Raw genomic sequence first — 46478 nt, 5'->3', positions numbered from 1 at the left:
GGCCATAGCCCGGCTACGGCCCCCCGCCGGGCTATGGCCCCCCGCCGGGCTATGGTCCGCCGCCGGGTTACGGTCCGCCGCAACTGGTTCCGGGAGCGGTCAAGCCCGGCATCATCCCGCTGCGACCGCTGACCTTGGGTGACATCTTCAACGGCGCGGTCGGCTACGTCCGCGCCAACCCCAAGGCGACGCTGGGGCTGACCGCCATCGTGGTGGTGATCATCCAGATCGTCACGAAGGTGGCCGTCTTCGGGCCGTTGGCGGCCTACGGCCGGTTTTCGAGCGGCCACGGCAAGGAGCTGACCACTGGAGTGATCGGCGCCTGGTTCACGTCGATGGGTGCCGGCGTGGTGGTCGCCTGGCTGGGCGGCATGCTGCTGTCGGGCATGCTCACCGTCATCGTCGGGCGGGCGGTGTTCGGGTCGCCGATCACCATCGGGGAGACCTGGGCCAAAATCCGGGGCCGGCTGCTGCCGTTGTTCGGTCTGGCCGTGCTGGAAGGCGCCGCATTGGCGGTGGTCGCGGGCCTGGTGGCGGTGATCGTCGCCGTGCTGGCGGCGATCGGCAGCACCGCGGCGGTGATCATCCTGGGGCTGCCACTCGCGCTCGCCGTGATCGCGTTGGTGGTGTGCCTGTACACGCTGGTGTTGTTCGCGCCCGTGCTGATCGTGCTGGAACGGCTACCGGTCCTCGACGCCATCACCCGATCGTTCGCGTTGGTCCGCAACGGCTTCTGGCGGGTGCTGGGCATCCGGGTGCTGACCCTGCTGGTGACATCCGTCATCGCCGGCGCGGTCGCGGTGCCGTTCAACATCGCCAGCCAGATCTTCATGGTCAGCACGTCCACCGCGGGTTTCGTGGTGAGCACGGCGATCGCGTCGGTGGGCGCGGCGATCGGCGAGATCATCACCGCGCCTTTCAATGCCGGCGTCATCGCGCTGCTCTACACCGACCGCCGCATGCGCGCGGAGGCCTTCGACCTGGTGCTGCAGACCGGCGCGGCCGGCGGACCGTACGCGGCCGCCTCCACCGACGACCTCTGGCTGACCCGGCCGGTCTGAGGACGAGTGACACGGTGCCCTCCATCGACATCGACCACGATGCCGCCCATCAGGCCGCCCAGGACGAACTCAACAAGCCGATCTACGCGAAGGGCTCGGTGGGCCAACAGGTGGCCGAATGGCTGAACGAGGTGCTTTACCGGCTGCTGCAGAAGACCGCCCACCTGCCGGGCGGATGGCTCACGGCCACGGTGCTTTTCATCCTGCTGGGGATCGCGCTGGTGGCCGCCGTTTATGTCGGGCGGCGCACGATGCGCACCAACCGCGGCGGCGACTATCAGCTGTTCGAAGCCGCGCAGCTCACCGCGGCCCAGCATCGCGCGACCGCCGAAAACTATGCGGCACAAGGTGACTGGGCCGCGGCGATCCGGCACCGGCTGCGCGCGGTCGCCCGCCAGCTCGAGGAGACCGGCGTCCTCAACCCGGCGCCGGGCCGTACCGCCAACGAACTGGCCTCCGACGCGGGCGCCGCATTGCCCCATCTTGCCGGTGAACTATCCGGGGCGGCAACGGCTTTCAATGACGTCACCTACGGAGAGCGACCCGGGACGCAGGGCGCATACCAGATGATCGCCGACCTCGACGATCACCTGCGGTTCCGCTCGGCGGCCGGGCCCGGCGCACCGGGGCACACCGCCACGCCCGACTCGTGGGCGCGGGTGCGGTGATGGCCACCATCGGCCGTCGCGAACCCACCGCCTCAACGGCGGTGCAGCGCTGGCGATCCGGCCGCTGGGTGGTCCTCACGCTGATCGTCCTCGCCGTCATCGCCGGCGTCGATGCCTACCTGACCGCCCCGCGGCCCGGCCCGCGGATGGATCCGGCGTCGACGAGTCCCGACGGCACCCATGCGCTGGTGGCGCTCCTGCGCGACGGCGGCGTCGACGTCGTGGTCGCCGGCAGCACCGCCGACGTCGAACGGGCGGCGCGCCCCGACGCGCTGATCCTCGTGGCCCAGAGCCAGTATCTGACCGACCCGCTACTGGATCGGCTGGCGAAGGCGCCCGGCGACCTGCTGCTGGTGGAACCGACGGCGCGCACCCGCGAGGCACTGCTGCCCGGCGTGCGCGTCTCGGCCGCCGACAAGTTCGACTCCGACCCCGATTGCACGCTGCGCGAGGCCATCCGGGCCGGGCCGGTCCGATTCGGGCCCAGCGACACCTACCACGCCACCGACGGCCGGGCGATGACCCGTTGTTACGGCGGCGCGCTGATCCGCTTCCGCGACGGCGGCCGAACCGTCACCGCGGTCGGCAGCACCGACTTCCTGACCAACGGCGCGCTGTTGGAGGCCGGCAACGCCGCCCTGGCGATGAACCTCGCGGGCGCGCGGCCGCGGCTGGTCTGGTACGCACCGCACCGGATCGAGGGTGAATCACCGCCACCCGGTTCGATTTCCGACCTCATCCCGGCGAACGTCACGTGGATCGTCTGGCAGCTCTGCCTGGTGGTGCTGCTGGTCGCGCTGTGGCGGGGCCGGCGGCCCGGCCCGCTGGTCGCCGAGGAGCTGCCCGTCGTCGTGCGCGCGTCGGAGACCGTCGAGGGCCGCGGTCGGCTGTACCGTTCGCGCCGCGCCCGCGATCGCGCCGCCGCGGCGCTGCGCACCGCCACATTGCAGCGGCTGCTGCCCCGGCTGGGCCTGAATCTCGGGGCGTCGGCGCCCGCGGTGGCGGCCGCGGTGGCCGGCCGCAGCGGGGCCGATCCCGCATTCGTTTCCTACCAGCTGTTCGGGCCACCCCCGGCGACGGACCACGATTTGCTACAACTTGCCCGTGCGCTTGACGACATCGAAAGGCAGGTCACACGGACGTGACACAGTCTCCTTCCCCCGCCCAGACCCCCACCGCCGAGGCGGCGCGAGATGCGCTGCTGGCGTTGCGCGGTGAGCTTGCCAAGGCCGTCGTCGGACAGGAGGGGGTGGTCAGCGGCCTGGTGATCGCGCTGCTCTGCCGCGGCCACGTGCTGCTGGAAGGCGTTCCGGGAGTGGCGAAGACGCTGCTGGTGCGGGCGCTGGCCGCCGCGCTGCAATTGGAGTTCAAGCGCGTGCAGTTCACCCCCGACCTGATGCCCGGCGACGTCACGGGCTCACTGGTTTACGACGCGCGGACCGCCGCGTTCGCGTTCCGGCCCGGGCCCGTGTTCACCAACCTGCTGTTGGCCGACGAGATCAACCGGACCCCGCCGAAAACCCAGGCCGCGCTGCTCGAGGCGATGGAAGAGCGTCAGGTCAGCGTGGACGGGGTGCCGCAGCCGCTGCCCGACCCGTTCATCGTCGCCGCGACGCAGAACCCCGTCGAGTACGAGGGCACCTACCAGCTGCCCGAGGCACAGCTGGATCGCTTCCTGCTGAAATTGAATGTGACTCTGCCGCCCCGTGATTCGGAGATCGCCATCCTCGGGCGGCACGCCCAGGGCTTCGACCCCCGCGACCTGTCGGCGATCAAGCCGGTGGCCGGGCCCACCGAGCTGTCCGCCGGGCGCGACGCGGTGCGGCAGGTGCTGGTCGCCGACGAGGTGCTGGGCTACATCGTCGACATCGTCGGGGCCACCCGCTCGTCGCCCGCGCTGCAGCTGGGCGTGTCGCCGCGCGGGGCGACCGCGCTGTTGGCCACGGCCCGGTCCTGGGCGTGGCTGTCCGGCCGCAACTACGTCACCCCAGACGACGTCAAGGCGATGGCCCGGCCGACGTTGCGGCACCGGGTGATGCTGCGCCCCGAGGCCGAGCTGGAAGGGGCCACCCCCGACGGCGTGCTCGACGGAATATTGGCGTCGGTTCCGGTGCCGCGCTAGTGATCCTGACCGGACGCACCGGCCTGGTCGCGCTGATGTGCGTCCTGCCCATCGCGCTGTCGCCCTGGCCGGCAAGGACTTTCGGCGTTCTGTTCGTCACGCTGGCGATCGCGGTGGCCGCGGACGTCGCGCTGGCGGCCAGCACCCGCAAACTGCGCTACATCCGGTCCCCGGACCGCTCCGCCCGGCTCGCCCAGCAGGTGGACGTCGGGCTGTTGATCCACAATGACGGCCGGCGGCGGTTTCGCGGCCAGGTTCGCGACGCCTGGCCGCCCAGCGCCGGCGCGCAGCCCCGCATCCACCCCGTGCACATCCCGGCGGGGCAGCACCAGCACGTCCAGTCCCGGCTGCGCCCCGTCCGCCGCGGCGAGCAGCGCGCGAAGGTGGTCACCGCCCGGTCCATCGGCCCACTGGGGCTGGCGGGACGGCAGAGCTCGCAAGCGGTTCCGGGCCTGCTGCGGGTGCTGCCGCCCTTCCTGTCCCGCAAGCACCTGCCCGCGCGGCTGGCCAAACTGCGCGAGATCGACGGCCTGCTGCCGACGCTGATCCGCGGGCAGGGCACCGAATTCGACTCGCTGCGCGAGTATGTCGTCGGGGACGACGTGCGGTCGATCGACTGGCGCGCCACCGCGCGCCGCGCCGACGTCGTCGTCCGCACCTGGCGACCCGAACGCGACCGGCGCGTGGTGATCGTGCTCGACACGGGCCGCACCGCCGCGGGCCGCGTCGGCGTCGACCCGACCGCCTCCGACCCCGCGGGCTGGCCCCGGCTGGACTGGTCGATGGATGCCGCCCTGCTGCTGGCGGCGCTCGCGTCGCGGGCCGGCGACCACGTCGACTTCCTCGCCCACGACCGGGTCACCCGGGCCGGCGTGTTCGGCGCCTCGCGCACCGAACTACTCGCCCAGCTCGTCGAAGCGATGGCCCCCCTGCAACCCGCGCTGCTCGAACCCGATTGGACCGCAATGGTTTCCGCCATTTCGCGGCGGGCGCGCCGGCGCTCGCTGGTGGTGCTGCTGACCGACCTGAACGCGACCGCGCTGGACGAGGGGTTACTGCCGGTGCTGCCGCAGCTGTCGGCAAAACACCACCTGATGGTGGCCGCGGTCGCCGACCCGCGGGTAGACCAGATGGCCGCCGGGCGCTCGGATCCCGCCGCCGTGTACGACGCCGCGGCCGCCGAACGGTCGCGCAACGACCGCCGCGCGATAGCCACGCGGCTGCGCCGCGGTGGGGTGGAGGTCGTCGACGCCCCACCCACCGAGCTCGCGCCCGCCCTGGCGGACCGCTATCTGGCGATGAAGGCCACCGGGCGGTTGTAACCGCTTCAGCCCGTGGGGATCACGTCGGGCGCGTCTTCGATGTCGCCGGTCTCACCGGCCCTGGCCGCGCGGCGACCGAAGTACACGATGTAGAACAAAAACGCCGCCTCGGCGACGATCCCGATGCCGACCCGAACGAAGGTGGGCAGCGGCGAAGGTGTCACCAGCGCCTCGATCAACCCCGAGACCAGAAGGACGCCCACCAGCCCGATCGCCACCGACACGACGGCGCGGCCCTGTTCGGCCAGCACCTGTCCGCGGGGCCGGTCGCCGGGCGAAATCACCGACCAGCCCAGCCGCATCCCCGCCGCCCCCGCCAAAAACACCGCCGTCAGCTCCAGCAGCCCGTGCGGCAGCAGCAGCCCCAGCAGCAGGCCGCCCTTGCCGGCCTGGAACATCAGCCCGGAGATCAATCCCAGATTGGCGGCGTTCTGGAACAGCACGATCGGGATCGGCAGCCCCAACAGGACGGCCAACGCGATGCATTGCGCGGCCACCCAGGAGTTGTTCACCCAGATCTGCAGGGCGAACGCCGCGGCGGGGTGTTCGCTGTAGTAGGAGGCGATGTCGTGGTTGACCAATTGCTCGATGTCGCTTGGCGTTCCGACGACCGACTGCACCTCGGGACTGCCGGCCACCCAGAACGCGATGACGACGACCACGGCGTAGAAGGCCACCGCGGTGCCCAGCCACCACCGCCAGGACCGGTACGCGACCACCGGGAAGGACACCGTCCAAAACCGCGTGAAGGTGCGGGTCAACGGCGCGTGGGCGCCGGTCACCACGGATCGGGCGCGCGCAACCAGGCTGGAGAGCCGACCGATCAGCAGCGAGTCCGAGGAGGCCGAGCGCAGCATCGACAGGTGGGTGGACACCCGCTGGTACAGCTCGACGAGTTCGTCGACCTCGGCACCGGTCAGCGAGCGACGCCTGCCGACCAACCGATCGAGGCGGTCCCAGGTACCGCGATGGGCCAGCACGAATGCGTCGACGTCCACCCTGCGCAGCCTAATCGCCCTGTACCGTTCGGTGTTATGTCGGAGGTGGTGACCGGCGACGCCGTCGTGCTCGATGTACAGATCGCCCAGTTGCCGGTGCGGACGCTGAGCGCGCTGATCGATATCGCCGTGCTCGTCGTCTGCTACGTCCTCGGGCTGATGTTGTGGGCCGCCACGCTGACCGAGTTCGACCCGGCGCTGAGCACCGCGGTGCTGCTGATCTTCACGGTGGTGGTGATCGTCGGTTACCCCGTGGTGCTCGAAACGGCAACGCGCGGACGCTCGGTGGGCAAGATCGCGATGGGGCTGCGGGTGGTGTCCGACGACGGCGGCCCAGAACGCTTCCGGCAGGCCCTGTTTCGGGCGCTCGCGTCGGTGGTGGAGATCTGGATGCTGTTCGGGAGTCCCGCCGTCATCTGTAGCCTGCTGTCGCCCAAGGCCAAGCGGGTCGGCGACATCTTCGCCGGCACCATCGTCGTCAACGAACGCGGGCCCCGGCTGGGTCCCCCGCCGGTGATGCCACCCGCGCTGGCCTGGTGGGCCTCGTCGCTGCAGCTGTCCGGGCTATCCGCCGGGCAAGCCGAGGTCGCGCGCCAATTCCTCTCGCGCGCAACACAACTCGATCGGCAGTTACGCCAGCAGATGGCATATCGCATCGCCGGCGACGTGATGTCCCGCGTCGCCCCGCCGCCTCCGCCCGGCGCCCCGCCGGAGCTCGTGCTCGCGGCCGTGCTCGCCGAACGGCACCGCCGCGAGCTGGCCCGGCTTCGGCCCGCCATGCCGCCGGGCCCCGCGCCGTGGCCATCCTGGCCGCAACCGCAGGCGGTCCCGTGGCCGGAGCAGGCGCCACCCGCGCAGGCGCCACCCGCGCAGGCGCCCCCCGCGCAGGCGCCCCCCAATCCCGCGCCGGGCGGTTTTGCGCCCCCGGGCTGACGGCGGCTAACCGGAGACGCTGAGCGCCATGAGTGCGACGTCGGCGATCAGCAGCGCCCACCCGAACAGCGGAACGGCGATGCCGCCGCGGCGCTTCGCGGTGAACAGTGAGATGACGATCACCACGACGGCGACCGCGGGTGCGCCGTAGAACGCAACCCCGAAATCGATGCCGCCGCGGCCCAGGTTGGGGCAACTGCGGTCGGCGCAGCCGGCGGTACTCATCACCGCGCCGAGCGCGAACAGCATCACGATGGCCGCGGCGGGCACGGTGGCCAGCGCCAGCGCCCAGTTGACCCACGGCCACACGTTGCGGCTACCACTTCCGCGACCGCTGTCACCCTGCCCGGGGCCGGTCGCGGCGGTCCCGCTGCCCACCGCCAGGTTGGAGTTATCGGCGTTCATCCCAAAGTTCCTACCCGCCGCCTGCGCGGCGCAAACCGCCCCGGCCGTCACAGCCGGAAACGCGTCGGCGCAGGTCAAGGCCATCGCGGCGGCGGCGCGCCGCGGTTGCCGCCGACCAGACGTTGCATCGCGATAGTTTCCGATATATCGTGATATTCCGTAAGCGCGCAGATCGCGCGCTTCCCCCAAGAACGTGAGGACTACGACCATGAGCAACCCATTCACACCCCCCAACGGACCGTTCGCCGGTGGATTCGGCTTCGCCCCCGGCCCGGTGCAACGGCGCGCCCTGCACGGCGCCCGCCGGCAGGCCCGGCGCGAATTCATCGAAAACCTCCGCGACCAGGCGGGTGACCACGGATTCGGCCCGGGTTTCGGCCCCGGCTTCGGACCCGGGTTCGGCCCGGGGTTCGGCCCGGGATTCGGCTTCGGTCCGGGCGGCCGGCGCGGCGGATGGCGCCGTGGCGGCCCCGGCCGCGGTAAGCGCGGCGACGTCCGCGCGGCCATCCTGGCGCTGCTGGCCGAGCGGCCGATGCACGGCTACGAGATGATCCAGCAGATCGCCGAACGCAGCAACGGGCTCTGGAAGCCGAGCCCCGGCTCGGTCTATCCGACGCTGCAGCTGCTGACCGACGAGGGGCTGATCACCGCCAGCGAGAGCGAAGGCAGCAAGAAGCTGTTCGAGCTCACCGACGAGGGCCGCGCGGCGGCCGAGAAGATCGAGACCCCGCCGTGGGACGAGATCGCCGAAGGCGCCGACCCGGGTCAGATGAACCTGCGGGCCGCCGTCGGCCAATTGTTCGGCGCGGTCGCGCAGTCCGCGCACACCGCCACCGCCGAGCAGCAGCAGCGCATCGTCGAAATTCTCAACAACGCCCGGCGCGAGGTCTACGGCATCCTCGGCGAGGACTGAGCCCCAACCCGCAGCGGACCCTGGATCAGGACACGTCGACCCAGTCCAGGGTCCGCTGCACCGCCTTGCGCCACCCCTCGTAGCCGGCCGCGCGCTCCTCGTCGCTCCAGGCCGGCGTCCAGCGCTTGTCCTCGTGCCAGTTGGCGCGCAGGTCGGACGGGTCGGCCCAGAACCCCACCGCCAACCCCGCCGCGTAGGCCGCGCCCAGCGCGGTGGTCTCGGCGACCACCGGACGGACCACGTCGACGCCGAGCACATCGGCCTGGATCTGCATGCACAGGTCGTTGCCGGTGACGCCGCCGTCGACCTTCAACACCTCAAGGCGCACACCGGAATCCGCTGCCATCGCGTCCACCACGTCGCGGCTCTGGTAGCAGATCGCCTCCAGCGTCGCGCGGGCCAGGTGCGCGTTGGTGTTGAACCGGGACAACCCCACGATCGCCCCGCGGGCGTCGGAGCGCCAGTAGGGCGCGAACAGCCCGGAGAACGCCGGGACGAAATACACCCCGCCGTTGTCGGCGACCTGGCGCGCCAGCGACTCGCTCTGCGCGGCGCCGCTGATGATGCCCAGCTGGTCGCGCAGCCATTGCACCGCGGCCCCGGTGACCGCGATCGAACCCTCAAGCGCGTAAACGGGTTTGGCGTCGCCGAACTGGTAGCAGACGGTGGTCAGCAGCCCGTTGTCGGATCGCACGATCGTCTCACCGGTGTTGAGCAGCAAGAAGTTTCCCGTGCCGTAGGTGTTTTTCGCCTCGCCCTCCGACAGGCACACCTGGCCCACCATCGCCGCGTGCTGGTCGCCGAGGACGCCCGTGACCGGCACCTCGCCGCCGACCGGCCCGGTCTGCGCCGAGACGCCGTACGGCTGCGGCGACGACGACGGGGCGATGGACGGCAGCATCGCCCGCGGGATCGAGAAGAACGACAGCAGCTCGTCGTCCCAGTCCAGCGTCTCCAGGTTCATCAGCATGGTCCGGCTGGCGTTGGTCACGTCGGTGACGTGCACGCCGCCGCGCGGGCCACCGGTCAGATTCCACAGCACCCAGGTGTCCGGGGTGCCGAACAGGGCGTCACCGCTCTCGGCGGCCTCCCGCACCCCGTCGACGTTCTCCAGGATCCACTGCAGCTTGCCGCCCGAGAAGTACGTCGCCGGCGGCAGGCCCGCCTTGCGGCGGATCACCTCGCCGCGGCCGTCCCGTTCCAGCGCCGACGCGATCCGGTCGGTGCGGGTGTCCTGCCAGACGATCGCGTTGTAATAGGGCCGGCCGGTGCGCCGATCCCACACCAGCGTGGTCTCCCGTTGGTTCGTGATACCAAGCGCGACAATGTCTTTGGCGGACAGATTGGCCCGATTCAACACCGACAACAGCACCGAAGAGGTGCGCTCCCAGATTTCCACCGGGTCGTGCTCGACCCAGCCGGCGCGGGGCAGGATCTGTTCGTGCTCGAGTTGATGGCGCGCCACTTCGGCCCCGTCGTGATCGAAGATCATGCAGCGGGTGCTGGTGGTTCCCTGGTCGATAGCGGCTACAAACTCGGGCACGTCAGGAGTCCATCACGGTCTGCCCCACTCGACAAGCGGCCGCGCTGCTTGCGTTACCGCGGGCAACCCTGTTCCATCGGCGGTGTGGGCGAAGAGGTCAAGCGCACCACGTACGACAGCGCGCAACGGCGGGAATACCAGCGCAAGCTCGAGCTTTGCCTGGACGTCCTGGAAACGATGCTGGCGCGGTCCCACTTCGACTCCGACCGGCCGCTCACCGGCATGGAGATCGAGTGCAACCTCGTCGACGCCGACTACCAGCCGGCGATGTCCAACCGCGACGTGCTGAACGCCATCGGAGACCCGGCCTTCCAACCGGAATTGGGTGCCTACAACATCGAATTCAATGTGCCGCCCCACGCCCTGCCCGGTCACACCGCGCTCGATCTGGAAGGCGAGGTGCGGGCCAGCCTCAACGACGCCGAGATCAAGGCCGGCACGGGCGGGGCGCACATCGTGATGATCGGGATCCTGCCCACCCTGATGCCCGACCACCTGGCCACCGGCTGGATGAGCGACTCGAGGCGGTACGCGGCGCTCAACGAATCGATCTTCACCGCCCGCGGCGAAGACATTCCGATCGACATCTCCGGCCCCGAGCCGCTGAGTTGGCACGCCGTGTCCATCGCGCCCGAATCCGCTTGCACCAGTATCCAATTGCACCTGCAACTGGCCCCGGAAAGGTTTGCCGCCAACTGGAACGCGGCCCAGGTGCTGGCCGGCCCGCAGCTGGCGCTGGGGGCCAACTCGCCGTACTTCTTCGGCCATCAGCTGTGGGCCGAGACCCGCATCGAGCTGTTCACCCAGTCCACCGACACCCGGCCCGAGCGGCTCAAGTCGCGGGGCGTGCGGCCGCGGGTGTGGTTCGGCGAACGGTGGATCACCTCGGTCCTGGACCTCTACCAGGAGAACATCCGCTACTTCCCGCCCCTGCTGCCCGAGGTGTCCGACGAGGACCCGGCCGCCGAGCTTTCCGCCGGGCGGGCGCCGCGGCTGTCCGAAATGCGGTTGCACAGCGGCACCGTGTACCGGTGGAACCGGCCGGTCTACGACGTGGTCGACGGGCGCCCGCACCTGCGGCTGGAGAATCGGGTGTTGCCGGCCGGCCCGACCGTCGTGGACATGGTGGCGAATGCGGCCTTCTTCTACGGCGTGCTGCGCGTCCTGTCCGAGGAGGACAACCCCGTGTGGCACGGCATGGATTTCGCTGCGGCGCAAGCGAATTTCCTCGCCGCGGCGCGCAACGGCATCGATGCCCGGCTGCATTGGCCGGGCCTGGGCCCCGGACTGAGAGAGGTGGCGGCGACCACGCTGGTGCTGGACACGTTGCTGCCGATCGCCGACGAGGGACTGCGCCGCTGGGGCATGGACGCGCAAGTGCGCGACCGCTTCCTCGGTGTCGTCGAGGGCCGCGCCCGAACGGGCCGCAACGGCGCCAGCTGGCAGGTGTCGACCGTGCGCGCGCTCGAAGCCGGCGGGATGACCCGCCCCGCCGCCTTGGCCGAGATGCTGCGCCGCTACTGCGAGCACATGCACGCCAACGAGCCGGTGCACACCTGGGAGTCACGGGTAGGTTGAAACCATGACGGGCGATCAGGTCATGGACTGGGACAGCGCATACCGCGAGCAGGCGCACTTCGAGGGCCCGCCGCCGTGGAACATCGGTGAGCCGCAACCCGAACTGGCCGCGCTGGCCGCCGCCGGGAAATTCCGCAGCGACGTCCTGGACGCGGGTTGCGGGGTCGCCGAGCTGTCGTTGGCGCTGGCCGCGCAGGGTTACACGGTGGTCGGTGTCGACCTCACGCCGACGGCCGTCGCGGCGGCCACCGAGGCCGCCCGGGAGCGCGGCCTGACCACGGCCAGCTTCGTCCAGGCCGACATCACTTCGTTCAGTGGTTATGACGGCCGGTTCTCCACGATCGTCGATTCCACGCTGTTCCACTCGCTGCCGGTCGAGGGCCGCGACGGCTACCTGAGCTCCATCCACCGCGCGGCCGCGCCGGGGGCCGGCCTGTTCGTGCTGGTGTTCGCCAAGGGCGCCTTTCCCGCCGAGATGGAGCCGAAGCCCAACGAGGTCGACGAAGACGAACTTCGCGCCGCGGTGAGCAAGTATTGGGAGGTCGACGAGATCCGGCCGGCCCACATCCTGTCGAACGTCGTCGAAATCCCCAACGCGCCCTTCGAATTCCCGCCGCACGAACGCGACGAGAAGGGCCGAATCAAGATGCCCGCCTACCTGCTGACCGCGCACAAAGCGGACTGATCTCTCAGGCGGACGTCGCCGCCGTCGCCGCGATCAGCGCCTCGGCGAAAGTCTCCAGATCGTCGGCCGTGGTGTCGACGTGCGGCGAGATCCGCAACATCGGCCCGGCCAGTTCCAGGGGCGCGCGCTGCACGCCCACGAAGGTGGTGAGAATCCGCCGTTCGGCGAGCAGCCACGCGCGCACCGCCTGCGGATCGGCGCCGTCGACCGGGGCCAGCGTAGTGATGGCGCTCACCTCTTCGACCTCTTCGACCACCGCCCAGCCGGCCACGTCGGCCAGCGCCCTGCGGCTGGCAGCGCCCACCTCGGCCAGCCGCGTCCGCACGGCCTGCGGCCCGTACGCCAGATGCTCCCCCAAAGCCAGTGAAAAGCCCACGCGCGCGGCGATATTGGCTTCGCCGAACTCGAGTTGCTGGGCCACCGTGAACGATCCCGCGAGCCAATCCGGCGCCGCCAGCCTGGGCCGCAGGGTTTCCATCAGTTCCCGGCGCACCGCCAGCGCCCCGACGCCGCGCGGCCCGGCGATCCACTTGCGCGACGACGCGTAGGTCGCGTCGGCGCCGACCGCGCAGTCCACCTGGCCCAGCGCCTGGGCGGCGTCGACGACGAGCGGCAGCCCCAGTTCGCGGCACAGCCGGGCGATCATCGACAACGGTTGCACCACACCGCTGTGGCTGCCGACCGCGGTCAGGTGGACCAGATCGGGCGGTTCGTCCGCAAGCGCCAGCGCCGCGTCGTCGAGCGCGACGCGGCCGTCGTCGAGCGTCGGCAACAGCTGACGGTCGAATCCGTGGGCGGCAAACAGCGCCAGGTTCGGGCCGTATTCGCCGGGCAGGCACGCGACCCGGCGGCGATCCGTCGGCCAGGCGCCGAGCAGCAGGTCCAACGCGTTCAGCGAGCCCGTGGTGAACACCACCTCGGCGTCGGGCATGCCGGCCAGCGCGGCGAACGCGACCCGCCCGGCGTCGAGCGCGGGCACGGCCGCCTCCGCCGCGACGTACCCGCCGACCTCCGACTCGTTGCGCGCGTGCTGGTCGGCGGCCGCGATCACCGCGAGGCTCTGCCGCGAACAGGCCGCGCTGTCCAGGTGCAGTCCGGCCACGGGCAGGCGGGCCGCCCGCCATCGCTGCGCCAGCGACCCGTCGGCCGTCACTTCACGGCCAACGACAACCCGAAATCGCCGGCGGCGTCCGTCCACCACCGGGTGCGCCGCAGTCCGGCGCCGGCCAGTTCGGCGCTCACCCCGTCCGGGCGGAACTTGCACGACACCTCGGTGAGCATCTCCTCCCCGGCCGCGAAATCGACGGCCAGGTCGAGCGCGTCGACGCGGACCCGCTGGTCCCGGCTGGCGCGCAACCACATTTCGATGCGTTCCTCCCCGGCGTTCCAGCGCGCCACGTGTTGATAAGCCTCGACGTCGAAATCGGCGTCGAGTTGCCGGTTGATCACGGCCAGCACGTTGCGGTTGAACGCCGCCGTCACCCCGGCCGAGTCGTCATAGGCGCGCACCAGCCGGCCGGTGTCCTTGACCAGATCCGTGCCCAGCAGCAGGCTGTCCCCCGGCCGCATCTGGGCCGCCAGGCTGGCCAGGAACTCGGCCCGCGGACCGGGCGTCAGGTTGCCGATCGTCGACCCCAGGAACACGAACAGGCGCCGCCCGCCGGTCGGGATCTCGGTCAGGTGTTCCTCGAAATCGCCGCAGACGGCGTTGATTTCGACGCCGTCGTACTCGCGCTGGATGGCCGCCGCGGCCGTCGACAAGATGCCGGCGTCGACGTCGAACGGGACGAAGCGGCGCAGCGCCCCGCGCTCGCGCAGCGCGTCGAGCAACAGCCGGGTCTTCTCCGACGTCCCGCTGCCCAGCTCCACCAGGGTGTCGGCCCCGCTGGCCGCCGCGACCTCGGCCGAGCGCGCGCGCAGGATCTCGGCCTCGGCGCGGGTGGGGTAGTACTCGGGCAGCCGGGTGATCTGGTCGAACAGATGACTGCCCAGCGAGTCGTAGAACCACTTGGGCGGCAATGACTTCGGCGTCTGTTGCAGCCCCTCGAACACGTCCCGACGCAAGGCCTGGTACGCGGAGTCGGCGGCCAGGTGGTTGGACAGTGTCAGCGTCATCGAGAACCTTCCGGGTGTTCCAGCGGGGTCAGCGTGACACCCGCCGCGGTGACTTCGACGAGGTGGCGATCCGGCACATCCTCCCAATCGGAGTCGTTGTCATAGGGTTCGCTGGCCAGCACGACACCGTCCGGGCGGCGCAGGAGCGACAACGTGTCACCCCAGGCCGTCGCCAGCAGGCGAGAGCCGTTGCCGGCCAGGATGTTCAGCCGGGCATTCGGGTCGGCCGCCGCGATCTCGGTGATGGTTTCACCGAGCGCGTCGAGGCCGCGCTCGAAGATGACGGCCGCGAGAATAGCACTGTCGCAGATCGATTCGGCCCGCGCGGCGACCGGCAGCACCGCGCGGTCGACGATCCCGTTGTGCGACAGCAACCACTGGCCGTCGGTGAACGGGGCCGTCGCGCTGACTTCGATGGGCATGCCGACGGTCGCCGAGCGCACCGCTGCCACCACGCAATGGCTGCGCAGGGCCGGCGCGATGGAGTCGAACGACACGTCGCCCCACAACGGCGCCTGGCTGCGCCAGCGGCGTGGGGTGCCGCCGTCGAAGAATCCGACACCCCACCCGTCGGCGTTGAGCAGGCAGTGCTTCTGGCGGCGCGGGGCATACGACTGCACCCGCAGCCCGTACGGCGGGTCCAGCACCAGCGAGGAGACGCTGACGTCGGCCCCGAGCCAGCCGAGGTGACGGCACATCAGGCGAAATCCTCGACGTCCCAAGCCAATCGGACGCCGGAGAAGATCTGACGCCGGATCGGGTGATCCCAGTTCCGGAAGCTGGGCCGCAGGATGGCGGACTCCACGGCCCACGAGCCACCGCGCAGCACCCGGTAGTCGCCGTCGAAGAACGGCTGCGAATACCGCTCGTAAATCATCGGGACGAAACCCGGCCACGGCCGCAGCGGCGAGCTGGTCCACTCCCACACGTCGCCGAGCATCTGCTCCGCCCCGTACGCCGACGCACCGGCCGGATAGGCCCCGACGGGCGCGGGACGCAACGACGTGCCGCCCAGGTTCGCGAGGGCATCCGACGGCGGCTCGGAACCCCACGGGTAGCGGCGCCGGGTGCCGGTGGCGGGGTCCCAGGCACAGGCCTTCTCCCACTCCATCTCGGTGGGCAGCCGGGCGCCGGCCCAGGCCGCGTAGGCCTGCGCCTCGAAGTAGGTGACGTGCTGCACCGGCTCGTCGGCGGGGACGTCTTCGACGTGGCCGAACCGGGTGCGGGTCCGCCCGTCGGCGCTCCAGAACTGCGGCGCGGTCAGGCCCGCGCGCTGGCGATGCTCCCAGCCACGCTCGGACCACCACCGCGGCTGGAGGTACCCGCCGTCGTCCATGAAGTGCCGCCACTCGCCGTTGGTGACCGGCACCCGGCCGATCCGGAACGCCGGCAACTCGACGACGTGGGCGGGACGCTCGTTGTCCAGCGAATACGGTTCGCTCGCGGCGTCCACGCCCAGCACGAACGGCCCGGCGGGCACCAGCACCGAGGTCCCGGCCAGGCCGGGCCGGCCGGCCGGCAGCGCCGCGCCCTCCCGCAGCAGCGGGGCGCCGCTGCGCAGGTTCAGCGCCTGCAGCATGGTCTCGTCGTGCTGGTTCTCGTGGCTGACCACCAACCCGAAAGCGAAGTCGTCGCTTTCCTCGGGCAACGCGTCGAGGGCATCGAGCACCGCCGACCGCACGGTGCGGCAGTACGCCCGCGCGCGGTCGGGGGACAGCAACGGCAACTCGACCCGGCTCGCGCGGGAATGCACGAAGGCGTCGTAGAGGCCCTCGACGGCCGGTGGCAACATGCCGGGCCGGCCCGGGTCACCGGCGCGCAGCAGCCAGAACTCTTCCTGCTGCCCGATGTGCGCGAGATCCCACACCAGCGGGCTCATCAGCGGGTCGTACTGCCGGTACAGTTCGTCGTCGTCGAAAGCGACCAGGCGCAGTGTTCGCGCCCGCGCCCGCGCCAAATCGTCGGCAAGCCTTTGCGCGGACGTCACAGCTCCCCTTGCGCCAGTCGCGCCACGGTAGCCGCGATGCCGTGCCGAATCACGTTGTCGGAGAAGTCATCACCCGGACATCGGCCCCGTTCGACGGCGTCGAGCAGACGCTGCATCGAATCGCCGAGTTCGGGTGGGGCCAGCCGGGCGGCGACGGCCACGCACTTGGTCGCCGCGGTGTGCAGTCGACGGTCCCGCAGACCCAGCCGGGCCGCGGTGTCCCACGCGGTGGCCACCGTCTGGACCGCCTCGGTCGCGGCGGTGGCGGCTTCGGGATCGTCGAGCAGGGCCACCAGCGTGAACACCACGGCCGGCCAGAGTTCGTCCGGCAGGCTGTCGAGGTAGCGGATCTCCAGCCACTGCCTCGGGCGTACGGGCGGAAACAGCGTGGTCAGATGGTATTCCAGGTCGGCGACGGTGGGACGGCGGTCGCCGAGCAGCACGCGCCCGTCGACCCAGTCGGCGAACGGCACCCATTCCATGACCGGCACGGCGTCCGGAGCGTGCACCAGCATGACCGGGGCCTTGAGCGCGTAGCGCGCCCAGTCGGTGCCCGGGTCGTCGCCGCTGGCGCCCAGGATGGGCCCGCACCGCGCCGAGTCCATCTGACCCCACACCCGCTGCCGAGTGGACGCCCACCCGGTGAAATCCCCGCACAGCATCGGGGAGTTCGCGGCCAGCGCGATCATGGTCGGCCCGAGGGCGTGCGCCAGCCGCACCCGGTCCGCCCAGCCGGCCCGCGGCCCGGCGTCCAGGTTGACCTGGATGGATGCGGTCGACGTCATCATCGCCGCGCCCGCCTCGCCCGAGCGGCTGGACGCGAAGAACTGCTCCATGGCGCAGTAGCGCGCGCCCGGGTTGATGCGCTGCGGTGCCCGCAGCGGGTCCGCCCCGAGGAAAACCAGACCCAGCCCGGCGTCGGCGAACGCCGACCGCAGCACGGCCTGGTCGCGCCGCATCGCGTCGATCGCGGCAAGCACCCCGTCGGCCGGCGGGCCGGACAGCTCCACCGCGCCGCCGGGTTCCACCGTGACCCGACTGCCGCCCGGCAGCGCCGGCAGCACGCCGAGAACCTCGGCGATCTCCTCCCAGCCGGGCCTGCGGTGCGGGTCGGCCGGGTCGTGGCAATGGGCCTCCACCTCCAGGCCGACGCGGCCCAGGGGCGCGTCCACGAGGCAGGCGTCGGCGATGTAGCGCGCGGCGGCCTTGGAATCGGCCATGGCCGCGCTGTCCAGCTCGGAGCCCGCGGTAGTGATAGCGGCGAACGTCATATCACGATCCCTTCGGGCCCGAACAGCCTGAACACGCGCCGGCGGACCGCCCCCTCGCGGGGAGCCAAAAGGACGATAACCGCCACTACTTCATCTAGCAGATGGCCCCGACATATTCCCGTTCGTGCCGACTTTCAAGCGTGCTGAGAACGGGCCCCGAAACCCGATTCATTGACCCAGCGCATTCTGCATCGCCCCAGCCAGCACGTTGACCGCCGGTCCGGCGTTGCCAGATTGGCAGACCTTGGCCTGCAACAACACGTTTTCGCGCAGCCTGGTTTGATTGAAACACCGCCGATCGGTGCCGGCCTCCTGCTTGGTCCAGTTCGCGTCGGCGGCACCCGGCGGCCCGCCGTCGAACGACCACACCTGGGTGACGCCGTTGTCCAGATGCACCGCGGTGGTCTGGCCCGAGCAGCCCGCCGTCCGGTCCACCACGCGGTGGAACGCGCGACCGGCGGCGTCGCCGGTGGCGAACACGCCCACCGCCTGCTTGACGAAGTGGGTCTGGTCGGTGGCCGACGTCTGGGTGACCGCGCCGTTGAAGGACGCCAGGTCCGGGTCGTTGTACACCTCGGGCAGCCCGATGTCGGCCCAGTTGTTGCACACCGGCACGTCCACCCAATCGCCTTGCACGGGTTGGGTGAACACCGATTCCCAGCCCATCGGGCCGCCGACGATGTTGCCGACCGAGCCCTTGCCCAGCACCGCGTAGTTCACCACCCCGGGTTCCGACGGGTGGGCGGCCGCGACGGGCAGGGCGGCCGCGGCGTCGACGGCGAGAGCGATGGCGATCGCGGCCGCGCGGACCCACATGGTCATTCCAGCGATCATGCCAGGAACGCCGGGGCGTGGTCAGCCCCCTTCTGCCCGCACGCCCTCCTCCACCTTCTTGCCCAGATCGGGGTCCACGTTGCGCCAGTACTCGAACACCCGCGACAGCACCGGCTCCTTCACACCCTTGGAGACGTGTCCAATGATGTTGTGCGCCAACCGGTCCCGCGCGGCGTCGTCCAGGACGTCGCGGACCATGGTGCCGGCCTGCCCCCAGTCGTCGTCCTCGGCGTGCAGCGTGTACGCGGCGCGGACCATGTCGCCGTCCGCGTGCCAGCGCACCTCCGCGGCGCGTGCCGGGTCGGCGTGCGGGCCACCGTAGGAATTGGGCGCGTACACGGGGTCGGAGACGTTCTGCATGCGCATCGCGCCGTCCTTCGAGTAGCTGTTCACCTCGACCTTCGGCGTGTTCACCGGGATCTGCCGGTAGTTGGTCCCCAGCCGGGCGCGGTGCGCGTCGGAGTAGGAGAACCCGCGGGCCTGCAGCATCTTGTCCGGGCTCAGCCCGGTGCCGGGCACCGTGTTGTTCGGCTCGAAAGCGGCCTGCTCGATCTCGGTGTGGTAGTCGGTCACGTTGCGGTTCAGCGTCATCTTGCCGACGTCGATCAGCGGGTAGTCGCCGTGCGGCCACACCTTGGTCAGGTCGAACGGGTTGAACCGGTAATTGCGGGCCTCGTCGTACGGCATGATCTGCATCTTGAGCGTCCAGCTGGGGTGCTGGCCGCCCTCGATCGCCTCGTAGAGGTCGCGCTGGTGGTAGTCGCCGTCCTCGCCGGCCAGCCTGTCGGCGTCCTCCTGGGGCAGGAAGTCGATCCCCTGGTCGGTGATGAAGTGGTACTTCACCCAGAAGATCTCGCCGGCGGCGTTGATCCAGCTGTAGGTGTGGCTGCTGTAGCCGTTCATGTGGCGCCACGTCTTGGGGATCCCCCGGTCGCCCATCAGCCAGGTCACCTGGTGGGCCGACTCCGGCGAGAGCGTCCAGAAGTCCCACTGCATGTTGTGGTCGCGGACGTTGCTGGCCTGCAGACGCTTCTGGGACCGGATGAAGTGCTGGAACTTCAGCGGGTCCCGCATGAAGAAGACCGGTGTGTTGTTGCCGACCATGTCGAAGTTGCCTTCGCTGGTGTAGAACTTCAGCGCGAAGCCGCGGGGATCGCGCCACGTATCCGGGCTGCCCCGCTCGCCGGCGACGGTGGAGAACCGCGCCAGCATGTCCGTCTTGGTGCCGGGCTGGAACACCGCGGCCCTGGTGTATTTGCTGACGTCGTTGGTGACCTCGAAGGTGCCGAAGGCGCCGCCGCCCTTTGCGTGCGGCTGACGCTCCGGGATGCGCTCCCGGTTGAACTGGGCCATCTGCTCGATCAGGTAATGGTCCTGCAGCAGGATCGGGCCGTCGGGACCGATCGTCAACGACTGGTCGTCACTGGGGGCGGCGATGCCCGCGTCGTTGGTGGTGAAGCGTTCCGTCATTTCGCTGTCTCCTCGTTTGGTGGGCTGCGTCGGTTATCCGAAGCGGTCGGTCAGGGACGCGGTGCCGGCGCGGCGGGCGGGCTCATCGACGGCCCGCCGGGGCCGCTGACGCCCGGGCCGCTGACCGGTCCGCCGGGGCCGCCCGGACCGCCGGGCGGCATGGGCACGATCAACCCGGGGCCGCCACCCCACGGGCTGGCCGGGGTGGGTCCGGGACCCCATTGGCCGTTGCCCGGCCCGGGGCTGCCACCCGGCCGGAACATCTGGCCGTGGTGATGGTGGCAGTGGTGGTAATACCCGTAAACGAAGGCGCCCGCGAAGAACACCGTGGAGATGATGAAGACGACGCCGGCGACGATGATCACCCAGGCCGCCGCCGTGTAGAGCCGCGGCGGCCGCACCCGCTCCGGGGGCGGCGGCGGGGCCGCGGTTGCGGCGGCGGGCGTCGAGGGGGTCGTCGGCTCGGGTGTCTGGCTCATGCCTTGAATATTGCCCAGCGCCGCGTCGGGCATAACAGGTTGCGCCGACAAACTTGCTGTGAATCGATACCCGCCGGTTAGTCGCCGGCGACGAAGCGACACGCAGCCCGGTGCTCTGGTGAGCACCGGGCTGCTGATTGATCGACGGGGATTGGACTACCGGGAGGGGGCGACCGACGACGGAATCTGGCTGGGGCCGGGCGCGCCGGGAGTCGCCGAAGCGGGTCCGCCCTGCTGCGCACCGGGTCCGCCCTGCTGGATGCCGCCCGGGCCGCCCGGGCCGCCCATGCGGTGCTGGTGCATCCACGCGGCGTGGTGCTTGTGATGGTGATGGCCGTGGTGTCCGCCGCGGTGGCCGAGGATGAAGCCGGTGAAGAAGACGACCGCGACGATGAACACGATCCCGGCGACGATGGCGACCCACGCGGCGAGTTGGAAGACCCGCGGGGCGCGGTATGCCGCCACGGCTTCCGCGGCGGCCGGTGCGGTTGCGGTGGACGACCGCACGGTGGGGGTTTCAGCTGTTTCACTCATGAGACAAATGATGAAGGCGTTAACAATAGTTCGGGCTATGCATTGGTTATGTAGCAGCTGTGAGCCCGGCCCCGTCTGAAACGGCGGGCCGCGCCGGCCGCCGACATCGCCTGCCCCGCTGCGCATTCCTGCGGGTTTCGCGCCGCGCGGCCCGCGCAAATAAGCGCATACCAGGCCCCACTCGCGGGCTTAGGATTGCTCTGGTGGTGACCGGCGCCACCGCACCGCCCGCGGCACAAGGAGTACGAGCGGCTATGACGCAGACGCTGAACGTCGAGTATCAGGAGCTCCTCGCGCGCGCCGCCGAGATCGAGCAACCGCTGCCGCCCGTCCCGTCCACCAACCCACCGGGGCCGTGTGGCCTGACGTTCGTCACCGACGCGGCCGCACGCCTCGCGCTCAACGCCGACAATGTGCGGATGTACCTCAAAGGGTGCGAACGGGAGTGGAAGGCGCTCGCCAAATCCCTGCGGAACGCGGCCAAGGCCTACGAGCAGGTCGAGACGGAGTCCGCGGAGGCCATTGCAAGCACCATGAACAGCGGTTCATCCGCGTCGTCGGTGGCCCCCGCGGCGGTGGTCGCGGACGAAGAGCCGTGGACCGCGCCGCCGCCGTTGCCGGCGGCGTCGACGATCGAGCTCCCCTACTACGAGGTGCGGCAGGCGGCGGCGGAGATCGAATCCGGCGACCAGGGCACCGCCTTCAGGGGGTTCGCGCAGGAATGGATTACGTTCCAGCGGGCCTTTCTGGAGCAGACCAATCGATTCCGGCTGTTCAACAGCTGGGAGGGTGAGGCCAGGGACAGCGTCGAGCAGAACTTCCAGAAACAGCGGGAATACGTGATAACGATGGCGGCGCTGTGCGGGGACCTCGCCAAGCAGGCCAACCGGGTCGTCGACGTGCACAAGAAGGCCGCCGGCAAGACCGGTTATCAGGACCAGTACGCGTTGGAGGGCGCGCATCCCACGTCCTATGAGGTCGCCCTCTGCGATTACTGGTATGCGTATTACTCGCAGAACAACCAGGCCTACTTGCCGTCGGCCATCGACTGGTACGAGAAACTTCAGGCGCAATCGGAATCCGCGCTGAGTTATTACGTGAAATACGCGAACTTGCCCCTGGCGCCGGTGAATCCCCCGCCTCCCCCCAAGGCCACGGTGATCCACGCCCCCGGTGAAGGACCCAAGCCCGAACCCAAGCCAGAACCCAAGCCCGACCCGAAGCCGAATCCGACGCCCGGTCTGAACACCCCGCAGCTTGGTCAGGTCGCGGGAGGCCTGCAGGGCCTCGGCCAGGGGATGCAGGGTGTGATGCAGGGCGTGCAGGGCGCCGCGCAAAGCTTCCAGGGCCTCGGGCAGGGGGGCGCGGCCCCGGCGACGCTCGCCTCGGACACCACCCCGGTGGACGAGGAGAAGAAGAAGGAAGACGAAGCGAAGGCCGAGGAGGAAGCCAAGGCCCAAGAGGAAGCGAAGGCCGCCGAGGAAGCGAAGGCCGCCGAGGAAGCGAAGGCCGCCGAGGAAGCCCAACGGCAAGCGTCCCTCGCCGAAGGCGCCGCGCCCGGCGGACAGACGGCCGGGCCGGTTCCCACCGAGCCCCCGCCCACCGACCGGCCGGAGGCGCCGCCGAAGGAGATCGTCCTCTGACGCGGGCGGCACGCGGCCCGCGATTCAGCCGGCTGACTCCGGTTTGAACGGGTTGACCGCGAATTGGATGACCCGGTACGGCGCGGCCACCCGAGCGCGGGTGTCCCACTGGCTGACGAAGAGCCGTAGCTCGTCAAGGGTGGAACCGGGCGAGATGTACCCGCCGTACGGCTGCGCAAGCCGGTTGTCGTAGGGCGGCGGCAGGCTCTCGGCCGGCTCGGGCCACTCGTCGTGCTGCACCACCGTGGTCACCGGGGCGTCACCCAGCGCCGTCGGGTCGTCGGCGACGCGGACCTCCATGTTGCCGGTGACGGCGTTGAAATAGGACAACACCGCTTTGCCGTCGATCTGCCGCACGCACAGCTCGCCCACCGCGTCGGCCCACAGCGGGGTCGGGGGCTTACCCCAGCCGCCGCCCGGTCCGGCCGCCCAGCCCTGCCAGCGGGACCGGTCGGTAAACGATTGCGGGGGCACCCGATACAGCACGACCGGTTCCCTGCGGGTGAAGCTGTCGGCCACGATGTACACCCACCCGGTGGGCGAGTCCGGGGTGGGGATCGGGTCGTAGTAGCCACTGATCTGCGTCTGCGAGCCGCCCTGATACGAGGCCGGTCGCCGCGACCCGGCGACGGTCTGCCACCCCGCCCGCGCGGGCTCGGCCGTCACCAGCCGAGAGCTCTGCGGCTCGAGGTTCTTCGTCGTCGTCACCATCACGTAGTTGCGCCGGTTGATCTGCACCACCCCGGCGGGCAGTTGCGAGGAGCCTGCCGGGGTGGGATCGGCCAGCAACGGGTTGCCGATCCCGGTCACGCCGGTGTAGCGGACCCCGGCCGGGTCGTCGACGGACGCGGTGTCCACATGCAGCGCGACCGGCGCATACCAGCCGCCGAACCCCACCCCCTGCCCGGCGAAGCTGTCCCCGCAGACCTGCAGCAGCTCGGTGGGAAACTCGACGAACTCACACAGGTCGGTCGCGCCGATGCCGTAGTCCCCGGTGGGGGTGCCGGTGCCGGCGGTGGGGCCGATCCGCAGCACCTGCCCGGGCGCCAACGGCTGCACGATAGGCTCGGGGGCCGGCGCCGGCGGGTCGGCGTGCGCCACCCAAAACCATTGCGGCGCAAGCAGAGTCAGTGCAAGCGAGCACCGCGCGACCAGTCGGGTGTGGGCTGAGCTCGATGAGCCCACCCGCCGATTCACAGCTGGGCGGCCAGCAGCTCGGCGATCTGGATGGTGTTCAGCGCCGCCCCCTTGCGCAGGTTGTCTCCCGACACGAATAAGGCCAGGCCGCGCCCGTCGGGCACACCCGGGTCGCGCCGGATGCGGCCCACCAGGGAGTCGTCGACGCCCGCGGCCCCCAGCGGGGTCGGCACGTCGACCACCTTGACGCCGGGCGCGCCGTCGAGCAGCGCTCGCGCACGCTCCGGCGACAGCGGCCGGGCGAATTCGGCGTTGATCGACAGCGAGTGTCCGGTGAACACCGGCACCCGGACGCAGGTGCCGCTCACCGCCAGGTCGGGGATGCCGAGGATCTTGCGGCTCTCGTGCCGCAGCTTCTGGTCCTCGTCGGTCTCCCCGGAGCCGTCGTCCACCAGCGAGCCGGCCAACGGCACCACGTTGAACGCGATGGGCGCGACATAGGTCTTGGGCGCCGGGAACTCGGCCGCGGAGCCGTCGTGCACCAGCTGCTCGGCGTCGTCGATGACCGCGCGCGCCTGCGTCGCCAGCTCCTCCACCCCGGCCAGCCCGCTGCCGGACACCGCCTGGTAGCTGGAGACCACCATGCGCACCAGCTCGGCCTCGTCGTGCAGCACCTTGAGCACCGGCATCGCGGCCATCGTGGTGCAGTTCGGGTTGGCGATGATGCCCTTGGGTCGGTGGTGGGCGTCCCTCTCGAAGTTCACCTCGGACACCACCAGCGGCACCTCGGGGTCCTTGCGCCAGGCCGACGAATTGTCGATCACGGTCACCCCGGCGGCGGCGAACCGCGGCGCCTGCACCAGCGACATCGTCTTGCCGGCCGAGAACAGCGCGATGTCCAGACCCGCGGGGTCCGCCGTGGCGGCGTCCTCGACCTCGATCTCCTGCCCGCGGAACTCCAGCTTGCGGCCCTGCGAACGGGCCGACGCGAAGAACCGCACCGACGTGGCGGGGAAGTCCCGCTCGTCGAGCAACCTGCGCATCACCTGGCCGACCTGGCCGGTGGCGCCTACAACTCCGATCGCAACCATTTACCTGCCCGTTCCCGCATACACCGTCGCCTTCTCGTCACCGCCGAGCCCGAACGCCTCGTGCAACGCCACGACGGCCTTGTCTAGTTCGGTGTCCCGGCACAGCACCGAGATGCGGATCTCGGAGGTGGAGATCAGCTCGATGTTGACCCCGACGGCGGCCAGGGCCTCACAGAAGGTCGCGGTGACGCCGGGGTGGCTGCGCATGCCCGCGCCGATCAGCGACACCTTGCCGATGTGGTCGTCGTACAGCAGCTGGGTGAACCCGATCTCGTCGGAGAGCGCGTCCAGCTTGGCCACCGCCGTGGGCCCGCTGTCGCGCGAGCAGGTGAACGTGATGTCGGTCTTGCCGTCCTCGATCTTGGAGACGTTCTGCAGCACCATGTCGATGTTGACGTCGGCGTCGGCGACGGCCCGGAACACCCGGGCGGCGTACCCCGGGATGTCGGGGATGCCGACGACGGTCACCTTGGCCTCGCTGCGGTCGTGCGCGACTCCGGTCAGGATTGGGTCTTCCATGGCTATGTCCTTGATCGATCCGACGACGACGGTGCCGGGCTTGTCCGAGTAGGACGAGCGGACGTGCACCGGAATGTTGTACCGGCGGGCGTATTCCACGCAGCGCAGCATCAGCACCTTCGCGCCGCAGGCCGCCATTTCGAGCATCTCCTCGAAGGTCACCTTGTCCAACCGGCGCGCGTTGTGCACGATCCGCGGGTCCGCGGTGAAGATGCCGTCCACGTCGGTGTAGATCTCGCAGACGTCGGCGTGCAGCGCGGCGGCCAGCGCCACGGCAGTGGTGTCCGAACCACCGCGGCCCAGCGTGGTGACGTCGCGGGTGTCCTGGCTGACGCCCTGGAATCCGGCGACCAGCACGATGCGCCCCTCGTCGAGCGCGTCCTGCAGGCGCCCGGGCGTGACCTCGATGATCTTGGCGTTGCCGTGGGTGCCGGTGGTGATGACGCCGGCCTGGGAACCGGTGAACGAGCGCGCCTGCGCGCCCAGCGATTCGATGGCCATGGCCACCAGCGCGTTGGAGATGCGCTCGCCCGCGGTCAGCAGCATGTCGAGTTCGCGCGGCGGTGGGGCCGGGCAGACCTGCTGGGCCAGGTCCATCAGGTCGTCGGTGGTGTCGCCCATCGCGGAGACCACCACGACGACGTCGTTGCCCTGCTTCTTGGTCGCGACGATCCGCTCGGCGACACGGCGGATCCGGTCGGCGTCGGCCACCGAGGATCCGCCGTATTTTTGTACGACGAGCGCCACGTTTCTCTTTCCGTTCGCGGAGATAGGTCGCAAACAGAATACGTGGGTCCGCGCGCTCGGGTCCGGTCGCCGTCGCCGGGCTACCGGCCGGCCGCTACGACGACACCAGCTGGATCGCCCAGAAGTCGCTGGCCAGATGGGCCCCGTTGATGGGCGCGCTGTCGGACGCCGACTTTGCCCCGGTCAGGTACGCGTACGGCATGTAGAAGTAGCCGTGGTCACCCCACGAGTCTCCCCATGAGTTACGAACGATCAAGTGTCCCTTGGGATCCGAATAGCCGACGGCGAGCACAGCGTGGCCGCCGACCGTCGACTCGCCCGGTTTGGGCATGGGCATGACGCCCGTGTGCGCGACGGCCTGCGACTCGAAGCTCTCGTAGACGGTGAAGCCGAACACCACGGGTAGTGCCGAGGAGATCGCGTCCTTCAGGTCGCCCAGCGTCTGGATCGACTCGTATTGCATCGCCTTGTCCGTGAGCGCCGCCACATAGCAACGCTTCGGCGGCTTGACCGTGAACATGCCGAGGTCATAGGGCCACAGCGTCTCCTGGCAGACCCCGTCGGAGTTGACCGTTTTGATGCCGTCCCTGATGACCGCACCCGAGTCGCTGGACACGGTGCCTTCGAGGGCGCGTTCGTTGTAGTAGATGAACAGTCGCGACGGCACAAAGTCCGGCAGACCCTGCCGGTCCCGCTCGTACTCCATCGCGGCGGCAATCGCGTTGCCGGTGCAGGAGCCGAGCTGCCCCTGGTCGTAGACCGGTGGCATCGACGGCCGCAGGTCGGCTTCGGCGGGCGCCGGCGTCCGCAGCCTCGCCGTGTAGACCCGGTCGCGCACGTCCGGAAGCTGCGGCCGCCAGCCGTAACCGCGAACGTGACTCCAATCAAGCATTGCCTCAACGTCTTTGACGCGTGGGGACTCTCGTAAAGCCGTCATGAACCCTCCTGTTTGTGTGGCTTCCCCGACCGTAGGGCCGGAGAACGCGGGTTGGCGTGAGTAGTGCGGTACTCGATTTCGGCGGCTCGCCGGCCACCGGGTGCCGGCCGGAGCCCGGCGGCCGCCGCCGTCGCAGCCAGCAGATTTCGATCGACGCGCCAATCGCGGTAGAGTGCTCCTCGTGCAGCGGGTGCTCCTCCTCGGACGCCGCGACGGGGTCTGATCCAGACCGGCCTCCCGTCGCGGGTGTTCGCGATGCGCCGGTCTGAGGTTCCTTCTGACACCCCCGGAGCAAATACCGTGACTTCCAATCCCGACTCCTTCACCTCGACCCGATCGATCGTCAAACCCGCGGGCCCGCCGGGGCCCGGCCAGCCCGCGTGGAATCCGCAGCGCGGTTCGGCGATGCCGGTCAACCGGTACCGGTCCTTCGCCGAGGAAGTCGAAGCCATCCGCCTGCCCGACCGCACCTGGCCCGAGCGGGTCATCGACCGCGCCCCGCTGTGGTGCGCGGTCGACCTGCGCGACGGCAACCAGGCGCTGATCGACCCGATGAGCCCCACCCGCAAGCGCCGCATGTTCGATCTGCTGGTCCGGATGGGTTACAAGGAGATCGAGGTCGGGTTCCCGTCGGCCAGTCAAACCGACTTCGACTTCGTCCGCGAGATCATCACCGAGGGCGCCATTCCCGACGACGTCACCATCCAGGTGCTGACGCAATGCCGCCCCGAGCTCATCGAGCGCACCTTCACCGCGTGCGAGGGCGCGCCGCGCGCCATCGTGCACTTCTACAACTCGACGTCAATCCTGCAGCGCCGCGTGGTGTTTCGCGCCGACCGGGCCGCGGTGCAGGCCATCGCCACCGACGGCGCCCGCAAGTGCGTCGAGGAGGCCGCCAAATACCCTGGCACCCAATGGCGTTTCGAGTATTCGCCGGAGTCCTACACCGGAACGGAGCTGGAATACGCCAGGCAGGTGTGTGACGCCGTCGGCGAGATCATCGCCCCGACGCCCGACAATCCGATCATCTTCAACCTGCCCGCCACGGTGGAGATGGCCACCCCCAACGTGTACGCCGACTCGATCGAGTGGATGAGCCGCAACCTGGCTAACCGAGAGTCGGTCATCCTGAGCCTGCATCCGCACAACGACCGCGGAACCGCCGTCGCCGCAGCCGAATTGGGCTTCGCCGCCGGCGCCGACCGCATCGAGGGTTGCCTGTTCGGCAACGGCGAGCGCACCGGCAACGTGTGCCTGGTGACGTTGGGGCTCAACCTGTTCTCCCGCGGCGTGGACCCGCAGATCGACTTCTCCAACATCGACGAGATTCGTCGCACGGTGGAGTACTGCAACCAGTTGCCGGTGCACGAGCGTCACCCCTACGGCGGCGACCTGGTCTACACCGCGTTCTCCGGCAGCCATCAGGACGCCATCAACAAGGGCCTGGACCAGATGAAGATCGACGCGGACGCCGCGGACTCCGACGTCGAGGACATGCTGTGGCAGGTGCCGTACCTGCCGATCGACCCCAAGGACGTCGGGCGCACCTACGAGGCGGTGATCCGGGTCAACTCGCAGTCCGGCAAGGGCGGCGTGGCCTACATCATGAAGTCCGACCACGGCCTGGCCCTGCCCCGGCGGCTGCAGATCGAGTTCTCCCAGGCGATCCAGAAGATCACCGAGGGCGAGGGCGGCGAGGTCTCGCCCAAGGAGATGTGGGACGCGTTCTACGAGGAGTACCTGGCCCCGGTGTGGCCGCTGGAACGGATGAAACAGCGGGTCGAGGCGTCGGAGGAGGACAGCGGCACCACCACGATCTCGGCGACCGTGAAGGTCAACGGCAAGGAAACCGAGATCAGCGGCGCCGGCAACGGCCCCCTGGCCGCGTTCGTCCACGCGCTGGACAGTGTCGGGTTCAACGTCGCGGTCCTGGACTACTCCGAGCACGCGATGAGCGCCGGTGACGACGCGCAGGCCGCGGCGTACGTGGAGGCGTCGGTGAACGGCCGCACCGTCTGGGGCGTCGGCATCGCGCCGTCGATCACGACCGCGTCGCTGCGCGCCGTCGTGTCGGCGGTCAACCGGGCGTCGCGGGTCTAGCCGTCGAAGTACGTCCCCAGCAGCCGGTCCACCAGGCCGGCGGGGTCGCCGGGTGCGCCCCCGATGGTCAGGTTGCTGAACACGTAGCCGTTGAGCAGGCGGCTCAGCTCCTCCATCTGCTCGGGCTCGGGCGTATAGCCCGCCGCCTCGAAGATCAGCGTGGCACTCTGCACCGCGGCTACCTGGAGGTCCTTCAGGAACGGCCGCAACTCGGGCCGGCGGGTGCCCTCCATGAACAGCTCGAACCGGGCCAGCGTGAACCGGCGGAACTGCTCGTCGGGCACCGAAAGCAGTTGCGTCATCAGCGCTTTGACGCCGTCGCGGGTGAGCGATCCGATCGCGGCCCGCAGGGCTTCGACGCGCCGCCAGTGCAACTCGACGGTGCGGGCGGCCGTGGCTTCCAGCAGGGACTGGCGCGTCCGGAAGTAGTTCGAGGTCGTCCCGGCGGGCAGGCCGGCGCGGTCGTCGACCTGGCGATGCGTCAGCCCGCCGACGCCCACGTCGGCCAGGATGTCGATCGCAGCGTCGAGCAACTGCGCGCGGCGCTCCGGGTTGGGCGGCATCAGTCTTGCAAGCGCAGTCGCCAGAACATGGTCAGGAACGCCGGATAGACGACGAGCAGCAGCAGATAGCTGAACCACATCGGAAACCAGGTCACGAACTTCAGGTCCTTGATCACGTAGTCGAGGTAGATGTGCAGCGGCACGCTGCCGGCGATGTAGACCACCGATGCGGTGAACAGCGTCCGGTGCCGGTTGCTGGAAAATTTGACGCGCCGCCATACCAGGATGCCGGTGATGCCGGCGTACGTCATGGGCACCAGCAGGATCCGGTCGTTGGTCAGCGTCGCGGCGTGCTGCAGGGTGAGGGCGTCGCCGAAGATCACCCGGTAGAGATGCAGGGCGCACCCGAGCGAGATGGTCAGCATGGCCGCGGGTCGGAAGAAATAGCCGTGCCGGCGGAAGGACGCCCACCACGAACGCCTATGTACTACATCTGTAGTGGTACTCATGCCGCAACGGTAGCACTACAGGCGTAGTGGTACAAGGGGTTCCTCAGAACAGCGCGAGCTGCTGGTGAACCTCGGTGGTGTCGGTGAACTCCTCCATGCTGGTGCCGCCGAGGACGACGCGGATGGCGTCCATGAACTGCGCGTCGGAGATCACCGGCACCCCGAGCTGGCGGGCCAGGTAGCCCTTGCCCTGATCCGGCGCCGGATCGTTGCACACCACCAGCGACGTCTCGCCGTCGACGGCGTCGGTGTAGGCCAGCCCGGCATGCAGGATGCGCTCGACGAGTTCTTCGTGGGTGCGGCCGACCTCGGCCGCGAGGGCCACCCGCATGCCCTGGACCAGGGGCCTGCCGCACACATACAACCCGGGGTTCAGATACGGGCAGGGCATCCGCGAGGCGAGCACCTTCAACGGGCGCAGCTCGTCGTGGGTGACCCGGCCGTTGGGCCAGCGGCGGCGGGTCACCGGGTGCACCGGCAGCCAGATGTCGCGTTCGCGCGCCCGCTCGAGCGCCGAGGCGAGCACACCCGTCAGCACCATCGCGTCGTCGAAGGCGTCATGCGGCCGTTCCTGGGTCACGCCCCAGTGCGCCGCGAGCGTCTCCAACCGCAGATTGTCGATGCCGAGGTCCAACCGTCGGGCCAGCTCGACCGTGCACATGACGGATTCGATGGGAAGTTCGGCCTCGGCGACCTCGGCTTCGGCGGCCAGGAACGCGTAGTCGAAGGCGACGTTGTGCGCCACCAGCGTGCGGCCGTCCAGCACCTTGATCACGTCGTCGACGACGTCGGCGAACTGCGGCTGGTCCTCCAGCATGGCGGCGGTGAGCCCGTGCACGTGGGTGGGACCCGGGTCCACGCCGGGGTTGAGCAGGCTGACCACGGATTGTTCGACGCGGCCGTCGGCGTCGAGACCGAGCACCGCCAGGCTGATGACCCGCGCCTGGCCCGGCCGGAAGCCGGACGTCTCGACGTCGATGACGGCCCAGCCCCCGTCCGGCTCGCTGGCCGGCCGCCCCCAGGACACCCGGTTCATGAATTGAGGATGGCACGTCCGACCGACATCGCCTGGTCGCTGCGCCGCCGTGTCGGTCGCTGAATTCGATCAGGGCGACCCGCAGCGCCCGGCGCTCTGCACCGCGCTCGCGATCGCCCTTAGCCGATGAGGGCGACCCGCAGCGCCCGGCGCTCTGCACCGCGCTCGCGATCGCCCTTAAACTGCCCGGGTGGTTACCGCCCGTGCACGCCTTGCCCTCGCCGCGGGAGCGAGCGCGCGCTGGGCCTCGCGGGTGACCGGTCGCGGGGCCGGGGCCATGATCGGTGGCCTGATCGCGATGACCCTGGACCGCTCGGTGCTGCGTCAGCTCGCGGCCGGACGCCGCACCGTCGTCGTCACCGGCACCAACGGCAAGTCGACCACCACCCGGATGACCGCCGCCGCCCTGGGCACGCTGGGCGCGGTGGCCACCAACGCCGAGGGCGCGAACATGGACGCCGGGCTGGTGGCGGCGCTGGCGGCCAACCGCGCGGCGCCGCTGGCGGCCCTGGAAGTCGACGAGATGCACGTGCCGCACGTTTCGGACGCCGTCGAGCCGGCCGTCATCATCCTGCTCAACCTGTCCCGCGACCAGCTGGACCGCGTCGGCGAGATCAACGTCATCGAGCGCACGCTGCGGGCGGGGCTGGCCCGGCACCCCGGGACGGTCGTGGTCGCCAACTGCGACGACGTGCTGATGACGTCCGCGGCCTACGACAGCCCGAACGTGGTGTGGGTGGCCGCCGGCGGCTCCTGGGCGAACGACTCGGTCAGCTGCCCGCGCAGCGGCGAGGTCATCGTCCGCGACCAGGGCCACTGGTACTCGACCGGTGCCGACTTCAAGCGGCCCAGCCCGCAGTGGTGGTTCGACGACGAAACGCTGTACGGGCCCGACGGGCTGGCCCTGCCGATGCGGTTGGCGCTGCCGGGCGCGGTGAATCGCGGCAACGCCGCCCAGGCCGTCGCCGCCGCCGTCGCGCTCGGCGCCGACCCGGCGAAGGCGGTGGCCGCCGTTTCGGGCGTCGACGAGGTCGCCGGCCGCTACCGGACCGTCCGGGTGGGCGCGCACGAGGCGCGAATCCTGCTCGCCAAGAACCCGGCCGGCTGGCAGGAGGCGCTGTCGATGGTCGACAAGCAGGCGGCCGGGGTGGTGATCTCGGTCAACGGGCAGGTGCCCGACGGCGAGGACCTGTCCTGGCTGTGGGACGTGCGCTTCGAGCACTTCGAAGAGACAGCGGTCGTCGCGGCGGGCGAACGCGGCACCGACCTGGCGGTGCGCCTCGGGTACGCGGGGGTCGAGCACACGCTGGTGCACGACACCGTGGCGGCCATCGCGTCCTGCCCGCCGGGGCGGGTCGAGGTCGTCGCCAACTACACCGCCTTCCTGCAGCTGCAACGGGCGTTGGCGCGCCATGGCTGACTCGACCGTGCGGATCGGGCTGGTGCTGCCCGACGTGATGGGCACCTACGGCGACGGCGGCAACGCGCTGGTGCTGCGCCAGCGGCTGCTGTTGCGGGGCATCCCCGCCGAGATCGTCGAGATCACGCTGGCCGACCCGGTGCCGGATTCGCTGGACCTCTACACCCTGGGCGGGGCGGAGGATTACGCGCAGCGGTTGGCCACCCGGCACCTGATCAAACATCCGGGGCTGCAGCGCGCCGCGGAGCGGGGGGCGCCCGTGCTGGCGATCTGCGCGGCCGTCCAGGTGCTCGGCCAGTGGTATGAGACGTCGGCGGGCGAACGGGTCGACGGCGTCGGCATGCTCGACGCCACCACCTCGCCGCAGGATGCCCGCACCATCGGCGAGCTGATCACCAAGCCGCTGCTGCCCGGGCTGACCCAACGGCTCACCGGTTTCGAGAACCACCGGGGCGGCACGGTTCTCGGTCCCGCGGCGGCGCCGCTGGGCGCGGTGACCAAGGGCGCGGGCAACCGGGCGGGCGACGGCTTCGACGGCGCCGTGCAGGGCAGCGTCGTCGCCACCTATATGCACGGGCCGTGCCTGGCCCGCAACCCCGAACTGGCCGACCTGTTGCTGGGCAAGGTGGTGGGCGACCTGGCGCCGCTGGACCTGCCGGAGGTGGAGTTGTTACGCCGGGAGCGATTGGGGGCGCGCTGAAGTGAGGAAAGACATCGCCAGAGGAAGCCGGCCGGCGTTGGCGGGCGGCGGCGCCCTGCTGGTTGCAGCCGCATTGATCGCGCCGGTGCCCGCGCACGCCGCCCCGGAGGTGCCCAGCGGCCGGTACACCGTGCTCTATACCGACAGCGACAAGTCGACCAATTGGATGTTCGCCCCGTGCGGGTCGGACTGCACGCTGGCGACCTCGCAGGACGGCGGGACGTTCGTCATCAGCTGGGAGTTCGACCTCGCGAACGGACGCTGGACCCACAGCGGCGCGACGCAGGCGCCGTGCGCGAACGGAGCCTCCGTCCCGGCAACCGTCGACTACAGCTTCGACGCCGTGTCGCTTGCCGGTGAGGGTCGGACGACCACGTCGGACGGGTGTGGCGGCGGTCCGGGCTCGACCGTCACTCGGCCGTTCCGGTTAACCAAGTCCTGAGCGACCTCAGACCATCGCCCGGCGGCCGGCGAGCGCGCGACCCAGCGTGAGTTCGTCGGCGAACTCCAGGTCGCCGCCCATCGGCAGGCCGGACGCGATCCGGGTGACGGTCAGCCCCGGGATGTCGCGCAGCATCCGGACCAGGTAGGTGGCGGTGGCCTCGCCCTCGGTGTTGGGGTCGGTCGCGATGATCACCTCGGTGATGTCGACGCCGTCGACCCGCTCCCCGATCCGGCTCAGCAACTCGCGGATCCGCAGCTGCTCGGGCCCCACCCCGGACAGCGGATCCAGCGCACCGCCCAACACGTGGTAGCGGCCGCGGAACTCTCGGGTGCGCTCGACGGCCTGCACATCCTTGGGCTCCTCGACGACGCACACCAGGGAGCCGTCCCGACGCGGATCCGAGCAGATCCGGCAGCGCTCGTTGTCGGAGACGTTGCCGCACACCGCACAGAACCGCACACCGTCGCGCACCTTCCCCAGCGCCGCGGTCAGCCGGTCGATGTCCGGCGGTTCCACGGACAACAGGTGGAAGGCGATGCGCTGGGCGCTCTTGGGCCCGATACCCGGCAGCTTGCCGAGCTCGTCGATCAAATCCTGGACGGGTCCTTCGAACATGAACGATCTAAAGCCCCGGCGCCGGCGCCGGTGGCTGGCCCGGCGGGGGCCCGCCGAATCCGCCGGCCAGCGCCCCCAGCCGCTCCTGCGCCATGCGGGTGACCTGCTTGGAGGCGTCGGACATGGCCCCGACGATCAAGTCTTGCAGCGTCTCGACGTCGCCGGGGTCGACCACCTTGGGATCGATCTGCACCGCGACCACCTCGCCGCTGCCCTTCACCGTCACCCGGACCAGGCCACCGCCGGCCTCGCCGTGCACCTCGGCGTTGGCGAGTTGTTGCTGGGCTTCCATCAACTTCTGCTGCATCTGCTGCGCCTGGGCGAGCAGCGCCGACATGTCGCCTCCGGGTTGCATGACAGTCCCCTCGCATCTTGGTCTCGAGTTGGTTTCGCCTGCGGGTGTCCGGCGATTCGAAACCCCCAGCGTAGACCGCGCGAGGCTACCTTTGCGCCGTGGACCTACGAGCGAGCAGGCGTGTCGGCATCAGGTTGGTCATCGGTGTGCTGGTTGCCGCTTCGGCGGCGATCACCCCGGCCACGCCCCCCGCCGCGTGGGCGGTCCCGTCCAACATCGCCGGCATGGTGGTCTTCATCGATCCCGGCCACAACGGTTCCAACGACGCCTCCATCAACCGGCAGGTGCCCACCGGCCGCGGCGGAACCAAGGACTGCCAGGCCAGCGGGACGTCGACCAACAGCGGCTATCAGGAACACACCTTCACCTGGGACACCGCCCTGCGGGTGCGCGCGGCGTTGAACGCCCTGGGCGTCCGGACCGCGATGGCGCGGGGCAACGACACCGGCCTGGGGCCCTGTGTCGACGAGCGCGCCAACATGGCCAACGCGCTGCACCCCAACGCGGTTCTGAGCATCCACGCCGACGGCGGACCGGCGTCGGGCCGGGGATTTCACGTCAACTACTCCGCCCCGCCGCTCAACCAGGTGCAGGCCGGCCCGTCGGTGCAATACGCCCGGATCATGCGCGACCAGATGCAGGCCTCCGGGATCCCGCCGGCCAACTACATCGGGCAAAACGGGCTGTACGGGCGGTCGGACCTGGCCGGGCTGAACCTGGCGCAGTACCCGTCGATCCTGGTCGAGTGCGGCAACATGAAGAACCCCGCCGATTCTGCGCTGATGGAGTCGGCCGAGGGCCGGCAGAAATACGCCGACGCGATGGTCCGCGGCGTCGCCGGTTTCCTGGCCTCCCAGGGCCAGGCGCAGTAGAGCGCCCGCCTCGGAAGCGGTTCTCCGCCGGGCCGTCCGACCAATCCCGGCTTAACACCTGGCTAACACACTGATCGCAGCGAGGAATTTGCCTCAACGCGGCGCGCGCCCAGGTGACCTTATGTATGGTTTGTTGCACGCATGTCGACTTGCGGTGTGGGAGAACCGATGATCGTCACTCTGTCGACAACGACAATGACAACGCGCTCGTCGCGGCCGGTGACAACCGGCGCGGGACGGGGCGGGGCGGGGCTTCGCCGAGGCTTCGGCCACCTGCCGGATGGGCGAGAACGCGCCCATCCTCGCTGCGTGCGTGCGCCGCGCCCGGCCGAATTGAATATCGGGGGCGACGAAGGAGCGGCAGCGGCCGCCCCGGCGCGGCCACCGGGATACAGGGCTTCGAGGCTGGGCAAGGCCGGATGAAATTAGCGGGCCGGACGCGTCCACTGCTGGGGCGGCAAACGGGAGCGTGGCCTTCGCGGGCATCGGGTCACTCCCGCGCGCACTGGCGGCCCGCTCTGTCGGTGGAGAACGGTGCCCATTTGCTTAGGAAGGTCACGAGCAAAGCACGGCGAGAGCACGAACGGCGGGGATCCACCAACCGATTTGGGCTCGAACGCTCGTACCGCCCCGTCGGATAAGAAGAGGGTGAACGGCCGTGGAGCCAGCGGGTGCCACTTCCACTGCTGTCATCGGCATGGCCTGTCGACTGCCGGGCGGAATCGACTCGCCCGAACGGTTGTGGGAGGCGTTGCTACGCGGGGATGACCTCGTCACCGAGGTGCCCCCCGACCGGTGGGACGCCGAGGAGTACTACGACCCGCAGCCGGGGGTGCCGGGTCGCTCGGTGACCAAGTGGGGCGCGTTCCTCGACGACGTCGCCGGGTTCGACTGCGACTTCTTCGGGATCACCGAGCGCGAGGCCGTCGCGATCGACCCACAGCACCGATTGCTGCTGGAAACCTCTTGGGAGGCAATGGAACACGCCGGGCTGACGCGCGAGACCGTGGCCGGATCGCTCACCGGGGTGTTCGTCGGTTTGACGCACGGCGACTACCAGCTGCTGGCCGCCGACGCGCACGCCGTGGAGGGTCCGTACGGATTCTCGGGCAGCAGCTTCAGTTTGGCGTCCGGCCGCATCGCGTACGCGTTGGGCGTCCACGGCCCGGCGGTGACCGTGGACACCGCATGTTCGTCGGGGCTGACGGCGGTGCACCTGGCCTGCCAGAGCCTGGGGAACGGGGAAAGTGACCTCGCCCTCGCGGGCGGCGCCACCGTGATCCTGGATCCGCGAAAGTTCGTGGCGGGCTCGGCGGAAGGCATGCTGTCCCCGTCCGGGAGATGCCACGCGTTTGACGTCGCGGCCGACGGATTCGTCTCCGCCGAAGGCTGTGTGGTGGTGCTACTCAAGCGGTTGTCCGATGCGCTGCGCGACGGTGATCGCGTCCTGGCCGTGATCCGCGGCTCCGCCGCCAATCAAGACGGCCGCACCGTGAACATCGCGACCCCGTCGGTTGCCGCGCAGACCGCGGTGTACCGGGCGGCGCTGGCCGCCGCCGGCGTCGACGCCGGCAGCATCGGCATGGTGGAGACCCACGGCACGGGAACGCCGGTCGGTGATCCGGTCGAATACGCAAGCCTCGCAGCGGTTTACGGTGCGGACGGCCCCTGTGCGCTGGGCGCGGTCAAGACCAATCTCGGGCATGCCCAGGCGGCGGCCGGCCCGATCGGCATGATGAAGGCGATTCTGGCCGTGCAGCACGGCGTGGTGCCGAAGAATCTGCACTTCACCAGCCTGCCCGACGAGATGGCCGCGATCGACACGAATCTTTTCGTGCCGCAATCGATTACCCCCTGGCCCCGCAGCGGCGGGCATCCCCGGCGGGCGGCGGTGTCCTCCTATGGGCTGTCCGGAACCAACGCTCACGTCATCGTCGAGCAGGCGCCCGAACCCCCTGCCGATCAGGTCCTTTCGCCCGAGCCGGTGAGGGCGGCCCCGCTGGTGTTTCCGCTGTCGTCGAGCTCGGCCGGGGAGCTGCGCCACACCGCAAGCAGGCTGGCCGACTGGCTGGCGGCGCGCGAGGACGTCAAGTTACCGGACCTGGCCTACACGCTGGCGCGTCGGCGCGCGCACCGCCCGGTGCGCGACGCCGTCATCGCGTGCGGCCGCCCGGAGCTCATCGAGGCCTTGCGTGAGATGGCCGCCGGCGACAGTCCCTGCCCGGCCGTGACCGGCCAGGACGACCGCGGCGCGGTGTGGGTTTTCTCGGGGCAGGGCTCGCAATGGGACCGGATGGGCGCTGAATTGCTCACGGCTGAGCCGGTTTTCGCCGCGACCGTCGCCGCGGCCGAGCCCCTGATCGCCCATGAGTCGGGATTCTCGGTGACCGAGGCGCTGACCGGCTCGCAGGCCGTCACCGGTATCGATCGGGTTCAGCCGACCCTGTTCACCATGCAGGTCGCGCTGGCCGCCACCCTGCGCGCGTACGGCGCGCACCCCGGCGCGGTCATCGGGCATTCCCTGGGCGAGGTCGCCGCGGCCGTCGCCGCCGGGGCCCTATCGCTTCAGGACGGGGCGCGCGTCATCTGCCGGCGCTCGCGGCTGATGTCCCGCATCGCCGGCGCCGGCGCGATGGCGTCGGTGGAACTTCCTGCCCAGCAAGTGCTTTCGGAGTTGGTCGCCCGCGGCGTCGACGACGCCGTGGTGGCGGTGGTGGCCTCGCCGCAGTCCACGGTGATCGGCGGTGCCACCCAAACGGTCCGCGACATGGTCGCGGCCTGGGAGCTACACGACGTGATGGCCCGCGAAATCGCCGTCGACGTCGCCTCGCACTCCCCGCAGGTCGATCCGATCCTCGACGACCTGGCCGACGCGCTCGCGGAGCTGCGCCCGATGCCGCCGGACGTCCCCTTCTTCTCGGCGACGTTGTACGACGCGCGCGAGCGGCCGGTGTGCGACGCCGAGTATTGGGTGCAAAACCTCCGCCAGATGGTGCGGTTCGCCCCGGCGGTCCGGGCTGCCCTCGAGGAGGGGTACCGGGTCTTTGCGGAACTGGCGCCGCACCCGCTGCTCACCCATGCGATCGAACAGACCGCCCGCAGCCTCGACATGCCGCTGGCCGCGCTGGCCGCGATGCGCCGCGGCCAGCCGATGCCGCACGGGCTGCGCGGCTTCGTGGCCGAGCTGCACAGCGCGGGCGCCGCGGTCGACTTCTCCGTGCTCTACCCGAATGGCCGGGTGGTGGATGCGCCGTTGCCCACCTGGACCCACCGTCGGCTGTTGTTGGGCCGGGGTGAGCGGGAACCGTCGACGCGGGGCGGCACCATTGCGGTCCATCCGCTGCTGGGCGCGCACGTGCGCCTCCTGGAGGAACCCGAACACCACGTCTGGCAGGCCGAGGTCGGCACCGCCGCCCAGCCGTGGCTGGGCGATCACCACATCCGCGACGTCGCCGTGCTTCCCGCGGCGGCGTACTGCGAGATGGCGCTGGCCGCCGCGCGCACCGTGCTCGGTGACCCCGCCGAGGTGCACGACCTGCGCTTCGAACAGGCGCTGCTGCTGGACGAGCAGACCACCGTCGGCGCCTCGGCGACGGTCTCGTCGCCGGGCACGGTCCGATTCGCCGTCGAAACCAAACAGCAAGGGCCCCATGCGACGGCGGTCCTGCGCGCCGCCGCCGACCAGCGACCGGCCACCCGCGACGTGCCCGCGCTGCTCGCCGCCCACCCGCGCCGCGAGGACGGCGCAGAGGTGCGCGCACGCCTGGACCGGCGCGGTGTTCGCTACGGCCCGGCGTTCAGCGGCCTGATCGCGTTGCACACCGGTGAGCAGGAGACCGAAACCGTCCTGGCCGAGGTCGCCCTGCCCGGCCAAATCCGTTCACAACAACAGGCTTACGGGGTGCACCCGGCGTTGCTCGACGCGTGCTTCCAGTCGATCGCAGCGCACCCGCGGGTGCAGGCCCTGGGCCAGGACGTGTTGGCACTGCCGCTCGGCATCGGACGGATTCGTTCCCACGGCGCGGCCAAGACCGCCCGCTACTGCTACACACGGGTGACCAGAGCCGACCTCTCCGGGGTGGAGGCCGACCTCGACATCCTCGATGGGGATGGGGTGACCCTCCTGGTGTTGCAAGGGCTGCGGTTGGGCACCGGGGCATCCGGCGCCGAGCACCACGATCGCCTATTGGCGGAGCGGTTGCTGAGCATCGAATGGCGACAGCGGGATTTGCCCGAGGCGCAGTACGCCAGCGCCGGGACCTGGCTGCTGGTCAACACCGCCAGCGATCTGGGTTTGACGGATGCGCTGAAACGCGCTGGCGGGCAATGCATCACCATGTGCTGGCCAGCTGGCGCCGATCACGTCGCGGCCGCCACGGAGCTCCGCGATCAACTGCGCCGCGGCGGATTCAGCGGAATGGTGGTGCTGACGGGATCGCGAACCGATGCGACCGATGGCGAATCCCCGCGGTTGGGTTGTGAATCCGTGCAGCATCTGGTCCGCATCACCCGCGAATTCGCGGACTTCCCCGCGGCCCTTCCGCGTCTCTACGTGGTGACGCGTAACGCCCAGACCGTGGTGGCCGGCGACGTGGCCAACCTGGAGCAGGCCGGGCTGCGCGGCTTGGTGCGGGTGATCGGCACCGAAAATCCGCACCTGCGCGCCACGCAGATCGACGTGGACCAAACCACCGACCCCGAGCACCTGGCCCGGCAACTGCTCAGCGGGTCGGACGAGGACGAGACCGCGTGGCGAGAGGACACCTGGTATACGGCGCGGTTGTCCCCCGCCCCGCTGCGGCCCGAGGAGCGGCGCACCTCCGTCGCCGACCTCGGGCAGGACGGGATGCGTCTGCAAATCGGCGCCGCCGGCGACCTCGGGTCAATGGAACTCGTCTCCTGCGAACGCGTTTCGCCCGGGCCGGGTCAGATAGAGGTCGCGGTCAGCGCTTCGGGAATCAACTACGCCGACCTGCCGGCCGCGCTGAACGGTGACCCGCGGCGGCCTCCGGGTACCGATTTCGCCGGAGCGGTGACCGCGGTCGGCCCCGGCGTCGTCGGGCCCAAGGTGGGCGATCGCGTCGGGGGTCTGTGCGCCGGGGGCTGTTGGGGCACCTTCGTCACCTGTGACGCGCGCCTGGCGGTCACCCTGCCGGCCGGGCTGTCCGACGAAGCGGCGGCGGCGATTCCGACGTCGCACGCCGTCGCGTATCACGGATTACACGAGCTGGCCCGCATGAAGGCCGGTGATCGGGTTTTGATCCACTCCGCGACCGGTGGGGTCGGGCAGGCGGCGATCGCGATGGCCCGCGCCGCGGGCGCCGAGGTCTTCGCCACCGCCGGCAGCGAGGCACGGCGGGAACTGTTGCGCGACAACGGCATCGATCACGTGTACGACTCGCGAGACACCGCTTTCGCCGAGCTGATACGCCGTGACACCGATGGGTACGGCGTGGACATCGTGCTCAACTCGGCTCCCGGCGCCGTCCAACGGGCCGGAATCGAATTGCTCGCGCCCGGAGGGCGATTCATCGACATCAGCGGGCACGAGGCCCGCCTGGGCCAATTCCCCGCGCGCAACCTCGCGTTCCACAGCGTGGATCTCAAGTTGCTGGCGGCCAGCCAGCCAGACCACGTACAGGCCCTGTTGACAACGGTGTACCGGCTGATCGCGGACGGCGCGCTCCCGACGCCGAGCGGCACGCACTACCCGCTTGCCGAAGCCAACAGCGCCCTTCGCATGCTGCAGGGCGCCCGGCACATCGGCAAACTCGTGCTCGACGTACCCCACAGCGGCATGCGCCGGGTGGTGGTGCCGCCGGCCCAGGTCCCCGTCTTCCGACGCGATGGCGCCTACCTCATCACCGGTGGGCTCGGGGGCCTGGGGCTATTCCTGGCGGAGAAGATGGCGGCCGCCGGCTGCGGCCGCATCGTGCTGTGCTCGCGATCCCAGCCGACGCAGGATCAACTGGAGACGATCGAGCGCATTAGGACGAGCGGTACCGACGTCGCGGTGGAGTGCGGCGACATCGCCCAGCCCGGCACCGCGCAGCGTCTTGTCGCCGCCGCGACCGACACCGGCCTTGCGGTGCGTGGGGTGCTCCACGCGGCCGGGGTTGTGGAGGACGCCACGTTGGGCAACATCACCGGCGACATCGTCGAACGTGGCTGGACGCCAAAGGTTTACGGCGCGTGGCAGCTGCACACCGCCACCGCCGGCCAACCCGTGGACTGGTATTGCTCGTTTTCCTCCGCCGCGGCGCTGGTGGGCTCCCCGGGGCAGGGCGCCTACGCCGCGGCCAGCAGCTGGCTGGACGCCTTCACCCACTGGCGGCGGGCTCAGGGCCTGCCGGCCACCACCATCGCCTGGGGCCCCTGGGCCCAGATCGGGCGGGCCACCGCCCTGGCCGAAAGTTCCGACCTGGCAATCCATCCCGACGAGGGCGCCCACGCATTCGAAGCGCTGCTCCGCCACGACCGCGCCTACACCGGGTACGCGCCCGTCACCGGCTCCTCATGGCTGCAGCTCGTGGCCGAGCGCAGCCCGTTCGCCGAAGCGTTCCGCTCCACGGGGAACCCGACGGGCACAAGCAAGCTGCGCGCCGAACTCGACGGGTTGCCATTGGATGAATGGCCAACCTCGCTGCGCCGCCTGATCTCCGACCAGGTCAGCCTGATCCTGCGCCGCAGCGTCGACCCCGACCGCCCGCTCTCCGGATACGGCATGGACTCACTCGGTGCGCTCGAACTGCGCACCCGCATCGAATCCGAAACGGGGGTGCGCATCCCATCCGCTGACATCTCCACCATCACGATCCGTGGTCTGGCGACCCTGCTGTGCGAGAAGCTCGCGCCCGCGGAGGTCGCCTGATGTCGAGCACATCGATGCAAGCCGACGAGCGCCGACTTCCGCTGACACCTGGACAGCTGGACATCTGGCTCGCCCAGGAAACGGGCCGCTCCGCGACCGACTGGCAACTCGGCCTGTTCGTGAAAATCGACGGCCGGGTCGAGCGGAAGCCCCTCGAGTGGGCGATCCGCCGAGCGCTGCGCGAGGCCGAGCCCGTCAGGGCCACGTTCTTCGCCGAGGACGGCCAGGTTCTGCAGAAGACGATCGATGAGCCCGATGTCGAGCTCGCTTTCCATGACCTGCGCGGCTCGGATCACGCCGTGCAGGAGGCCCGCGAAATCGCGGCATCGATTCAGCGGGCGCCCATGCCCCTCACCGGGCCGCTGTTCAAATTCGCGCTCTTTCAAACCGCATCCAACGAATTCTATTGGTTCACTTGCTGTCACCACATCGTCGTAGACGCCTCCGGCATTGCGCTGATCGGCCATCGGATCGCCACCCTCTACTCCGCTGTCATGGCGGGTGCACCGATGCCACCGCCGTTCTTCGGCTCGCTCGAGGACTTGGTCAGATCCGAGGCGGAATACGAGGCCTCGACCGATTACCTGGAGGATCGGGACTATTGGGCTGAACACCTGCCAACGACAACGGTTTTCGACAGGCTCGCGCGCGACGGCGGTGAGCGCGGCCCATACCGGTCTTCCGCCCCGGTTGCGCTCGATCCGGTGGTCCTCCGCCGCGTCGACGAGCTGTCGCACGCGTGGGATATGCCCCGCTCGTCGGTGATCACCGCCGCGTGCGCCCTGTTGATGCGCGCGTGGTGCGGTGACCGCTCGGAGGTGGTGCTCGACTTCCCGGTGAGTAGGCGGGTTTCCCCGGAGTCCAAGACCCTTCCCGGAATGCTCTCCGGCGTCGTTCCGCTGGTCTTGAACGTTGCGCCGGAAGCAACGGTGAGCGATTTCTGTCGCCACGTCGACACCAGAATTCGGGAAGCGCTGCGGCATCAGCGCTTTCCGGTAGGCGCGCTGGAACGCAAAGCCCGGCCCGGCGATCCCCGTCAGTTCACCCAGCGAGTGAGCATCAACTTCCTTCCCGCTGCGATGGCGCTGGACTTCGCCGGCCTGTCGGCGTCGGCGTCGTACACCAATTCGGGCCTCGCCGACGGCTTGGGATTGTTCTTCTCCGCCGTCGGTGACCACCTGTTGTTCGGCATCGAAGGCGCCGGACAACAATTCCCGGACTTTGCCGTCGCGGACATCGCGGAGCGGCTGCGGCGGGTGCTGGCGGCGATGACCGCCGACCCGGCGCGCGGTCTGCTGTCGATCGACCCATCCAACGCCGAGGAGGCCGCGCGCCTGGACAGCTGGGGCAACCGTGCGGTGTTGACCCGGCCCGCGGTGCCGGCGACGATTCCGGAGTTGTTCGCCGGCCAGGTGGCGCGGGCCCCGGAGGCGGTGGCGGTGACCTTCGACGGCCGCTCGATGACCTATCGGGAGCTCGACGAGGCCGCTAACCGATTGGCGCACCGTCTGATTGAACGCGGGGCCCGGCCGGGCGGGTGCGTAGCACTGCTGTTGCCCCGGTGCGCCGACGCGGTCACGGCGATGCTTGCGGTACTCAAAACCGGTGCGGCGTACCTGCCGATCGATCCTGGTCTGCCGCAGGCCCGAATCGGGTTCATGCTGGCCGACGCCGGCCCCGTCGCCGTCCTGACGACCGCGGAGTTGCGGCGGGTGGTGGACGGGCGCGCGGTGACCGTCATCGACATCGCCGATCCGGCGGTGGAGGCCCGGACCGCCACCACGTTGTCCGCGCCCTCGGCCGACGATGTCGCGTATCTCATTTACACCTCCGGGACCTCTGGCGAGCCGAAGGGTGTTGCGGTCACTCATCAGAACGTGACGCAGCTCTTGCGATCGCTCTACTCGGATCACCCGGGACGGGCGTGGGCGCAGTGGCATTCGTTGGCGTTCGACGCCTCGGTGGAAGAGATCTGGAGTGCGCTGTTGTTCGGGGGGCGGCTGGTGGTGGTCCCCGAATCGGTGGCCGGCTCACCGGACGAGCTCCGAGCCCTGCTGGAGGCCGAGCGGGTCGACGTGTTGAGTCAAACCCCCTCCGCCTTGGCGGTTCTACCCTCCGAAAGTTTGGTGGCGGCATCGCTATTGGTCGCCGGCGAGGCATGCCCGGGCGAGATCGTGGACCAGTGGGCGCCGGGACGGGAAATGGTGAACGGCTACGGCCCCACCGAGACCACGGTGTGCGCGTCCAGGAGCGCGCCGCTGGCGCCGGGCTCGGGTGCGCCGCCGATCGGCGCGCCGGTGCCGGGGGCGGCGCTGTTCGTCCTCGACGGCTGGCTACGGCCGGTGCCGGTCGACGTGGTCGGCGAGTTGTATGTGGCGGGCCGTGGTGTGGGCGTCGGCTATTGGCGCCGGACGGGCCTCACGGCGTCACGCTTTGTCGCCTGCCCGTTCGGGCCACCCGGAACCCGGATGTACCGCACCGGGGACCTGGTGCGCTGGGGCAGCGACGGGCAGCTGCACTACCTCGGTCGCGCCGACGAGCAGGTCAAGATCCGTGGCTACCGAGTCGAACTCGGCGAGATTCGGGCCGCACTGGCGGGGCTGGACGGCGTCGATCAGGCGGCCGTGATCGCCCGCGAAGACCAACCCGGGGCCGAGCGCCTGGTCGGCTACGTCACCGGGACAATGGACCCGGACGCCGCGCGCGCCGAGCTGGCCGAGCGGCTGCCCGGCTACATGGTCCCCGCGGCCATCGTCGTGTTGCAGGCGCTGCCGCTGACGGTCAACGGCAAGCTCGACACCCGGGCGCTGCCGGCACCGGAATTCGCCGATGCCAATAGATTTCGCGCGCCGGCCACCGCCGTGGAAGAGGTGCTGGCCGACGCCTACGCGCAGGTGCTGGGGCTCGAGCGGGTCGGCGTCGATGAGTCGTTCTTCGATTTGGGTGGCGACTCGCTGTCGGCTATGCGTCTCGTCACCGCCGTCAACAAGTCGTTGAATGCCCGCCTTTCGTTGCGCACCCTGTTTGACGCGCCCACGGTCTCGCTGTTGGCACCCCACCTCGCCGAGGACGGAACCGCGCGTCAACCGTTGGTGGCGGGCGACCGGCCGTCCGTGATTCCGTTGTCGTTTGCCCAGAGCCGACTTTGGTTCCTGGCGCACTGGCAGGACCGCGCCGCCACCTACAACATGCCCACCGCGTTCCAAATCGGCGGGCCGTTGGATCTCGAGGCGCTGGCTGGTGCGCTCGACGATGTCATCGAACGCCACGAATCCCTGCGAACCGTGTTTCCGGACACTGGCGGTGTCCCGTTCCAGCGGGTGCTGCCGGCCGAACGCGGCATGTGGCATCGCGGGGATGCGGCGGTGGTGCCGTTGCCGGAGGACGAAGTGACCGCCGAGTTGATCGCGCTCGCCGGCTATCGGTTCGACCTGTCGACGGACATCCCGATTCGTGTGCGCGTGTACTCGGTCGGTGCAGGCCAGCATGTGGTGGGAATCGTCCTACACCACATCGCCTTTGATGCGTTGTCGCTGGCGCCGATGGTTCGGGACCTCAGCGCGGCGTATGAGGCGCGACGGCAGGGCCACGCCCCCGATTGGGCTGATTTGCCGGTGCAGTACGCGGATTACACGTTGTGGCAGCGGGCACAGTTTGGTGACCTTGAGGATGGCTGCGGTCCGATCACCCGCCAGTTGGCGTATTGGCAGGATGCGCTGGCCGGGATTCCCGAACGTGTGGAGTTGCCGACGGATCGGCCGTATCCGGCGGTGGCCGATCAGTGCGGGGACACGGTGGTGGTGGATTGGCCCGCGGAGCTGCAGCGGCGGGTGCGCGCCGTGGCGCGCGAGTGCGGCGCGACGAGTTTCATGGTGGTCCAGGCCGCGTTGGCGGTGCTACTCTCGCGCGTGAGCGCGAGCCCCGATGTGGTGCTTGGCTTTCCGACCGCCGGTCGTGACGACCCCGCGCTCGACGATTTGGTTGGATTCTTCGTCAACACGTTGGTGCTGCGGGTGGACGTGGCCGGTGATCCGACCGTCGGCGAGCTGTTAAGCCAGGT

37 protein-coding genes and 1 pseudogene are annotated in these 46478 nt (G+C 70.1%); 17 read left to right on the top strand and 21 right to left on the bottom strand.

All coding sequences use genetic code 11. From position 1 onward, the window contains the following. Positions 1-14: 14 nt before the first annotated feature. The 5 genes and pseudogenes from A5680_RS11940 to A5680_RS11920 all read left to right on the top strand — a co-directional run. A pseudogene (locus tag A5680_RS11940) lies at positions 15-1061 on the top strand (hypothetical protein); the annotation flags it as partial. Positions 1062-1075: 14 nt separating this feature from the next. After that, positions 1076-1729, top strand: a complete 654-nt coding sequence (locus tag A5680_RS11935) for a DUF4129 domain-containing protein (protein ID WP_055399906.1) — start codon at positions 1076-1078, stop codon at positions 1727-1729. Beyond that, the gene (locus A5680_RS11930) at positions 1729-2874 is read left to right on the top strand and encodes a DUF4350 domain-containing protein (protein ID WP_067819478.1); all 1146 of its coding nucleotides are present in this window, start codon (positions 1729-1731) and stop codon (positions 2872-2874) included. Before A5680_RS11935 ends, A5680_RS11930 begins: the two co-directional genes overlap by 1 nt. Continuing rightward, positions 2871-3851 (top strand): MoxR family ATPase, encoded by a 981-nt coding sequence (locus A5680_RS11925; protein ID WP_055399904.1) that lies wholly within the window; start codon positions 2871-2873, stop codon positions 3849-3851. Before A5680_RS11930 ends, A5680_RS11925 begins: the two co-directional genes overlap by 4 nt. Next, complete coding sequence (locus A5680_RS11920) at positions 3851-5173, top strand: DUF58 domain-containing protein (RefSeq protein WP_055399902.1); 1323 nt, start codon at positions 3851-3853, stop codon at positions 5171-5173. The genes A5680_RS11925 and A5680_RS11920 overlap by 1 nt, the downstream gene beginning before the upstream one ends. Before the next feature lie 5 nt (positions 5174-5178). Here A5680_RS11920 and A5680_RS11915 read toward each other — a convergent pair whose 3' ends face one another. Then, entirely contained in the window at positions 5179-6171 is a 993-nt protein-coding gene (locus tag A5680_RS11915; protein WP_055399900.1) for a stage II sporulation protein M, read from the bottom strand. A 36-nt stretch (positions 6172-6207) separates the two neighbouring features. Here A5680_RS11915 and A5680_RS11910 point away from each other — a divergent pair, with 36 nt between their 5' ends. Continuing rightward, positions 6208-7104, top strand: coding sequence for an RDD family protein (locus A5680_RS11910; protein WP_067819472.1), 897 nt, complete (start codon positions 6208-6210; stop codon positions 7102-7104). 6 nt (positions 7105-7110) lie between these two features. Here the strand turns inward: A5680_RS11910 and A5680_RS11905 are convergent, their stop codons facing one another. Next, positions 7111-7509, bottom strand: a complete 399-nt coding sequence (locus A5680_RS11905) for a hypothetical protein (RefSeq protein WP_055399896.1) — start codon at positions 7507-7509, stop codon at positions 7111-7113. 208 nt (positions 7510-7717) lie between these two features. Between A5680_RS11905 and A5680_RS11900 the strand changes: the two genes are divergently transcribed. Then, complete coding sequence (locus tag A5680_RS11900) at positions 7718-8422, top strand: PadR family transcriptional regulator (RefSeq protein ID WP_067819469.1); 705 nt, start codon at positions 7718-7720, stop codon at positions 8420-8422. 25 nt (positions 8423-8447) lie between these two features. Here the strand turns inward: A5680_RS11900 and glpK are convergent, their stop codons facing one another. Next, on the bottom strand, positions 8448-9914 hold the full coding sequence (gene glpK, locus A5680_RS11895; RefSeq protein ID WP_055399958.1) for a glycerol kinase GlpK: 1467 nt from the start codon (positions 9912-9914) through the stop codon (positions 8448-8450). Positions 9915-10049: 135 nt separating this feature from the next. On the opposite strand from glpK, the gene A5680_RS11890 reads away from it, so the two are divergent. Both A5680_RS11890 and A5680_RS11885 read left to right on the top strand, forming a co-directional pair. Then, positions 10050-11543, top strand: coding sequence for a glutamate--cysteine ligase (locus tag A5680_RS11890; protein ID WP_067819466.1), 1494 nt, complete (start codon positions 10050-10052; stop codon positions 11541-11543). A gap of 4 nt (positions 11544-11547) precedes the next feature. Then, the gene (locus A5680_RS11885) at positions 11548-12228 is read left to right on the top strand and encodes a class I SAM-dependent methyltransferase (protein WP_067819464.1); all 681 of its coding nucleotides are present in this window, start codon (positions 11548-11550) and stop codon (positions 12226-12228) included. A gap of 4 nt (positions 12229-12232) precedes the next feature. Here A5680_RS11885 and egtE read toward each other — a convergent pair whose 3' ends face one another. The 9 genes from egtE to A5680_RS11840 form a co-directional block, all read right to left on the bottom strand. Continuing rightward, a complete protein-coding gene (gene egtE / locus A5680_RS11880) occupies positions 12233-13381 on the bottom strand; it encodes an ergothioneine biosynthesis PLP-dependent enzyme EgtE (RefSeq protein ID WP_067819461.1) in 1149 nt (382 codons plus the stop codon). Beyond that, the gene (egtD, locus tag A5680_RS11875) at positions 13378-14343 is read right to left on the bottom strand and encodes an L-histidine N(alpha)-methyltransferase (RefSeq protein ID WP_067819458.1); all 966 of its coding nucleotides are present in this window, start codon (positions 14341-14343) and stop codon (positions 13378-13380) included. The genes egtE and egtD overlap by 4 nt, the downstream gene beginning before the upstream one ends. Continuing rightward, on the bottom strand, positions 14340-15041 hold the full coding sequence (gene egtC, locus A5680_RS11870; protein ID WP_067819455.1) for an ergothioneine biosynthesis protein EgtC: 702 nt from the start codon (positions 15039-15041) through the stop codon (positions 14340-14342). Before egtC ends, egtD begins: the two co-directional genes overlap by 4 nt. Continuing rightward, on the bottom strand, positions 15041-16330 hold the full coding sequence (egtB, locus tag A5680_RS11865; RefSeq protein ID WP_067819452.1) for an ergothioneine biosynthesis protein EgtB: 1290 nt from the start codon (positions 16328-16330) through the stop codon (positions 15041-15043). The genes egtC and egtB overlap by 1 nt, the downstream gene beginning before the upstream one ends. Beyond that, positions 16327-17601 carry an ergothioneine biosynthesis glutamate--cysteine ligase EgtA gene (egtA, locus tag A5680_RS11860; protein ID WP_067819449.1) on the bottom strand — a complete coding sequence of 425 codons (1275 nt, stop codon included), beginning with the start codon at positions 17599-17601 and terminating at the stop codon, positions 16327-16329. Before egtA ends, egtB begins: the two co-directional genes overlap by 4 nt. 168 nt (positions 17602-17769) lie before the next feature. Further along, positions 17770-18417: a sensor domain-containing protein gene (locus A5680_RS11855; RefSeq protein ID WP_156675080.1), complete on the bottom strand. Its 648-nt coding sequence runs from the start codon at positions 18415-18417 to the stop codon at positions 17770-17772. A gap of 39 nt (positions 18418-18456) precedes the next feature. After that, complete coding sequence (locus tag A5680_RS11850; RefSeq protein ID WP_055399876.1) at positions 18457-19905, bottom strand: catalase; 1449 nt, start codon at positions 19903-19905, stop codon at positions 18457-18459. A 50-nt stretch (positions 19906-19955) separates the two neighbouring features. Beyond that, entirely contained in the window at positions 19956-20384 is a 429-nt protein-coding gene (locus A5680_RS11845) for a hypothetical protein (RefSeq protein WP_055399874.1), read from the bottom strand. 156 nt (positions 20385-20540) lie between these two features. Beyond that, the gene (locus A5680_RS11840) at positions 20541-20918 is read right to left on the bottom strand and encodes a hypothetical protein (RefSeq protein ID WP_055399872.1); all 378 of its coding nucleotides are present in this window, start codon (positions 20916-20918) and stop codon (positions 20541-20543) included. A gap of 254 nt (positions 20919-21172) precedes the next feature. On the opposite strand from A5680_RS11840, the gene A5680_RS11835 reads away from it, so the two are divergent. After that, a complete protein-coding gene (locus A5680_RS11835) occupies positions 21173-22561 on the top strand; it encodes a hypothetical protein (RefSeq protein WP_067819444.1) in 1389 nt (462 codons plus the stop codon). 24 nt (positions 22562-22585) lie between these two features. Here the strand turns inward: A5680_RS11835 and A5680_RS11830 are convergent, their stop codons facing one another. The 4 genes from A5680_RS11830 to A5680_RS11815 all read right to left on the bottom strand — a co-directional run bounded on the left by A5680_RS11830 (position 22586) and on the right by A5680_RS11815 (position 26947). After that, the gene (locus A5680_RS11830; protein WP_197499780.1) at positions 22586-23746 is read right to left on the bottom strand and encodes a DUF4185 domain-containing protein; all 1161 of its coding nucleotides are present in this window, start codon (positions 23744-23746) and stop codon (positions 22586-22588) included. A gap of 8 nt (positions 23747-23754) precedes the next feature. Then, positions 23755-24789, bottom strand: a complete 1035-nt coding sequence (locus A5680_RS11825; RefSeq protein WP_067819438.1) for an aspartate-semialdehyde dehydrogenase — start codon at positions 24787-24789, stop codon at positions 23755-23757. Continuing rightward, positions 24790-26055, bottom strand: coding sequence for an aspartate kinase (locus A5680_RS11820; protein WP_055399861.1), 1266 nt, complete (start codon positions 26053-26055; stop codon positions 24790-24792). Between the two features lie 94 nt (positions 26056-26149). Beyond that, positions 26150-26947: a C1 family peptidase gene (locus A5680_RS11815; RefSeq protein WP_067819435.1), complete on the bottom strand. Its 798-nt coding sequence runs from the start codon at positions 26945-26947 to the stop codon at positions 26150-26152. Between the two features lie 345 nt (positions 26948-27292). On the opposite strand from A5680_RS11815, the gene leuA reads away from it, so the two are divergent. After that, positions 27293-29092, top strand: a complete 1800-nt coding sequence (gene leuA, locus A5680_RS11810; RefSeq protein ID WP_067819433.1) for a 2-isopropylmalate synthase — start codon at positions 27293-27295, stop codon at positions 29090-29092. Here the strand turns inward: leuA and A5680_RS11805 are convergent. The 3 genes from A5680_RS11805 to A5680_RS11795 are packed head-to-tail and all read right to left on the bottom strand — an operon-like array spanning position 29089 to position 31140. After that, entirely contained in the window at positions 29089-29655 is a 567-nt protein-coding gene (locus tag A5680_RS11805) for a TetR/AcrR family transcriptional regulator (protein ID WP_067819430.1), read from the bottom strand. The two genes, leuA and A5680_RS11805, sit on opposite strands and share 4 nt — an antisense overlap. Continuing rightward, complete coding sequence (locus A5680_RS11800) at positions 29655-30104, bottom strand: hypothetical protein (RefSeq protein ID WP_067819427.1); 450 nt, start codon at positions 30102-30104, stop codon at positions 29655-29657. Before A5680_RS11800 ends, A5680_RS11805 begins: the two co-directional genes overlap by 1 nt. Before the next feature lie 43 nt (positions 30105-30147). Further along, positions 30148-31140 (bottom strand): DEDDh family exonuclease, encoded by a 993-nt coding sequence (locus tag A5680_RS11795; RefSeq protein ID WP_067819423.1) that lies wholly within the window; start codon positions 31138-31140, stop codon positions 30148-30150. Positions 31141-31330: 190 nt separating this feature from the next. Between A5680_RS11795 and A5680_RS11790 the strand changes: the two genes are divergently transcribed. From A5680_RS11790 to A5680_RS11780, 3 genes are read left to right on the top strand one after another with little or no spacing between them, the layout of a single operon-like run. After that, a complete protein-coding gene (locus A5680_RS11790) occupies positions 31331-32560 on the top strand; it encodes a Mur ligase family protein (RefSeq protein ID WP_067819421.1) in 1230 nt (409 codons plus the stop codon). Beyond that, positions 32553-33260 (top strand): type 1 glutamine amidotransferase, encoded by a 708-nt coding sequence (locus A5680_RS11785; protein ID WP_055399850.1) that lies wholly within the window; start codon positions 32553-32555, stop codon positions 33258-33260. The genes A5680_RS11790 and A5680_RS11785 overlap by 8 nt, the downstream gene beginning before the upstream one ends. A 1-nt stretch (position 33261) precedes the next feature. Further along, a complete protein-coding gene (locus A5680_RS11780) occupies positions 33262-33702 on the top strand; it encodes a hypothetical protein (RefSeq protein WP_082970345.1) in 441 nt (146 codons plus the stop codon). A gap of 6 nt (positions 33703-33708) precedes the next feature. On the opposite strand, the gene recR is transcribed toward A5680_RS11780, so the two are convergent. Further along, complete coding sequence (gene recR, locus A5680_RS11775) at positions 33709-34320, bottom strand: recombination mediator RecR (protein ID WP_067819418.1); 612 nt, start codon at positions 34318-34320, stop codon at positions 33709-33711. A gap of 7 nt (positions 34321-34327) precedes the next feature. After that, complete coding sequence (locus tag A5680_RS11770) at positions 34328-34675, bottom strand: YbaB/EbfC family nucleoid-associated protein (protein ID WP_055399844.1); 348 nt, start codon at positions 34673-34675, stop codon at positions 34328-34330. A gap of 98 nt (positions 34676-34773) precedes the next feature. Here A5680_RS11770 and A5680_RS11765 point away from each other — a divergent pair, with 98 nt between their 5' ends. The 3 genes from A5680_RS11765 to A5680_RS11755 form a co-directional block, all read left to right on the top strand. Further along, entirely contained in the window at positions 34774-35547 is a 774-nt protein-coding gene (locus tag A5680_RS11765) for an Rv3717 family N-acetylmuramoyl-L-alanine amidase (RefSeq protein WP_082970344.1), read from the top strand. Positions 35548-36205: 658 nt separating this feature from the next. Next, positions 36206-42418 (top strand): type I polyketide synthase, encoded by a 6213-nt coding sequence (gene pks2 / locus A5680_RS11760; RefSeq protein ID WP_067819412.1) that lies wholly within the window; start codon positions 36206-36208, stop codon positions 42416-42418. A 14-nt stretch (positions 42419-42432) separates the two neighbouring features. Next, positions 42433-46478: non-ribosomal peptide synthetase (locus A5680_RS11755; RefSeq protein ID WP_156675079.1), on the top strand; the 4046-nt coding region annotated here is incomplete at its 3' end.

This window comes from Mycobacterium sp. E2989 (assembly GCF_001667595.1).
Classification (GTDB): domain Bacteria; phylum Actinomycetota; class Actinomycetes; order Mycobacteriales; family Mycobacteriaceae; genus Mycobacterium.
The sequence above is the reverse complement of the archived record's forward strand: the minus strand, read 5'-3'. Positions and strand labels throughout refer to the sequence as shown.

Coding starts and splice junctions, on each gene's coding strand:
- A5680_RS11785 (WP_055399850.1), top strand. CDS start 32,553: ATGGCTGACTCGACCGTGCGGATCGGGCTGGTGCTGCCCGACGTGATG.
- A5680_RS11930 (WP_067819478.1), top strand. CDS start 1,729: ATGGCCACCATCGGCCGTCGCGAACCCACCGCCTCAACGGCGGTGCAG.
- A5680_RS11885 (WP_067819464.1), top strand. CDS start 11,548: ATGACGGGCGATCAGGTCATGGACTGGGACAGCGCATACCGCGAGCAG.
- A5680_RS11800 (WP_067819427.1), bottom strand. CDS start 30,104: ATGAGTACCACTACAGATGTAGTACATAGGCGTTCGTGGTGGGCGTCC.
- A5680_RS11805 (WP_067819430.1), bottom strand. CDS start 29,655: ATGCCGCCCAACCCGGAGCGCCGCGCGCAGTTGCTCGACGCTGCGATC.
- A5680_RS11840 (WP_055399872.1), bottom strand. CDS start 20,918: ATGAGTGAAACAGCTGAAACCCCCACCGTGCGGTCGTCCACCGCAACC.
- A5680_RS11905 (WP_055399896.1), bottom strand. CDS start 7,509: ATGAACGCCGATAACTCCAACCTGGCGGTGGGCAGCGGGACCGCCGCG.
- egtC (WP_067819455.1), bottom strand. CDS start 15,041: ATGTGCCGTCACCTCGGCTGGCTCGGGGCCGACGTCAGCGTCTCCTCG.
- A5680_RS11850 (WP_055399876.1), bottom strand. CDS start 19,905: ATGACGGAACGCTTCACCACCAACGACGCGGGCATCGCCGCCCCCAGT.
- A5680_RS11835 (WP_067819444.1), top strand. CDS start 21,173: ATGACGCAGACGCTGAACGTCGAGTATCAGGAGCTCCTCGCGCGCGCC.
- A5680_RS11855 (WP_156675080.1), bottom strand. CDS start 18,417: ATGTGGGTCCGCGCGGCCGCGATCGCCATCGCTCTCGCCGTCGACGCC.
- recR (WP_067819418.1), bottom strand. CDS start 34,320: ATGTTCGAAGGACCCGTCCAGGATTTGATCGACGAGCTCGGCAAGCTG.
- A5680_RS11795 (WP_067819423.1), bottom strand. CDS start 31,140: ATGAACCGGGTGTCCTGGGGGCGGCCGGCCAGCGAGCCGGACGGGGGC.
- A5680_RS11815 (WP_067819435.1), bottom strand. CDS start 26,947: ATGCTTGATTGGAGTCACGTTCGCGGTTACGGCTGGCGGCCGCAGCTT.
- A5680_RS11845 (WP_055399874.1), bottom strand. CDS start 20,384: ATGAGCCAGACACCCGAGCCGACGACCCCCTCGACGCCCGCCGCCGCA.
- egtD (WP_067819458.1), bottom strand. CDS start 14,343: ATGACGCTGACACTGTCCAACCACCTGGCCGCCGACTCCGCGTACCAG.
- A5680_RS11770 (WP_055399844.1), bottom strand. CDS start 34,675: ATGCAACCCGGAGGCGACATGTCGGCGCTGCTCGCCCAGGCGCAGCAG.
- A5680_RS11910 (WP_067819472.1), top strand. CDS start 6,208: ATGTCGGAGGTGGTGACCGGCGACGCCGTCGTGCTCGATGTACAGATC.
- glpK (WP_055399958.1), bottom strand. CDS start 9,914: ATGATCTTCGATCACGACGGGGCCGAAGTGGCGCGCCATCAACTCGAG.
- egtA (WP_067819449.1), bottom strand. CDS start 17,601: ATGACGTTCGCCGCTATCACTACCGCGGGCTCCGAGCTGGACAGCGCG.
- A5680_RS11900 (WP_067819469.1), top strand. CDS start 7,718: ATGAGCAACCCATTCACACCCCCCAACGGACCGTTCGCCGGTGGATTC.
- A5680_RS11825 (WP_067819438.1), bottom strand. CDS start 24,789: ATGGTTGCGATCGGAGTTGTAGGCGCCACCGGCCAGGTCGGCCAGGTG.